This window comes from Streptomyces sp. NPDC002573, assembly GCF_042889625.1.
Classification (GTDB): Bacteria; Actinomycetota; Actinomycetes; order Streptomycetales; family Streptomycetaceae; genus Streptomyces; species Streptomyces gibsoniae.
The window spans coordinates 1-45,513 of the sequence record NZ_JBIARC010000060.1; the positions used below are offsets into that span (position 1 = coordinate 1).

40 protein-coding genes are annotated in these 45,513 nt (G+C 69.7%); 32 read left to right on the forward strand and 8 right to left on the reverse strand.

Features of this window, described 5'->3' with window-relative positions:
* Positions 1–729 precede the first annotated feature (729 nt).
* The gene (locus ACFYX0_RS36490; RefSeq protein ID WP_388977206.1) at positions 730–1,395 is read right to left on the reverse strand and encodes a nucleotidyl transferase AbiEii/AbiGii toxin family protein; all 666 of its coding nucleotides are present in this window, start codon (positions 1,393–1,395) and stop codon (positions 730–732) included.
* A complete protein-coding gene (locus ACFYX0_RS36495; protein ID WP_063785050.1) occupies positions 1,392–1,733 on the reverse strand; it encodes a hypothetical protein in 342 nt (113 codons plus the stop codon). The genes ACFYX0_RS36490 and ACFYX0_RS36495 overlap by 4 nt, the downstream gene beginning before the upstream one ends.
* 525 nt (positions 1,734–2,258) lie before the next feature.
* On the opposite strand from ACFYX0_RS36495, the gene ACFYX0_RS36500 reads away from it, so the two are divergent.
* The 23 genes from ACFYX0_RS36500 (at position 2,259) to ACFYX0_RS36610 (ending at position 28,140) form a co-directional block, all read left to right on the forward strand.
* On the forward strand, positions 2,259–3,191 hold the full coding sequence (locus ACFYX0_RS36500) for a conjugal transfer protein (RefSeq protein WP_388977209.1): 933 nt from the start codon (positions 2,259–2,261) through the stop codon (positions 3,189–3,191).
* Complete coding sequence (locus ACFYX0_RS36505; protein WP_388977212.1) at positions 3,188–3,523, forward strand: hypothetical protein; 336 nt, start codon at positions 3,188–3,190, stop codon at positions 3,521–3,523. Before ACFYX0_RS36500 ends, ACFYX0_RS36505 begins: the two co-directional genes overlap by 4 nt.
* Positions 3,520–4,101, forward strand: coding sequence for a hypothetical protein (locus ACFYX0_RS36510; RefSeq protein ID WP_388977214.1), 582 nt, complete (start codon positions 3,520–3,522; stop codon positions 4,099–4,101). The genes ACFYX0_RS36505 and ACFYX0_RS36510 overlap by 4 nt, the downstream gene beginning before the upstream one ends.
* Positions 4,098–6,788, forward strand: a complete 2,691-nt coding sequence (locus tag ACFYX0_RS36515; RefSeq protein WP_388977217.1) for an ATP-binding protein — start codon at positions 4,098–4,100, stop codon at positions 6,786–6,788. Before ACFYX0_RS36510 ends, ACFYX0_RS36515 begins: the two co-directional genes overlap by 4 nt.
* Positions 6,788–7,138: a hypothetical protein gene (locus ACFYX0_RS36520; RefSeq protein WP_388977220.1), complete on the forward strand. Its 351-nt coding sequence runs from the start codon at positions 6,788–6,790 to the stop codon at positions 7,136–7,138. The genes ACFYX0_RS36515 and ACFYX0_RS36520 overlap by 1 nt, the downstream gene beginning before the upstream one ends.
* 1 nt (position 7,139) lies before the next feature.
* Positions 7,140–9,926 (forward strand): hypothetical protein, encoded by a 2,787-nt coding sequence (locus ACFYX0_RS36525; RefSeq protein ID WP_388977222.1) that lies wholly within the window; start codon positions 7,140–7,142, stop codon positions 9,924–9,926.
* Positions 9,927–9,961: 35 nt separating this feature from the next.
* A complete protein-coding gene (locus ACFYX0_RS36530) occupies positions 9,962–11,071 on the forward strand; it encodes a C40 family peptidase (RefSeq protein ID WP_388977225.1) in 1,110 nt (369 codons plus the stop codon).
* Positions 11,068–11,712: a hypothetical protein gene (locus tag ACFYX0_RS36535; RefSeq protein ID WP_388977228.1), complete on the forward strand. Its 645-nt coding sequence runs from the start codon at positions 11,068–11,070 to the stop codon at positions 11,710–11,712. Before ACFYX0_RS36530 ends, ACFYX0_RS36535 begins: the two co-directional genes overlap by 4 nt.
* Positions 11,688–14,312, forward strand: a complete 2,625-nt coding sequence (locus tag ACFYX0_RS36540; protein ID WP_388977231.1) for an ATP/GTP-binding protein — start codon at positions 11,688–11,690, stop codon at positions 14,310–14,312. Before ACFYX0_RS36535 ends, ACFYX0_RS36540 begins: the two co-directional genes overlap by 25 nt.
* Positions 14,309–15,229 carry a replication-relaxation family protein gene (locus ACFYX0_RS36545; protein ID WP_388977234.1) on the forward strand — a complete coding sequence of 307 codons (921 nt, stop codon included), beginning with the start codon at positions 14,309–14,311 and terminating at the stop codon, positions 15,227–15,229. The genes ACFYX0_RS36540 and ACFYX0_RS36545 overlap by 4 nt, the downstream gene beginning before the upstream one ends.
* Positions 15,230–15,895: 666 nt before the next feature.
* Positions 15,896–16,282 carry a hypothetical protein gene (locus ACFYX0_RS36550; RefSeq protein WP_388977237.1) on the forward strand — a complete coding sequence of 129 codons (387 nt, stop codon included), beginning with the start codon at positions 15,896–15,898 and terminating at the stop codon, positions 16,280–16,282.
* Positions 16,276–17,127 carry an ATP/GTP-binding protein gene (locus tag ACFYX0_RS36555; RefSeq protein WP_388977240.1) on the forward strand — a complete coding sequence of 284 codons (852 nt, stop codon included), beginning with the start codon at positions 16,276–16,278 and terminating at the stop codon, positions 17,125–17,127. The genes ACFYX0_RS36550 and ACFYX0_RS36555 overlap by 7 nt, the downstream gene beginning before the upstream one ends.
* Positions 17,128–17,202: 75 nt before the next feature.
* Positions 17,203–17,847 (forward strand): SAF domain-containing protein, encoded by a 645-nt coding sequence (locus ACFYX0_RS36560; RefSeq protein ID WP_388977308.1) that lies wholly within the window; start codon positions 17,203–17,205, stop codon positions 17,845–17,847.
* Positions 17,847–18,674 carry a hypothetical protein gene (locus ACFYX0_RS36565; protein ID WP_388977243.1) on the forward strand — a complete coding sequence of 276 codons (828 nt, stop codon included), beginning with the start codon at positions 17,847–17,849 and terminating at the stop codon, positions 18,672–18,674. The genes ACFYX0_RS36560 and ACFYX0_RS36565 overlap by 1 nt, the downstream gene beginning before the upstream one ends.
* 100 nt (positions 18,675–18,774) lie before the next feature.
* Complete coding sequence (locus ACFYX0_RS36570) at positions 18,775–20,151, forward strand: CpaF family protein (protein WP_388977246.1); 1,377 nt, start codon at positions 18,775–18,777, stop codon at positions 20,149–20,151.
* On the forward strand, positions 20,148–21,101 hold the full coding sequence (locus ACFYX0_RS36575) for a type II secretion system F family protein (RefSeq protein WP_388977249.1): 954 nt from the start codon (positions 20,148–20,150) through the stop codon (positions 21,099–21,101). The genes ACFYX0_RS36570 and ACFYX0_RS36575 overlap by 4 nt, the downstream gene beginning before the upstream one ends.
* Complete coding sequence (locus ACFYX0_RS36580; protein ID WP_388977252.1) at positions 21,098–21,982, forward strand: type II secretion system F family protein; 885 nt, start codon at positions 21,098–21,100, stop codon at positions 21,980–21,982. Before ACFYX0_RS36575 ends, ACFYX0_RS36580 begins: the two co-directional genes overlap by 4 nt.
* Before the next feature lie 41 nt (positions 21,983–22,023).
* Positions 22,024–22,239, forward strand: coding sequence for a hypothetical protein (locus ACFYX0_RS36585; protein WP_311699936.1), 216 nt, complete (start codon positions 22,024–22,026; stop codon positions 22,237–22,239).
* Positions 22,239–22,664 carry a TadE/TadG family type IV pilus assembly protein gene (locus ACFYX0_RS36590; RefSeq protein WP_388977255.1) on the forward strand — a complete coding sequence of 142 codons (426 nt, stop codon included), beginning with the start codon at positions 22,239–22,241 and terminating at the stop codon, positions 22,662–22,664. Before ACFYX0_RS36585 ends, ACFYX0_RS36590 begins: the two co-directional genes overlap by 1 nt.
* 5 nt (positions 22,665–22,669) lie before the next feature.
* Positions 22,670–23,122, forward strand: coding sequence for a TadE family protein (locus tag ACFYX0_RS36595; RefSeq protein ID WP_388977257.1), 453 nt, complete (start codon positions 22,670–22,672; stop codon positions 23,120–23,122).
* A gap of 14 nt (positions 23,123–23,136) precedes the next feature.
* Positions 23,137–23,568 (forward strand): pilus assembly protein TadG-related protein, encoded by a 432-nt coding sequence (locus tag ACFYX0_RS36600; protein WP_388977259.1) that lies wholly within the window; start codon positions 23,137–23,139, stop codon positions 23,566–23,568.
* Positions 23,569–23,636: 68 nt separating this feature from the next.
* Entirely contained in the window at positions 23,637–27,047 is a 3,411-nt protein-coding gene (locus tag ACFYX0_RS36605; protein WP_388977262.1) for a LysM peptidoglycan-binding domain-containing protein, read from the forward strand.
* A gap of 436 nt (positions 27,048–27,483) precedes the next feature.
* Positions 27,484–28,140: a hypothetical protein gene (locus ACFYX0_RS36610; RefSeq protein ID WP_388977265.1), complete on the forward strand. Its 657-nt coding sequence runs from the start codon at positions 27,484–27,486 to the stop codon at positions 28,138–28,140.
* A gap of 396 nt (positions 28,141–28,536) precedes the next feature.
* Here the strand turns inward: ACFYX0_RS36610 and ACFYX0_RS36615 are convergent, their stop codons facing one another.
* Both ACFYX0_RS36615 and ACFYX0_RS36620 read right to left on the reverse strand, forming a co-directional pair.
* Positions 28,537–29,208: a hypothetical protein gene (locus tag ACFYX0_RS36615; protein WP_388977268.1), complete on the reverse strand. Its 672-nt coding sequence runs from the start codon at positions 29,206–29,208 to the stop codon at positions 28,537–28,539.
* A 540-nt stretch (positions 29,209–29,748) separates the two neighbouring features.
* Positions 29,749–30,129: an SH3 domain-containing protein gene (locus ACFYX0_RS36620; RefSeq protein ID WP_388977271.1), complete on the reverse strand. Its 381-nt coding sequence runs from the start codon at positions 30,127–30,129 to the stop codon at positions 29,749–29,751.
* Positions 30,130–30,777: 648 nt separating this feature from the next.
* Here ACFYX0_RS36620 and ACFYX0_RS36625 point away from each other — a divergent pair.
* Positions 30,778–31,347, forward strand: a complete 570-nt coding sequence (locus ACFYX0_RS36625; protein WP_388977274.1) for a hypothetical protein — start codon at positions 30,778–30,780, stop codon at positions 31,345–31,347.
* A 92-nt stretch (positions 31,348–31,439) separates the two neighbouring features.
* On the opposite strand, the gene ACFYX0_RS36630 is transcribed toward ACFYX0_RS36625, so the two are convergent.
* The gene (locus ACFYX0_RS36630; RefSeq protein WP_388977276.1) at positions 31,440–32,321 is read right to left on the reverse strand and encodes a LysR family transcriptional regulator; all 882 of its coding nucleotides are present in this window, start codon (positions 32,319–32,321) and stop codon (positions 31,440–31,442) included.
* A gap of 70 nt (positions 32,322–32,391) precedes the next feature.
* Here ACFYX0_RS36630 and ACFYX0_RS36635 point away from each other — a divergent pair, with 70 nt between their 5' ends.
* The 3 genes from ACFYX0_RS36635 to ACFYX0_RS36645 are packed head-to-tail and all read left to right on the forward strand — an operon-like array spanning position 32,392 to position 34,969.
* Complete coding sequence (locus ACFYX0_RS36635) at positions 32,392–33,588, forward strand: thiolase family protein (protein ID WP_388977279.1); 1,197 nt, start codon at positions 32,392–32,394, stop codon at positions 33,586–33,588.
* Positions 33,585–34,280 carry a 3-oxoacid CoA-transferase subunit A gene (locus ACFYX0_RS36640; RefSeq protein ID WP_388977282.1) on the forward strand — a complete coding sequence of 232 codons (696 nt, stop codon included), beginning with the start codon at positions 33,585–33,587 and terminating at the stop codon, positions 34,278–34,280. The genes ACFYX0_RS36635 and ACFYX0_RS36640 overlap by 4 nt, the downstream gene beginning before the upstream one ends.
* A complete protein-coding gene (locus ACFYX0_RS36645) occupies positions 34,277–34,969 on the forward strand; it encodes a 3-oxoacid CoA-transferase subunit B (RefSeq protein ID WP_388977285.1) in 693 nt (230 codons plus the stop codon). Before ACFYX0_RS36640 ends, ACFYX0_RS36645 begins: the two co-directional genes overlap by 4 nt.
* Positions 34,970–35,249: 280 nt before the next feature.
* On the opposite strand, the gene ACFYX0_RS36650 is transcribed toward ACFYX0_RS36645, so the two are convergent.
* The 3 genes from ACFYX0_RS36650 to ACFYX0_RS36660 form a co-directional block, all read right to left on the reverse strand.
* A complete protein-coding gene (locus ACFYX0_RS36650; RefSeq protein ID WP_388977288.1) occupies positions 35,250–36,020 on the reverse strand; it encodes an SDR family NAD(P)-dependent oxidoreductase in 771 nt (256 codons plus the stop codon).
* A gap of 27 nt (positions 36,021–36,047) precedes the next feature.
* The gene (locus tag ACFYX0_RS36655; RefSeq protein WP_388977291.1) at positions 36,048–37,673 is read right to left on the reverse strand and encodes a flavin-containing monooxygenase; all 1,626 of its coding nucleotides are present in this window, start codon (positions 37,671–37,673) and stop codon (positions 36,048–36,050) included.
* 117 nt (positions 37,674–37,790) lie between these two features.
* Positions 37,791–38,690, reverse strand: coding sequence for an alpha/beta hydrolase (locus ACFYX0_RS36660; RefSeq protein ID WP_388977293.1), 900 nt, complete (start codon positions 38,688–38,690; stop codon positions 37,791–37,793).
* 351 nt (positions 38,691–39,041) lie between these two features.
* Between ACFYX0_RS36660 and ACFYX0_RS36665 the strand changes: the two genes are divergently transcribed.
* From ACFYX0_RS36665 to ACFYX0_RS36685, 5 genes are all read left to right on the forward strand, one after another.
* Positions 39,042–40,217, forward strand: coding sequence for a substrate-binding domain-containing protein (locus ACFYX0_RS36665; RefSeq protein WP_388977295.1), 1,176 nt, complete (start codon positions 39,042–39,044; stop codon positions 40,215–40,217).
* 185 nt (positions 40,218–40,402) lie between these two features.
* Positions 40,403–41,125: an SDR family NAD(P)-dependent oxidoreductase gene (locus ACFYX0_RS36670; protein ID WP_388977298.1), complete on the forward strand. Its 723-nt coding sequence runs from the start codon at positions 40,403–40,405 to the stop codon at positions 41,123–41,125.
* Between the two features lie 202 nt (positions 41,126–41,327).
* Positions 41,328–43,784 carry an ATP-binding cassette domain-containing protein gene (locus tag ACFYX0_RS36675; protein WP_388977300.1) on the forward strand — a complete coding sequence of 819 codons (2,457 nt, stop codon included), beginning with the start codon at positions 41,328–41,330 and terminating at the stop codon, positions 43,782–43,784.
* Complete coding sequence (locus ACFYX0_RS36680) at positions 43,781–44,845, forward strand: ABC transporter permease (protein ID WP_388977303.1); 1,065 nt, start codon at positions 43,781–43,783, stop codon at positions 44,843–44,845. The genes ACFYX0_RS36675 and ACFYX0_RS36680 overlap by 4 nt, the downstream gene beginning before the upstream one ends.
* Positions 44,846–45,050: 205 nt before the next feature.
* A complete protein-coding gene (locus tag ACFYX0_RS36685) occupies positions 45,051–45,431 on the forward strand; it encodes a helix-turn-helix domain-containing protein (RefSeq protein ID WP_388977306.1) in 381 nt (126 codons plus the stop codon).
* The last annotated feature ends 82 nt before the right edge of the window (positions 45,432–45,513 follow it).

Here is a 45,513-nt window from a genome sequence, read left to right on the forward strand (position 1 = left end):
CCCGCCCCCGCGGGGCCACAACCCCCCCCCCGCAGCGGGACGCCCCGGGGGGCGGCCGCGCGGGGGGGGGGGGGGGGGCCGGGCGGCCCCCCCCCCCCCCCCCCCCACCACGGGGCTTTGGAGGCCTTGCGCAATCGCGGCCGCGCAACGGGGTCGGCATGCGCTGCGCATCGAGCTGCGCAACGAATCCAGCAGTCCTGCGCAGTCGGCACGTGCAGCCGACTGCGCACACCGCCGGAGGCACATCGGCCTTGGGGTTGCGCACGGCAGAGCGTGCGCAATCGGTCTCCGAAGGCTTATTCCTGGAGACGGCGGTCGCCCGATTCGTGGGCGGCCTGTCCCACTGCGCTGTCCCCGGATCGCTTGAGCGAGCTCCTCGTCCCCGCCGCCTTCACGGCGGTTGTCGGCTCTGTCGTGCCCGGCCCTGGTCCAGGCCCGTGGTCAACCATCTGGGTTCTGGTGGTCGTTGCAACACCTCAGCTCAACGGCGTAGCCCGATTGCGCAGCCACGGCATCCAGGGCATGCACCGCAGCTTCGCAGTGGATCTTCGAACAGGAAGCTGATGACAGGTGTGACCGCGTCTGCTGACGCCGTGGAGGAAGTCACGTCAGCCAAGCTGGACGCGGGTGCTCTGGATGGCCAGTTGATCGCCTGGCTGGTGGACCGGGCGAAGGCCGACGAGATCAGGCGGAGCGGCGAGGGCGGGCTTCAGGCCCCCGCACGGGGTCTCAGTCGCTGTCGTCGTACGGCTCTGCGAGCCGCAGTCCGAGGTCGTCCAGCCACTGCTGGACCCACATCCGCAGCTCGGTGATCTGGTGGGGGCTCATTCCGTAGGCGGCGTACTCACGGTCGGAGGTGAAGTCGACGGCTTCGAGTCGGCTGTGGAGTTCTTCGAGGTCGAACTCCTCGTCGTGCTGAGCGCCAAGCCGCTCGAATTCTCCTGTCGTGTACAGGTCGCGGGCGCTGAAGACGTCGATCACGTCGCGGGGGAAGCCCCGGTCGTGCAATGCGCGGACTTTCAGGCCGACAGCGTCGTCGCGGGAGAGGGTGGGTCCGGCGTCCGTCTGAGCGGGGGGCTTGTGGAAGATCTCTTTGAGAATGTCGACCTCGCACTGTGCATTGCTCACGGGGTCCGTGGCAATCAGACGGGCCATGCGGGGGGCGAGCTCGACGACGCTGATGGCCCAGCCTTTTTCTTCCAGGCCGGATACGAGGGCCTGAGCGATCTCGGTCATGTCCGCGGCCGCATTGGTGGCCAGGTCGAGGTCTTGGCTGAGGCGGGAGACGAGGTCGTGGGCCTGGATGGCGTATCCGCCGGCCAGCACGAGGCCGTAGGTGGTGCCGCAGGCGAGGACGTCGCTCAGCAGGCGGCGGTGCAGGTCGGGAAGTTTCACGCTGCGGCAGCGGTCACCAGCTGTGGGAAGCGCTGCTCCCAGCAGGTACGCACGGGCCGGCCGAGGGCGATGCGCAGCCGTGGCCAGTGGCGCAGGAGAAGGTCTGCGTTGAGGTAGCGGGTGAGGTCTTCGCGCAGGCCGTTGGTGAGCACGATGCGGTACAGGCCCACAAGGAGCTGTTCGTCGTCGAGGTCGAAGCGGGTCAGCCCGGACCAGGCCAGGTGCAAAGGCAGCTCCACACTCCCGCTGTCGGGGCCGGAGAGCTCCTCGAGGCTCGCCGGGAGGCGTTCGGCCAGGTGAGCCCAGCGGGTGGAGGTTGCGGAGCCATGCGCGGTCACTCCACCAGTATGGCGTACCTCAGAGGGCGTGCACGCGTCTTGCGACGACCGCGTCGCCCGGACGTCTGCCCGACCCCTACGGCATGCGGGTGCCGTGCCGGCTCGGGGGAAACCCGGCACGGCACCCGCACTCCCATCTTCCAGCCGCAGCGGCCGGGATGCCGTTCGTGGGCGCGTTTTCTTCTCAAGGATGGGATCGGTCTCCGGCTTCGGGGAGGCGCCGCGCCTGCGCTGGACCTCGTCACGGATCCGGTTGAGCTTGTGCCGCACGCCCTGGCCCGTCCGGGGCGGTCGGCCCACGCAGCGGTCGCCTGGCTCGGGAGCCGCGGGCCGGACGCGATGTCTGCTGTCCTCATCTCATGGCCAGCCCGTGGTCGGGCCTGTGGTCGGGCCGACCATGACCCCGACCACGGTTTTTGTGTCCTCTTCGTGACCGTGGTCGGCATCTCGTGGTCGGTGGTCAGGTCGGGGGCGACGGGTTTTCTCAAGGTCAGCAAGTACACGTTCTGACCTGGGAGTTTGACCATGTCTCCTGGCAAGCAGGCCTCAAAGGGCGAGGCCGGCGCCCCGACGACCGCGGGCGCCCGGCTGGAGAGGATGCGCAGGCGCGTCCGCCTCTCCCGGCTGGCTGTATGCGCCGCGATCGCGGCCGGCCCCATCGCCCTGGGCATCGCGGTGCTGTCCGGTCCGGCCACCGTGGCGGCCGCCCCTTCCACGAAGCCCGCCCCCGTGCGCACCGTGGCGGTCGGTGCCAATCCTGCGGGCTATGCGCAACTGTTCGTCGGCTCATGGCTGCGCAGCGACGCCGGCGACGCCGAGAGTGCGCAGGCGCGGCTTGCGCAGTCGATGGCGGCGGACGTCGACCTGCCCGGTCCGGTCGCCGCTGCGCATCCGGTCCCGGAGTCCGTGACGGCCGTGCGCAGTGCGCAGCTTGAGGCCGGCGCGTGGTCGGTGACGGTGGCTGCGCAGTACGCCGACGGACGGTTGCGCTACTACGCCGTCCCGGTGGCCACCGACCGTAGGGGCGCCTCGTTCACGGTGACCGGCGCGCCCGCCGTGGTGGCCGGCCCGGCGCGGGCCGAGGTGCCGAAGTCGCCGTACGGCGTGAGCGTCCCCGACGGTGCGCTGTCCTCCGCCGTCGCAGAGTTCCTCTCCGCCTACCTGACCGGAGCCGGCGAGGTCGACCGCTACCTCTCGCCCGGCGTGCACCTCACCGCCGTCTCCCCCGCCCCGTACCAGGCGGTCTCCGTTCAGCAGGTGTCCGCCGTCGAACAGGCCGCGGCCGACGGGCAGGTCCCGGCCGACGGCACCACGGTCCGCGTCCGCGTATCGGTGGAGGCCCGGGATGCCGACGGGCGCTGGCCGCTGGCGTACGAGCTCGCGCTCAAGGCCCGCTCGGGCCGGTGGGAAGTCGCAGGGCTTGAGTCCGGGACCGCCCAGGGCGGGGGTGCCCGGTGAACACGGTGCACAGCCTGGTGCTCGCCGGGCAGCTGGACGATCTCGGCAACAGCTGGATCACCATGTTCAAGAACTGGGCGACCAAGGGCCTGCAGACCGGTCTGCTCACTCTCGTCGTCGTCATCATGATCCAGAAGTTCTCGCTGAAGGCGGGGATCGGCGCCCTGCTGCTGATGGTGATCGCGCTGGGCCTGTACAACGCGCGCGACAGTCTCGCGAACATGTTCACCGACGAGGTGAAGAACCCGTCCAAAGGCGCACCCGCCGTCCCGGGCATCGTCCAGAGCGAGGTCCCGGCTTCCCGTGACCGCTCGCCGGGAGGGTGGCTGTGACCGGGGCCGCGGCGCGGGTGGGCCGCTTCTACACCGCCGCCCGCCGCCACCCGTGGGTGCTGGGCAAGGTCGCCGACTGGAAGATTCCCCTCGGTCCGTACACGCCCGCGCAGATCGCGGTCGCGGTCGGCGGCGGCTTCCTTCTGATCAAGACCATCGGCTGGTGGTCGTGGATGGGGCCGGTCCCCATCGTCGGGTGGGTCCTGGTCATCTGGATGGTGCGCCGGCCGAAGATCCGGGGCCGGGCTCCGATGCAGGCAGCGTTGGGCTGGGTGCTGCTCGGCTGGCAGCCCCGCGGAGGGCGGATCGGCGGGCGGGCCGCCCGCGACCGTGCGTCCCGGCCGCTGCTCGGCGGCTTCACCATCGAGGACACGCCCGCGCACGGCCCCGCCGCGCAGGCCGCACCCTCCCCTGCGGTTCAGCGGCGTCCAGTCCGGGCGCCGCACCCGAACCCGGCCACAGACCGCACGTCCGGACCCCGCCGCACGCAGTCCGTTACTCCCGCGGTGGCAGCGGGGCCGGTGTCGGGTGTGCAGCAGTTGCTCGCGCTCGCCCAGCAGAGCGGGGGTGCGCGGTGAGGGTTCCGATCCGTCACATCGCCGGGCACCTGGTGTGGTCGACGCAGGGCAGCGTGTGGGCCCTCTACCGCCTTCACCCGGGCCCGGACGCGCAGGGACGCCGCGAGGAGACCGTCCAGGGCACCTACGTGCCCGCCGCCGTCCGCGACGAACAGCTGGCAAAGATCACACATTTGGTGCGCTCGCTGTCCGGGGCCCCGCGCCTGTACGGCATGTGCGCCCAGGTCGACCCCGGCGAGATCGCCCTCAGGATGATCGAGGGCATCGAGCCGGCCGAGCAGGCACCCGGTGCGGGCCGCCACCCGTGGGTGGAGAACGTCGAGGCCACCCTGGATCTGCTGGACGACCAGGAGATGCACCGCCGCACCCTGTGGCTGGCCGTGCCCCTGCAGACCGAGGCCGCGGGCCTTCAGGTGTCGGCGTCGCTCGGTGCGGCGTGGGCCGAGGTCGCCCCGATGCTGGGCCTGCGGCCGGCGCCGGTGGCCCGGCGCGAGGTGAGCGCCTACCGCGAGCAGGCCTCGCGGGTGGAGGCCTCGCTCGCCGGCGGCATCGCCTTCCGCCCGGCGCGCCCGGCGGAGGTCGTGTGGATGATCCAGCACGCCCTGCACCGCGGCCTCGCCGAGCCGCTGCTTGCCGAGGCCGAGAGCAGCGAGCTGTATGGCGGGCAGCTCCGTGAGGGGGTGCTGCGCTCCCCCAGCTACGCCGACCTCGGCCAGGTCCGTCTGCAGGAAGGCGGCATCGACCCCGACCTGGACAACGTCGAGGAGCTCAAGAGCGCGGGCTGGATCACGCGGTCGGGCCGCAGGGCCTGGTGGCGGCTGAACACTGGCTCTCCCCTCGGGCGGCGCTGGCTGCAGGTCGAGTCCGACGCCGGGGTGGGATATCAGGCGCAGTTGGCGCTGGCCGAGTGCCCGCCCGCCGTCAGCCAGGACGCCGCAGACCTGTTCGCCCAGCTGGAGACCCTGGACTTTCCCGTCGACTACACCGTCGACCTCACCCTCGTGCCCGCGGAGAAGGCGCGCGACCAGGTGCGGCGCAAGAAGAACGAACTCATCGACCAGGCCGACCAGTACGACGCCCGCCCCACCGGCATGCCGGCCTCGCTGACCGAGGCCGCCCGCGACCTGGGCGAGCTGGACGCCCGCCTGTCCCGTACCAGCGTGGAGGTCGAGGTGCAGTCGGTGACCGTGCTGACGGTGTGGGGGCCGACCGCCGCCGTCTGCGACGCCAGGGCCCGCGCCCTGGCCGCCCTGCTCGGCGGCGCCGACTACCGCGCGGTGCGCCCGGCCGGCCTGCAGGAGGCCCTGTTCACCCTGGGCCTGCCCGGCACCGTGCGGCCCGGCGTCGTACGGGAGTTCACCCAGCACCAGATCAGCGAGGACTGGGCGCTTTCCGGGGCCTTCACCGCCGCAGAGGTCGGCGACCCCAACGGGATGTTCCTCGGGATCGACCTGGACTGCGGCACCACCCGCCCCGTCATGATCAACGTGGCCGATGCGCCCAAGGTCGACGCGTCCGCCTCGATGGGCATCGTCGGGGATCTCGGCGCGGGCAAGAGCGTGCTGCAGAAGCTGATCGCGGAGGCGGTGTGGGCGCGAGGGGGCTGCGCGATCTGCATCGACCGCACCCCCGTACGGGAGTGGGCCACCTTCGCCCGCGCCGCGGTTAAGGGGCGTGTCCAGATCATCGACGCCGCTCAGGCCGAGGTGTCCATCGACCCGCTGCGCATGTTCGACGGCCCCGAGGGCCGCCACTACGCCCTGTCCTACCTCACCCTGCAGCTCGGCATCGGCCCGATGAGCACCCACGGCGAGGTCCTGCATCACGCCGTTGAGCGGGCCGCCCTCAGCGAAGCCCCGTCCATGCACCGCGTCCTGGAGGTCCTCGACGAGATGGCCGCGAGCGAGGGGGGCAAACGGCAGGACGCGGCCGCCACCCTCGCCGGCCTCATCCGGGTCGTCGCCACCAACTCGCTGGCACGGATGGTGTTCGACCCGACGCTGCCGCCGGTGCGGCTGGACGCGTCCAGCGCCTCCGACATGATCGTCATCACGACGACCGGTCTGAAGCTGCCGCCGAAGGCCGCGTTCGACAAGCCGGAGGTCCTGCACCAGCAGCCGCTGGAAGCGCTGATCGGCCGCGCGGTGCTCTACCTGATCGCCGCGATCGCCCGGCAGACCGCGTTCGAGGACCCCGAGCGGTTCACCGCGGTCGTGCTGGATGAGCTGTACTGGCTCACCTCCTCCGCCGAGGGCACGGCCCTGGTCCACGAGATCCTCCACGACGGCCGCAAGCACGGCGCCGGGCTCCTGGCGGGCTCGCACGACGCCGAGGAACTCGGCCCCGACCGCGGGCTCATGGCCTACCGCGCACTCGCCCGCACCGCGGACCGGGAACGCGCGCGTCGTGGCCTGGAGTTCGTAGGGCTCGACCCGAGCGACGGCGAATTGCTGCGGCTGGTGACCACCGGTCTGTCCCCGGTCGGCCAGAAGGGCCGGGAGGGCGAGTTCCTGCTGACCTGCCCGCGCCAGAACACCGGCCGCATCAAGGTCTCCATCCCCCGCATCCCGCGCATCACCACCTCCATCACCACCACTCCAGGACGCCGCACGAGCGCTGCCTCCCCCTCCGTGCCGGAGCCGCTCGCCGGTGAGGCCGTACAGACCCGTCCAAAGGAACACCTCTGATGACTACTTCTTCCTGGGACCGCTTGCGGCGGGTTACCGCCGCCGCAAGCGTCCTCACCGTGATCGCCTTCGTGGCTGCCGCGGTCGTTCTCGCCCTCGGGGTGGGCGTGCCTCGGGCGTGGTGGCCGCACACCGGACGGGCCTTCGCCGCCGACGCCGCGCACCGGGATCCCTGCGCCCTGATCGTGGGCCCGTCCAAGGCGTACTGCGAGCGCGGCGCCGCGAGCTCCGCACTCGCCGACCAGCGGCACGTGGCTGGCGGAGCGTGGGGGCTGGTGCCTGCTGGTGCAGGCGTGGGTGCTCTCGTGGTGTGGCGGCTGCGCAGCGCCGCAGGGCGAAGGCGGCGCTGACGTGTTCCGTCCAGACCGCGCCACCCTGCGTTCGGCCGGCTTCCTCGTCCTGCTCACCGGGGTGTTCCTCCTGGTGAACACCCAGGTGGTCTACGCGGCCGGCAGCGACAGCGAGAGTGGAGGCCTGCTCGCCCCTTTGAACATCTACTCGTCCGAGGGTGTGCCGATCGACGGGTACGACCTGAACGCTTCCGGTGGCTCCATCGTCGCCTTCAAGAGCCAGGCACTGGCCTTCGCGCTGTCCGGTCTGTTCACTGTGATCCGGCTGCTGGTCGGGCTGGCAGGGTGGGCGATCGAGGTGGCCTTCCGGTTCCCGCTGCTGAAGGTCCTGACCCGTCCGGCGCAGAAGGTCGCCGGCACCTACGACCACGTCGTCGTCGACACGCTCGGGCTCAAGGGGCTGCTGCTCGCGTGGGCGTTCACGTTCACCGGTTTCATGATCGTGCGGGGCCGCGTCGGCCGCGGTCTGGGCGAGATGTTTCTGACTCTGCTGATCGGGGCGCTGGCCGCGTCCGCGTTCGTCCGCCCCGACTACCTGCTCGCCCAGGACGGGCCGCTGGGCCAGGGCCAGCAGGTGGCCGCCGAGGTGGCCCAGCAGAGCGTCAACTCCTATGACTGGGGCGGCAAGCTCGCCAGCAAGGGCCCGTGCGACGGCATGGGCGGCAACGCCGAGCTGAAGTGCCTTGAACTCGAGCGCGAAGGGCCCGTCTCCGCCACGGAGGTGGCCCGCCCGATCCAGGACTCGATCACCAACGCGCTGATCGTCAAGCCGTACATGCTGCTGCAGTACGGGCGGATCCTGGACCCGGCCAAGGAATCCGACCGCACCGCCTACGCCGTCCATCTGAAGTGGGTCATCGGCGGATACAAGGCAAGCGGCCCCTCGGACAAGGCGAAGGACGCCTGCAGGCTGGTCCACGGCCCGGGTAAGCAGTACTGCCAGCGCAACGCCGACGCCTCCCCCGGCAGCGGTGACCGTCTGCCGGAGTTCACTCCGGGCGGCGAGCTGCTGGACTCCTCCCACGCGATCGTCACCGACGAGGACCGCGAGTTCTCCGCCTTCCTTGAGGACATGAAGAGGGCCGGGCCGGTCGGAAAGTCGTGCGCCGACTACGCGGAAAAGCCCACGTGGTGGCGGGTCGGCGGCGCCGCCCTGCTGCTGATCGCGGCGCTGTTCATCTGCGGCATGCTCCTGTCCAGCGCCATCGTGATGCTGGGCACTCAGGGCATCTGCGCGGCGGCCGCAGCCGCCGGAGGGGTCACCTTCGTCGCCGGGATGCTGCCCGGGCCGGCACGCCAGTCGGTGTGGAAGTGGCTGTCGCTGTGGGGCATCGCGGTCCTCGCCCTGGTCGGGGTGTGTGCGTTCGTGCCGTTCTTCGGCATCGCCGTGGACGCCACCATCACCAATGGGCCGGATTTGATGGTGGAGCGGATCCTGCTCATCGATGTCCTGGCCATCGCCGGTGCGGCCGGGCACCGCCGCCTGCTGACCGGCATCACCTCCTTCGGCCGGCGCATGGCGATGCGGATGCGCTACGCCAAGGTCGGCGGTACCCACATGCCCGGCGACACCTCCGAACTCGGCGCCGCGCTCGCCATGAACTCCCCCGCCGCACTCGGCGGCTACGGCGGCGGGCTGCGTGCCCTCACCGGCGGCAGTGGCGGCCGGTACGGGATGCTCGGCACCCGTCACCGGCTGATGGGCGCGCTGACGTCCCTGTTCGACGGCGCGGGCATGCCCGTGGACACGGGCGGCATGTTCGCGGACGCCACCGCCGAGGCCGGACGCGGTCTCGCCCCGCTCACCGCGGCGGCCGCCGTGGGCGGACTCGGTGCGCGGCTCGGTGTGAAGGGCGCGCACTGGCTGCTGATCGGCAAGCGGCCGGACAGGGAGCAGCTGGCCAAGTGGCGCAGGCCCACCGCTGATGGCGACGACCCGCAGGCAGGCGGCCCCTCCGCCGGCGGTCCGGGCGGGCCAGGCGGGCCAGGTGGCGGGCCGGGCAGCGGCGGGCCGCGCAGGCCCGGCGGCCCGCCCGACCGCTACCGCAACGCCGGGGGCCAGATCATCGACCGCAACACCGGCCAGGTCCTGCACGACCAGAGCGCCGACCGCACCCTGCTGTCGACGCGCGCCCACAACCGGCTGGTCAGCTTGCGCGGCTACCGCATCCTCAACCGGGGCGGCCGTGCCGCGTACGGGGCGACGGTCGGCCTGCCCGCCAACATCCGCCGCGCACGGGCGGGCGGCTCGCGCTACGCCCAGGACGCCCGCCAGCAGGTGCGGGTGTGGGGCAACACCGTTCGCGAGGACAGTCGGGCGTGGGCGGACACAGGACGGCACGTGGCCCGGGTCATGCGGGAGCACACCGACGACCGCGGCGGCATGGGCCCCTTCCACAGCCGCCGCCTGCCGGCCGCTGCAGCGCCGGCCACGACCCGGGGCGCGGGAACTCCCCCACGTCCGTCCGCGCCCCGCACCCCGGCAGGCCGTACAGGTACGGCCGCGGCAAGGGCCGGCACGCCGCCGTCCCCGGCCGGCGGCCACACCCCTGCGGCGGACCCGGGGCCGTGGCCCTGGCCGGGGCCCGGATACACCCCGCCCCGCACAAGCGACGCGCCCGGCACGGCGGACAGGCCGGTCCTGCCCGGCGGTCAGAGCGCACGTGGCGGTGCGCGCGACGAGGCACGCGCCCGGATGCAGGAGCTGCTGCGCAGGACCGCGCCCGAAGCCGAGCGGCTGCGCCGGGAGCGAGCGCGGCGGCGTGACGAGCGCGGTGACAGCGAGTGAGCCGGGCCCGGGCCCGACTGGGGCGGTGGGGGTGTGTGACGGTGCTCCTGCTCTTCACCGCCGTGTGCTGCGCAGTCCCCGTCTCCAACGCCATCGGCGCGTTCGTGGCGCTGCAATCCGGGATGCAGGACGACGGTGGGATCGCGGGCGGCGGCGCGGCGGACATCCCCGCTCGGATGCTGGCCGCTTACAAGAACGCCGTCCAGCAGGTGGGACAGCATGTGCCCGGGTGTAGGGGCATGCGCTGGCCCATCCTTGCCGGGATCGCCAAGGTCGAGTCCAACCACGCCATCGGCCGCACCATCGCCGACAACGGCGACATCCGCCCGAAGATCTACGGGGTACTCCTCAACGGATCAGGGACCGGCGGCAACACCACCGTCCTCCCGGACACCGACGGCGGCACGTGGGACGGCACCGCCACCGGTGAGCGGGCTGTTGGCCCCTTCCAGTTCCTGCCCTCCACGTGGGAGTCGGTCGGCACGGACGCCAACGGCGACAAGATCGCCGACCCGCACAATGCCGACGACGCCGCGCTCGGCGCCGCCGTCTACCTGTGCGGCAACGGACGCGACCTGACCAAACGCGCCCAGCTCAAGGCCGCCATCTGGCAGTACAACCACTCCAGCGAGTACGCCGCCGACGTGCTGGGCTGGATCGACCAGTACACCGCAGCCGCCAAGGACCCCGGCCTGAAGAACGTGTCCGGGAACGTTCGTACGGTGATCGAGGGGGCGCTCTCCCAGCGGGGCGTGCCCTACTCGTGGGGCGGCGGCAACGCGGGCGGCCCGTCGTACGGCATCTGCTGCTCACCCAGCGGCAAGACCGGCACGAGCATCAAGGGCTTCGACTGCTCGGGGCTGACCTTGTATGCGTACGCCCAGGCCGGCGTCCGGCTGCCGCGTACCGCGGCCGCCCAGGCCGGCGTAGGACGGCGGATCCCCGCCAGTCTCGGCACCGGCGCCCTCGCACCGGGCGACCTCGTCTTCTACGCCTACGCCCCCGGACACGACTCCACGATCTACCACGTCGGGATCTATACCGGCAGCGGCCAAATGATCAACGCCGCCCGCCCGGGCACCGTCGTCCGGCTGGACTCGGTCAACGCCATGTCCGGCTACGCAGGGGGAGCACGGCTGCTATGACCACCACCCCACACCCACCGCGTCTGCTGTCGCTGAGCACCGTCATGCTCGCCGTCGCCGGTGCCGCCCTCCTCGGCATGCCGCACGGTCAGACGTCCCCTACCCCAGCGGCGCCGCCGACAGCGCACGCCGCCACCGAACCGACGGCGGACATCTCCGCGCCTGCCGCAGGCAAGCCGCCCCTCGCCGCGGCCCCCTCCTCGCCGCCCGCGTCGACACCGGCCGCCCTTAAGTCCGCCCTGCCGCCGCACGGCGAAGGCACCGCCGGCGATACGGCCATTCAACGGGCGTTGGAGGCCGCTTGGCCGCCAGACCTCCCCCACCGCGACGCACGCGAACTGCTGGCCGCCGGGCGCGCTCTCTTGCGCGCCGACGCCACCGGGACCGGCCGCGCACGTTGGCCCGGCGTCTTCACCGCTTCCGGGCAGGGGCTGGTGCCGGCGTTTGCCACCGCTCGGTTCCGGGTCCAGGCGGTGATCGCCCGCCGCGACGGCGCCGATGACCGGGCGGTGGTGCACCTGGTGTGGGCCGGCGCCGACCGCGGCGGCGCCTTTACCGACGGCCGCATCACCGACTGGCACTTCACCCGCACCACCACGACGAAGGGGGCGTCCACGTGGACTCCGCAGCCCCGTACCTGACCGGCCAGGCCGCCCCGTCGCCATCGGGCCCGATACTCGGCCTGCTCACCGGCACCGTCCACACCATCGGCTGGCTTGTCACCTACTGGTGGGTGCTGGCGTTGGCCGCGGTCATCGTCTGGGCCGCGTGCGAGGCGGTGGTGCGCCGCCTGGCGAGGAAGGCCTCCGCCGAGCGGATGGCGCTGGAACTCATGCCGTCGCGGCACTTCGACCCGAGCCTTGAGGAGATCTTCCGCCGTGGCGTGCAGCTTGCCCGGGCCTCCACCAGCATGCCGTGGTGGGCGCCGCGCCGGGCCAAGAGCGTGCAGATCCGGTTGCGTGCGGACGGCTCCAGCCCGCTGCGCTACCGCATCGAAGGCCCCGCCGGCGGCGAACGCCTTTTGTCCATCACCCCGTTCGGGCCGAACGTCACCGTCAACCGGGCCCGGCCGATCCTCGACAAGCCGCGCCGGCACGTGGTGCGGGCGGAGTTCATCCTGCGCGGCACCCCCACCTCCCCCCTGCGGGAGGTGCCCCTGGCTCCCGACCCCCTGCAGCCCCTCATCGACGCCGTCTGCGACCTGCGCCCCGAGCTCGGGGACCTCGCCGAGCTTCGCCTGGACATCCAGCGCTCCCCCAAGTGGGCGCTGCGGGCGCGCCGCTTGCAGCTGATGAGTGCCGCGCGGCGCTCGGAGCGGCGCGAAGCCCAGCGCGCCGCCCGAGAGGCGCGCCACGACGCCACCGGGGCCGAGGACTCGCTGACCTGGCAGCTGCAGCAACTGGTCACCGGCAAGCAGGGCGCAGGCGGGCGCCGTCTGGTCGTGCCTGCCCTCCCGCGCCGCGTGGACCGGGACGAAGCGCTCGGCAAGCTCGCCGAGGACGACCACCTCGCCCGGGTGCAGCTCCTTGTGATGTGCGCATCGAACACCGAAGGCCGCGCCGAGGCCCGGCTCGCCCAGCTCCAGGCCGCGCTGGATGTGTTCGGCGGGCGCTCCCGGTGGGCGATGCGCGGCTGGCGGGTGGGCCCGTGGCGGTTGGGGGCGGACCGGTGGCCCAGCCGTCGCGGCTTCGAACGCCGCTGGGATCTGGGGCACTGCCAGCCACCCAGGCCGAACTGGGTCCGGCTGGAGGAGCTGACCGGCCTGCTCAAACCCCCCACCGTCCACTGCCGGCTGCCGCTGCTGGCAGGCGACCTGCCGACCTTCGCCTTCGGCGACCCCGAGCTGCTGCTGCAGGGCATCTACCGAGGCCCCGACGGCCGCCGCCGTCTGGTCGCCACCTACGCCGCCGAGACACTGTTCGAGGTCGGCGTGGGCAGGGCCGGCGGCGGCAAGACCGAACGTGCCCTCGCGCAGGCGATCGGCTGGGCCCACGCAGGCGGCGGGCTCATGTTCGTCGACCCGCACCGTGACTCCTGGCCACGCGCGCTGCCGTTCCTCGCCCACGACCACCTGATGGAGCGGATCGCGCTGATCGACCTCAACGCCAACGGCCCCCACCCGCAGGTGAGCTCGTGGAACCCCATCGGCATGCACCACGGGCAGAGGGCACACGAGGTCGTCGAAGCCGTCACAGACGCCTACGCCTCAGCCCTTGGCTGGGACGACGCCAGCGCACCCCGCGCACTCACCATCCTCACCGCGTCACTGGCCGTCCTGGCAGCCGTCAACGAAGCCGCCTGCCAGGCCGGACAGAGCGAGGACCAGGCAACCATCTTCCACGTGCGGGCCCTACTGACCGACCCGGTCTTCCGTTCCACAGCCCTCGCAGCCGTTGAGGGGCGTCTCGATCACGAGACCCGCTCGTGGTGGCAGACCGTGTTCCCCACCCTTCCCCCCGACGCCTTCGCCGTCATCCTCAACCCGATCGCCCGCCTGGCCGCCAACCCGGTCACGCGTGCCTTCCTCGGACAGCCGGCCGGCGTCTACAACATCCGCGCAGCGATGGACCACCGGATGATCGTGTGGGTGTGCCCCGGCGGCAACGGCCCCACCGACCGCCTGATCACCGCGCTGCTCGCCCGAGACCTGCTGCGCGCCGTGCGATCCCGCCGCGACACCCCCGAGAACCAGCGAGTTCCCTTCCGCCCGTACTTCGACGAGCTGATCACCCTGACAGGCGCCGCACCCGAGACGATCGCCGCCATGTTCGAAGACTTCCGGAAATACAAGGTGCACGTCCACGGCATGACCCAGCTGCTGGGCCGCCTGCCCCAACCAGTGCGGCTGTCGCTGGTGCAGAACGCCTCCACCCTGGCATCCACCGCCGGCTCGCAGTCCGCCATCGCACCGATCACCGCGGAGTGGGGCGACCAGCCAGGCCCAGCCGTCGTCGCCGCCCTGGACCGGTTCGAGCACTACATGTCGCTGACCGTCGGAGGCCGTCGCGTCGGCCCCGTCAAGATCAACGGCCCGCACCTCGACGACGTCTTCGCCCACCACGCCCGCCCCCACCGGGCAGCGGAACTCGAGCAGTTCGCTCTGGCCACGGCCGGCACGGCCCCACTGCACGACCTCACGGCCCGGGCCGCCGACCAACTCGACCGCGTGAACGGCTTCCTCGCCCGGCACACCACCGCCACACCGGCCGTACGCCTGCACAAACCGAAGGGATACCAGTGACCGCTACCGCCGCTACCCAGACCATCCCATCCGGGCACACCCCCAGCCCCATCGAGCCGCTGTCGCACCAACTCCTCGCCGCCCTCGCCCAACACCGCATCGCCACCACCACCCAACTCCACGACCTGCTGCGGCCCCACGCGACACGACAGGCCATCTCCCGCCCCCTCAACACGCTGCGCCGGCAAGGCCTGGTCGCTCACACCGTGCTGCCCCGCTCCCACCGCACCCGCGCCTGGCACCTCACACCCGAGGGCGCCCGACTGACCCGCGACTTCCCCGAAATGCGCGGCCGGCCACCCTACCCCATCACCTCCGCCACAGCCGCCTCCCTCAAGACCCCCCACACCCTGACCGTGCTCCGCACCCACCTCGCCTTCGTCACCGACGCACGCCACCGCGGCGACGAACACAGCCACCTCGACTGGACACCCGAAGTAGCCCACGCAATCGGCGAGGGCGAGAGAGTCGTGGCCGACGCGGTCATGCACTACACCCTCATCGAAGCGGACCAGCGGACAAAGCTCCGGGCAGTCGTCGAAGTCGACCGGGCCACCATGAGCAGCGAACGCCTCGCCACCAAACTCATCGACTACGCACGGCTGTGGTCCTACGAGCCACAGCCCCTGCGGCGGCCACGCCAGCAGCAGCCCGCCGCTCCCGGGGCGGTATGGCTGCGCTGGTATCCCGTCTTCCCCCGCGTGCTGTTCGTACTGACCGGCGCCTCCCGCTACGTCCTGGGCAACCGGATCAGCGACCTGCAGGCCATGGTGGCCGAGCACCCCCTCGTAGGCACGCTCGCCCGACAGGTGCCGATGGGCGCGGCCATCCTGGACGACCTCGAAGAACACGGCCCCTCCGCTGATGTATGGGTACCGCTGACCGACGGCAAGCGCCGCTCCTGGACACAGCTCTGACACACAGACCTGCCAACCCCGCGGAACGCAACCAGCACGGTGCCGACGCGCAGACCGCCCAGCGCCGGAAACGGCCGAACTTTTTCGGCATCTTTGGGTGGCGTTCGAGCAACCCCTGCATCTCTCCGCCGCTGTGCGTCGTTGATCTGTTGGACCGATGGCTTCAACACCCAGGCAAGGCAAGGTGGTTAGCAAACGTAATGAGCAACCGGAAAGGGACAGAACCACAAATCGACATCCGGTTCCGAAAGTGACCGGATACGCTACGAGTTGCGCGAGTGAGTTCGAATATCGAGCTGGGAAGTTGACTGGCGCATGCGTAATCTTGCAGTCACGCAGACGCATTACCGCAGCTGGACCAGGCCGCGGTTCCGGCTCGCCCCTTTGTCGGAGGCCAGGGGCAGCGGTCGACCACGCCGTGTCACACGGGGAGACAACGTGACAGCTACACAACAATGCTCTTCAGAGCACAACACCCTTGCTGTTCGCATCCGGAAGCACGCAACCGTATTGCTACTAGCCGGCAGTCTGCTGGTCCTGGCCGGTTGCAGCGACAGTTCAACGAAGAGCGACCCCAGGGAGAAGGAGTCTCCGTCCGCCGCTGCGCCGTCGCCGACCAACTCTTCGGTGTCGGCAAGCGCAGACTCAGGGGCTCCGATCGAGGCCGTGTACCGGAAGTACTGGGACGAGAAGGTCAAGGCCTACGCCAAGGCGAGTGTGCTGGGTACGGATCTGAAGAAGTACGCCGTCGCCGAGGCCTACCTCCAAGCCGAGGCTGAAGTGAAGGCGCTGAAAGCCAAGGGGCTTGTGGCGACCGGCAAGCCGGTACTGGCCCCCAAGGTCGACTCCGTCGACACAAAGCGGAAAGTGCCGCTGGGTTCATTGACCGACTGCACCGACGTTTCGCGCTGGACGCTCGTCAAGAAGTCCAACGGGCAGGAGGTCAGCCTCCCCCAAGACCGACTGACGAAGTACGTCACCAAGGTCGTGGCGGAGAAGTGGTACGGCAGCTGGGTTATCGTCAGAGTCACGCCGGAGAACCAGACATGCTGAGTCGCCACACCCTCGTGACCGCCATGGCCTCCGCGTTACTCGTCGCAGGAGCCGCCTCCGCACATGCCAGCGACGACCCGGACATCAGCAAGGGCAACTGCGACCTGATGTCGTTCTGCGTGGGTGTGGGCACCAGCGCCAAGACCGGCGGGCGGAGCGGCAGGCAGACCGGCTCCGGGCAGAACACCCCCGGCGGCAACAGCAAGCCGCCTGACTGCAGCTCGCGCCCCCTGGACCCGCAGCCCCCTCCAGGCAGCGAGTACTACCAGGGCGGCAAGACCGTCTACGGGTGGGTGTGCTCCGTCGATGCAGGCAATGGACTCGTCGACATGGGCGTGGGCGCCGCCAATCAGGGCGTGAACACACCCGCCGTGCCCCCGCAGGTCGTAGCGCAGCAGGCCGTCGACAAGATGACGCTGCTCGGCCCGGACGTTGCCAGCCCGCGCGCGGCCGGGAAGTACACCGTGGGTGTCCCGATGTGGATGTGGGTCAACCAGAGCGCCACGACCTACGGACCGAACACCGCGTCGGCGACGGCGGGCGGGGTCACCGTCACCGCGACCGCGGAGGTGTCGAAGATCGTGTGGACGATGGGCGACGGTGCCTCCGTGACATGCACCGGCCCCGGCACCCCGTACACATCGTCCGAGGGCATGGCCCAGTCTCCGACCTGCGGACACGTGTACGCCAAGACCTCGGCCGGTGCCCAGAACAGCAAGTTCCCGGTGACCGCGACCTCAACGTGGACGATCAACTGGCAGGGCGGCGGACAAGCCGGCCAGCTCACCGAGGTCCGGCAGACCAACGCGCAGGTGGCGGTCGGCGAAGTACAGGTCGTCAGGTAACGCCGCCGGAAGGACAGAACGGTGAGCAAGACCCAAGTAGGCACAGCCCCGAACGGCGTCCCCCACCAGGGACGTATGGCCGGGCCCGTAGCCCCGCCCCGGGTGTCAGCTCGCAGGCGACGACCAGGCGTCATCGCCCTGTCGCTGGCGCTGATCGCCGCCGGTGGCGCAGGAGTTGCCGTCCTGCTGCTCCAGGTCGGCGACCGCACCGACGTGGTGACCGTGGTCCGCGACGTCCAGGTCGGCCAGGTCCTCACCGAGGGCGACCTGGGCAAGGCGTCCGTCGCCCTGGACCCGGCCGTCAAGGCGGTGCCCTCCGACGACCTGAAGTCGGTGGTGGGCAAGCGGGCCGCCGTGGAACTCAAGCCCGGCTCCCTGCTCGCGCCCTCGCAGGTGACGAAGGACAACCTGGTGAAGGCCGGCGAGCAGTTGGTGCCGATCGGCCTTGAGCCCAAGCAGATCCCGGCCACCGCTCTGGTGCCGGGCCAGAAGGTGCAGCTGGTACACGTCCCGGCTCAGGGAACGACGGACACCGGCAAGACGTCCGACGCGACCCCGCAGACCATCGACGGCCGGGTCGTGAAGGCGTCCGGCGCCGCCCCCGGTACAGGCATCGTGGTCGTCGACGTGGCCACCTCTGCCACCGACGGTCCCACGGCCGCCGCGTGGGAGGCGGCCGGCGCCCTGCGCCTGGTCCTCGCTGCTCCGGACGGTAGCTGATGGCGGTCATTGCCCTCGCGGGCTGCAGCGGCGCGCCCGGTGTGACCACGAGCGCGCTTGCTCTGCTGCTGTCGTGGCCGCTGGAGGCGGGTCGGCGGATGATCCTGGCCGAGTGCGACCCGGATGGCGGGGCCGTGCTGCACGGGCTGCTGCAGGGCACGCTCGGCGATCGGTACGGGCTGCGCAACCTCTCGGTCGCCGCCCGTAAAGGGGAGTTCAGCGAAGCCTTCTGGCGGCAGCTGATCGACCTGAGCAGTGAGGACGGCAAGCAGGAGTCACCGCGCGATCGGCTGCTGCTGCCCGGCATCACCGATCCCGCCCAGTCGGCGAGCCTCGGCCAGGTTTGGAAGGTCCTCGCGCGGATGTTCCGCGGTATCGAGGCCGAGAGCGGCCACGACGTCCTCATCGACCTCGGTCGCCGCGGCGCGTTCGGGCCCTGCGGGGTCCTGGCCGAGCAGGCCGACGCCACGTTCGTGGTGGTCCGCAACACCCTTCGCTGCCTGCAAGCGGCAGAGGGCCGGGTGCGCGCGCTGGAGGAGCGCGTCGGTGATGTCGGCGTGCTGATGATCGACGAGGGCCCGTATCCCGCGGGCGAGGTGCAGCGGGTTCTGCAGGTGCCGGTGATCGCCACGCTGCCGTACGCGCCGAAGGACGCCCGCGTGCTGTCCGACGGCGCCGAACAGCCACGCCACTTCACCAGGTCGCCGCTGATGAAGGCCGCCCGCACGGGCAGCACGCTGCTGGTGCAGCGGGCCGGCATGCGCCGGGCCCGGCTCGATCCGCGCGGTGCGCGCGCGGCAGGTGGGGAGGTGACCCGTGCACGCTAGGCCTTTGCACCCTGACCCTTCGGTGGCACCGGTGCCTCAGGAGTGGGGGCACCAGAGCAACGGAACGCCGGCAGTTGCTGGTGCTGCCTCGAGTACGCAGGTGCTCGGTGCGGCGGCTCCTCAGGTCACGGTCGATTACCGGGTGGCCCGGGACATTGCGTCGCAGGTCGCCAAGCAGCGTGAGGAACTGCTGAAGACCAAGCCCGACGTGGACCGGGCCGGCGAGGAGCAGCGCTGTCTGAACTGGATCGCCGAGGCCGTGGCGCTGTGGTCGGACGCGCAGGCGATGACGCCCCAGGAGGATGAGGCGCTGCGGCGTGCCGTGTACGACCTGCTCTTTCGGGCCGGGCGGCTGCAGCCGTACCTGGACGATGAGCGGGTCGAGGACATCATCATCCAGGGCCCGCACGAGGTGTGGCTCGACTACGGCGACGGCGAACGCCGCCGGGTCGGCCCCGTCGCGGACTCCGAGGAGGAGCTGCTGGAGTTGCTGCGGGAGTTGGCCCGGGGATCGGGGCACAGTGAGCGGACCATCTCGACCGCGAATCCCACCCTCGCCCTGTCCCTGCCGGACGGCTCTCGTCTGCAGGCCATTACCGGGCTCGGGCCGATGACGTATGCGGTCATCCGCCGCCACCGGGTCTCCCACGCGAATCTCGACGACCTCGTGCAGTTGGGCACGATCGACCCGATCCTGCGTGAGTTCCTCGGCGCCGCCGTGCGCGCCGAGAAGAACATCATGATCGCGGGGAAGCAGAAGGCCGGGAAGACGACCTTGATGCGGGCGATGCTCAAGGAGTTCGACCCGGAGTGCCGGTTCGCGACCATCCAGACCGAGGACGAGCTGTTCGCCCACCAAAACGGCTATCACAAGCAGGTCGTGTCCCTGGTGGGCCGCGAGTCCAACGGGGAGAAGGACGTCACCGGGCGCGGTGCCGGCGAGGTCACGCTGCTGGACCTGATGCATCCCGCCTTGCGGATGTCGCTGGAGCGGATCGTGGTCGGCGAGGTCCGCGGCCCCGAAGTCGTCGCCATGATGCAGGCGCTGACCAACGGCTCCGGCGGCAACTTGTGCACGATTCACGCGCGTCGCCCGGACATCGTCTTCGACCGGATCGCCGAGCTGTACGCGCTCGCCCAGGGCAACCTGTCCGAGCAGCTGGCCTACCGGCAGACGGCCAACGGTCTGGACTTCATCGTGTACGTCGACATGACGGACGAGACGCAGATCGGCGGCCGCCGGCACCGCTACGTCTCCCACGTGCTGGAGCTGACCGGGATCGGCGAGATGGGCCGGCCCGCCACCAATGAGGTCTTCTCCCCTGGCCGCGAGTGGGGGGAGCTGCGGGCGGTACCGCGGATGGACCCGGGCTGCATCGACGACCTGCGCCGCGTCGGCTTCGACTCAGGCCTGCTGCAGGAGTCGTACGGGGCCTGGCCGGCTCCGCTGCCGCTGAAGGTGAGGGTGGGCCGATGACACTGTTGTTCGGGCTGCTGTGCGGCATGGCCGTGATCGGTGGGCTGATCGGTGTCGTGGCGGGTGTCGTGGGCACGACTGCGCCGCGCCGGGCCCCGCTGCTCAAGCGCTGGCAGGCAGCCTGGCGCGGTGGGAAGAACCAGAGCGAGGACGCCCGGCTGCGGCGGCGGACCCTCCTGGTCGCGGCCGTCGTGGTGTTCGTGGCCGTGTGGCTGGTCTCGGGGAACTTCGTCGGGGGTGCGCTGATAGGCGCGGCCGTCATCGGCGTGCCCTGGCTGATCAGCCCGGCACAGATGGCGCAGGACCGCATCGGTCAGCTGGAGGCCTTGAGCGAGTGGACCCAGCGGCTGGCCGGTCTGCTGCGGCTGGGCATGGGCCTGGAACAGGCGATGATCACCAGCCGTCAAGGGGCGCCGGACGAGCTCGCCGGTCAGATCATCAACCTGTCCGACCGGCTGCGCCTGGGATGGCGGCCAGACGGAGCACTTCGTGCGTTCGCCGATGAACTCGACGATGTCACCGCGGACAAGGTGGTCGCCGCGCTCATCCTGTCGGTCAACGACCGCGGCCCGGGCCTGGCTCAGGCATTGGAGGATCTGTCGGGCACCGTCCGCGAGGAGGTCGCCAAGAAGCGCGCCATCGAGGCGGACCGCGCCAAGCCCCGCACCACCGTACGGTGGATGACCATCATCACCGTGGGCGTCGTGGTGGCGGGATTCTTCGTGCCGTCCTACACGAAGCCGTACTCCACACTGCTGGGACAGCTCGTACTCGCCTTTCTGACGGCCGGGTTCGTCGGCGTGCTCGCCCTGATGCGGCAGCTGGGCAATTTCCGCCGCATCCCGCGGTTCCTGGTCACCGACCCGACCAGCATTGTCCGGCTGCCTGCGCCCGTGCCGGAGCCGGACCTGTCGATCGCCGCCCGGGAACCGGAAGGGGCCGCCTGGTGAACCTGCTCCCCGTTGTTGTGACCGGCGGTACGGTCGGCGCAGGCGTCGCCCTGCTGATCCGGGAACTCCTGCAGCCGCAGCCCGCGTTGGGGCCGGCCCTGCAGCGCAGTACGCCGGCGTCCTTCACGATGCCCGAGCCGGAGCTGGACCGCGAGGAGGTGTGGGGCCGGTGGCTGCTGGCCCGCCTCGAACGGCTCCCGGGCGTGAAGGTGCCCACCACGAACCTGGCCCTCCTCGGGCAGGGGCCGGGCCAGTTCATGCTCAAGAAGACCGCGTTCGCCGCACTGGGTCTGCTCTGCCCGGTGATCGCGACGATTCCGTGGATCATCGCGGGCGTGAGCCTGCCGTTCTACGTGCCCGCCGGCGTCGGACTCCTCGTCGCAGCCCTGCTGTTCATCACCCCGGATCTCGCCGTGCGGGACCAGGCCAAGCGGGCACGGCAGGAGTTCGCACACGCCCTGTCCGCCTACCTCGACCTGGTCGCCCTCAAGCGCGCCGCCGACGCCGGCCCCGCCGAGGCCCTGGAAAAGGCCGCCGAAGTCGGCCAGGGCTGGCCCTTCCTCTACCTGCAGGGCGCACTGCGCCGGGCACGGCTGGAGAAGATCCCGCCCTATCAAGCGCTCACGGAACTCGCCCACGAGTACGACCTGCCCGTCCTGGACGACGTCGCCGACATCATGCGCGGCTCGGCTACCGACGGTGCCGCCGTCTACAAAGCGCTGCGGGCCCGCACCGCCGCCCTCAACGCCGAACTGCTCGCCGACCAGGCCGCCGAAGCGAACACGGCCAGCGAAAAGATGACCGCCCCGGGCGCCCTCCTGGCCGTCCTCGTGATGCTGCTGATGGCGTTCCCCGCCGTGATCCGCATGCTCACCGTCTAAAACGATCCCCACTCACCCAACTGTCGTGAGGAGCACAGACCATGAAGTCCACCACGGCCCGCACCTACCGCGTGGTGCACTGGCTGACCACCCGGGTGCAGGAGAGCCTGGAAGAAGCCGCCCGCCGGCCGGACCGCGGCGACATCAGCACGACCACCGTCATCATCTGGGTCGCTGCCGTCACCGGCGCCGTACTGATTGCCGGAACCATCGCCGTCGTCATCTCCAAGTACAACGGCAAGCTCGCCGGCCTGTGATGTCACCTCCGCAGCGGCTGAAGCACTGGTGGCAGGGGCGCAGGTGGCACGACGACCGCGGTGAGACGTCCATCCAGATGGCGATCGTCTTTCCGTTCGTGCTGCTCGCCACAGCGGCCGTCATCCAGGCCTCCATGTGGTACTACGCCCGGCAGATCGCCCTGACCGCTGCCCGCGAAGGCGTCACCGCCGCCCGCACGTACCAGGCCGGCCCGGCCGACGGCGCGGCCCAGGCACGCAGCGTTCTGGGGCGCACCGCGGGTGACAGCCTGCGCGGCTACAGCGTCGTGGCCGGCAGCGACGGACAGCGGGTGCGGGTCCAGGTCTCCGGCACGGCACTGTCGATGATCCCGGGTGTGCCGGGCCTTGAGGTCACGCAGTCGGCGTCCGGGCCAGTGGAGCGCTGGACGGTGGCCGGGGGGTGAACCGCATGCGCAGCGTGGCCCGGTGGGCTCGCACACTGCGAGGCGATGAGGGCAGTGCCGCGATCGAGGCGGCCGTCATCCTTCCCTCGCTGATCATGTTCATCTGCCTGGCCATCGCCGGCGGACGCATCGTCACTTCCGGAGCAAAGATCGACGCTGCGGCCGAGGACGCGGCCAGGGAAGCATCCATCCACCGCACAGCGGCCGCCGCACAGAGCGCCGCGCACACGGCAGCCGCCGAGTCCCTCAACGACCAGGGCATCAGGTGCGCGTCGACATCCGTGGACATCAGCACCGGCGGTCTCAGTGTGCCGGTGGGGCAGGTCGGCACGGCCACGGTGACCGTGACCTGCACCGTCAGTCTTTCCGACCTGCTGCTGCCGGGCGTGCCAGGAGCCAAGACCCTCACCTCGACGGCGACCTCGGTGGTGGACCAGTACCGGCAGCGGGGTGACTGATGATCCTGCATCGGATGCTTCGGGCACGCGGTGACGACCGGGGAGGCGTCACCGTGTTCGTCGCCGTGTGTGTGGTCGCGCTGATCGGCATCATCGGCCTCGCCATCGACGGCGGCAGCAAGATGCGTGCCACCGAACGCGCTGACTACATCGCCGGCGAGGCTGCCCGGGCAGGCGGACAGGCCATCGACCCGGCAAAGGCCATCAGCGGCCAGGCGATCGTCGCAGACCCACAGGACGCCCAGGCGTCCGCCCAGGCATATCTGCGCTCCGCAGGCGTCACCGGCACCGTCAGCGTCTCCGGCGACGGCAAGACACTCACCGTCACCGTCACCGGCTCGTATGCAACGAAGTTCCTGCCGGTGGTCGGGATCGGCTCCTTACCGGTGACCGGCCACGGCACGGCCACCCTCCTGCACGGCGTCACCGCACCCGAAGGAAGATGATGCGCACCACCCCCCGCTCCCCCGACGCGGCGGCCAGCCACACACTTGGCCGGGCCTTAAAAGCCTGCGTGAGCCTGCTCGTCCTGGCCGCCGCAGTCGTGGGACTGCCGCTGCTACTGGCCTGGGTGACTCCCGTCGTCTGGGACTTTGCCCACGACGACCTCGCGCACCTGCTGGACCGCCAGGACACCGGAGCGGCGTTCCTTGTGCTGCTCGTCGGCGTGGGCTGGATCGGGTGGGCGCAGTTCACGTTCTGCGCCGTACGCGAGCTGATCGCGCAGCTGCGCGGCCGTACCTGGCACGCACCCCGAGGGCTGGGCGCCTCACAGCGTGCCGCAGCGCTCCTGATCGGCAGCATCCTGGTCCTGCTGCCCACCAGCTCGGCCCTGGCCTCCGACGCCCAGGCCGCCCCTGCCAGCACGGCGGCCTACGCGCCAGGCCAGGCCCAGGCTCCGCAAGCCGCTGGCACCGGTCAGGTCCCGGCGGCCGCCGCGAGCACGCCCGAGGCCCCCACGTACACCGTGCGCGAGACACGGCCCGCGGAGAGCCTGTGGGGCATCGCCGAGAAGGAACTCGGGGACGGCGAGCGGTGGCGGGAGATCGCCGACCTGAACGAGGGCCGGACCATGGCCGATGGCACGGTCTTCCGCGCGAACAGTTTCCTGCAGCCTGGCTGGCAGCTCCAGATGCCCGAGACGGCCGCGGCCGCGGCGGGCGTCCGTACACAGATCGGTGACCGCGCACCGGCTGCCGACGACAAGGGCGGCCACGTCGCCACGGTCCACTCGGGCGACTCCCTGTCGAAGATCGCAGAGGAACAGCTCGGCGACGGCGACACATGGCCGCAGCTGTTCGAGGCCAGCCGGGGCAAGCCACAGCCCCACGGCCTGCCCGAGATCACCAACCCGGACATGATTTTCGCGGGGCAGCAGGTCACCGTGCCCAAGGCCCGACCCGACCAGCCGACCCAAGACCACGGCCGGGGCGGGGAGTCCAGTGGCCAGGAGACCACTCCCCCACCCACCCAGAATCCCGACGCCAAGCAGACCACGGGCGACAGCACAAGCAATGCACAGGCACCCGCGCCCAGCCGGACCACAACGCCTGCACCACAGTCCTCGGCCCCCCGCACACCGTCCACTCGCCCCGCCAAGCAACCCGGACAGGATCAGTCCCCTCCGCCGGCAGCAGCGTCCGCGACGCCCCAGCCCAGCGCCAGCGCCCACCCCCCTGCCGCCTCTCCACCGGCGGCGTCGTCCGGCTCTGCGCTCTCCTCCCCCACCACCCCGGCGCCCCAGACCCCGGCGACGGCACCGGCCGACAGCAGCCCGCTGAACCTGCGCACCGTGCTCGGCGCCGGCGCACTGCTGGCCGCCGCCATCACCGGCGCCCTCGCCCTGCGCAGGACACTGCAGCGCCGCCGCCGCAAGCCCGGAGAAAAGATCGCCATCGCCTCGGAGACCTCCGCAGCAGAGGCCCAGCTGGCGGCAGCCGCCGAACCCGGCGGCGCCGCCCGCCTCGACGCGGCACTGCGCACCCTGGCCCACCACATCGCCCAGCAGCACGAGGCCGACGCGGCCCTGCCACCGCTACGCGCCGCCCGGATCGGAAACCGTACGGTAGAGGTACTTCCCGAGGACCACTCCCAGGAACCAGCCGCTCCCTTCACCACCAGGCAAGGCGGCTGGTGGATCCTGCCCGCCGACGCCGCCCTCCTGGACCAGGAGACGGCACGCGAGATGCCGGCACCGTATCCGGGGCTGGTCACGATCGGCACCACCGACAGCGGTGACCTGCTGCTGCTCAACCTCACGCAACTGCCCGCGCTCCTCCTGGACGGCAACCCAGTCCACATCACCGAGGTATGCACCTCACTCGCCCTGGAACTCGGGATGAGCCCGTGGACCGCCGACGTCGAAATCGTGACCGTGGGATTCGGCGACGACCTGCCGCAACTGCTGCCCACCGCGCGGATCACCCACATGCGCCAGGCCACGCACGCGCTGCGCGACCTGGGCGAACGCCTGCTGGAAGCCCACCAGATGCCCAAAACCCAGCACCAGCCGTATCTGCTGCTGTGCGCGTCCTCACTGGACCCGGACACCGCATGGGAGTTCGCCGACGTCATCACCAAGGCCGACACGCTCCCCGTCACCCTGATCGCCCCGGCGAACACGGCGGCCGCGCACTTCCCCGACGCTGAGATCCTCAACGCCTCGCTCAGCGAACTCCAGCACCTCGACCACGCCGGCACCGACATCACGGTGCAGCGCCTGGAACACGCCGCCTACCTCCAGATCACCACCGCGTTGAAGCTGTCCGGCCAGCCGTCCCACCCGGCCGAGGAGCCCTGGCAGGCCGTCCCGGACGAACTCGACAGCATCCAGCAGCCCGAGCAGGCATCGCCAAAGGAGTCCACCGCGCCCGCCGCCGCGGCCTCGATCCCGTCGCCGGCAGCGGCAACGGATGTGAGCGGCAAGGTCTTCCCGGCCCTGCTCCCCGCCAGCACAGACCCCTCTGGGCTCCGCCTTCCCTCCCCCACCGCACCGTCGACCCGCCTCGACGACGAAACCGGCCCAGGCACCAAAGCAGCAGTGCCCTCAGCCCCGGCATCCCCGGCCGCTGCGAAGTCCACCGGCACAGCAGCGCCCACGGAAGACGACGACCCGGGAGCCGCCGTCGAGGAACCCACAGCGCCGGAGGCGGAAAAGTGCAACGCACACGACCCGCACGCCCCAGAGATCCGCGTCCTGGGACCGGTCGAGGTGACGGGCGTGGACAGCACCGGCCACGGCCCGCGGATGGCACAGCTCGCCGCCCTGCTGTACTTCCGGCCCGAGCGGAGCGCGGATGCCCTGTGCGCCGACATGGATCCCATCAGCCCGTGGTCGACGAGCACCCTCAACGCGCGGATGCAGGGCCTGCGCAGCTGTCTCGGCAGCGACCCCGCCGGCAACCTCTACGTACCGCGCCGCAAGACCGGCTCAGACCCCTACCGGCTCGCTGCTGGCGTGCGCTGCGACTGGACCCGCTTCCTCCAACTCGTCGAACACGCACTGCCACTGGGCCCCTCAGGCCTCGCCGACTTGGAGAAGGCGCTGACTCTGGTGCGCGGAAAGCCGTTCGGCGGCCGGCCGCTGCCCTGGGCCGAGCCCCACCAGCAAGAGATGACCACGCGGATCATCGACATCGCCCACACCGTGGCCACCTACCGCACCCCCCAAGGCCCCCACCACGACCTCACCGCCGCACGCCACGCCGTCACCACCGGACTCGACGCCGACGACACAGCAGAACTCCTCTACCGCGACTGGATGCGCATCGAACACACCGCCGGCAACCGCTCCGGACTACACACCGCCATCACCCGCGTCCAACACATCAACCAGGCGCTGGACTGCTCACTGGAGACGGAGACCGAGCAGCTCATCAACGAACTCCTCAACGGACCGCGTGAGGCGGTACGCCACACGCCGTAACGGACCAGCCTGCATGTGCTCGGCTTGCCAGCGGGAGGTGCCGCATCCGACAGGTCCAGGGCCACCGGCCCGGCGTGGAACTGATCAGCGGTGGCAGCCCCAGGAGACGGCGTCGACGGTGCCGCCGCGCTGGTTGCGCACCCGCCAGCGCGGACACTCCCCTCGCCTTGTGGCAACTCCCCCACCAGCCTGCCTCAAGCCATTCCGCCGCAGGACTCCCATCAGCGTCACTCATCGTGATCGTGAAGCTCAGGTTGAGAAATAGACATCACTCAAGAAGAACAACAGACTCCACCCATCCGTACTATCTCTGCACCGGGCCACGCAGCAGTCATCGCCACTGCCCCTCGGATCCCAGTCCGAGAACACAGGCGCTTGAGCGCGTGCGCCACAGGTGCTGCACGCCCGGTCAGGAAACCGAGAGAAAGGCCAACCCATGTCCGAGACCACGACAGCCGGCACTGAACTGACATCGCAGTACGCCGCACAAGTCACAGGCGACCTCGAACGCAACGCCAAAGAGCAGGAACGCATCAGTGCCGAGATCGCCGCGCTGCAGGAACAACTGACCGCACTGCAGCACGACCACTCCGTGCTGGTCAACGTGCAGCAGGTGCTCGGCACTGCGCCGGCACCGGTTCAGCCTCCAGCCGCTCCGGACAGCGCGGCGGTACCTGCTCCGCGCACGAAGGCCTCTGCCGAGTCCGCAACCGGCAAGCGGACGCGAGCGAAGAAGGCAGCCGGCACACAAGGCACCGCCACGACCAGCAAGAAGCCGACGGACAAGAACCCGACGGACAAGGCCGCAGCCGCGAAGACAGGCCGGCCCACGCTCGTCGAACTCGTCCGCAGCCACCTCACCGAGCAGAGCGAACCGCGCTCCGCGACCGAAGTCACCACCGCACTCGACAAGACCCATCCCGAGCGCGGCATCAAAACCACCGTGGTACGCACCACCCTCGAAGGACTCGTAGCCAAGAACCAGGCCAAGCGCACCAAGCAAGGCGCCTCCGTCTTCTACACCGCCCCCGACACCGCCGAGCAGACGAGCACACCTGCCAACGACGAGGCACAGTCCGCACAGGCCGAGTAAACCGCCCGGGCAGCACGCTGCCGCTACGGCGGCAGCCGGCCCGGCCCTTCTCCCGCAAGGGGGTCAACGTTCCAGGCGCCACGCCCACCGGCAGACGACAGCCACCCGCAGACGAAGCCAGACCCCACCGTTCACTGCTGGCATCGCTCCCCCATCAGCGGCCGGGCCGGGCGCCGGGAAGGCACCAGGCTTCCAACGCACAGCTCCGCGCGCCGAGAGCGCGCTGCGGTGGGGACCTGCCCGGTGGGGCGGCGTACTGAGCCTGGGTCTCGCGGGAGCGGTCGCCCGGGACACAACCGCCACACCACCGCTGAGCGGGATCCACTGGAACCGACCGCGACCCGCAACGGAGCAGGCACCGACTGCGGTGGCCGGGTCGGCGCCTGCCCGGGCTGGTCAGTTCAGGCCCAGCTTGGACAGGGCGGTGGTCCAGTCGGCGACGATGGCCTGCTGCGCGGCTGCGAGGGTGACCTTGCCGGAGCAGACGGCAGTGTGAAGTTTCGTCTCCACCGGGTCCTTCTTGTTGTTGATCCCGCCGCCCGGCTTGTGGCCCGGGTCGGCCGGCTCCACCCACAAGTTGCGGGCGTCGTTCGGGTCACCCCCAAGCTGCAGGGAAATCAGATGGTCGTACTCAGCGTCCCCGAGGCTGCCCTTGTAGCCGTACGAGGCGGCGTTCGCCCGCTTCTCCTTGCCGGTGATCGCCTCCGGCGGCCGGATGTTCTTGGTGTAGCCGCCCTTCCGGCAGATCGTCGCGGCCAGGTTCGCCTGCGTCACCGCCGGCGAGACCGCACCCGGAGTGCATGACAGGTCCTCGAGGGGCTCGCTCTTCTCGTACCGATAGTGGCAGCTGCCCGCGGGCGGCTGCTGCTGCACCGTGTACGTCGCCTGAGGCCCCGCCCCCACCGGAATCTTCACCGCTCCCGCAGGTACGGAGCTCCCCGTCGGCGCCTGCGCCGACGCTCCGCCCTTCCCCGAGGTGTCCAAGCCGGACTGCGAACCGGACGAACAGCCCGCCAGCAGCAGACAGGAGAGCAGCACCGGAGGCACCGCGCGACAGATGGAACCCATGACGACCCCTCATGAACGAGCGACAACTGGACACATGCTCCCACCACTCGGACGCCCTCCTACCGAACACCGTCGGGCGCACAGGTGCACGCCCGGCCACCCGAACACGCCCGCACCGCTGCGCGGCCACCCTGGACGCGTTCGAGGCACGCCAGCAGCCAGGAACTCGCTGCGATGTTCGTCGGGCCGCACGTGCCCGACGCTGAGGTAGGGCGCCAACCCATCCGAGTGACGTCATGCCGGAGTTGTCTGTCCCAGCCAGCGCTCTGCCGGAGGCGGCTGGGCATGGCCCGAGGCGGGCCACGTTCCGACCACCCGCCCGATCCGGTGTGCCAGGAGGCAAAGAGCGTGCCAGTACTCCGGCCTGCACCACAGAAATCACCAGCAGCAGCCCGTCCGTGTTCATGCACTGCAGGTCCGAGCTAGATACAAACAGCACACTCGGCCGCGCAGGCGATGAGTACGCGCGGTCCACGGTCCACGGCTTGCTCTCGCAATCGGCGCATCACTGGCAGCAAAGCCCCCTGTCGCTGCCACCGGCTAATCGAGCTGCGTACAGACGTTCGCCCGCAGGTATTTCGAGGCCACCCAGCCCGTAGTGCTCTCCTTCAACCCCGACGTCTTACGGGTGCCGAAATCACTACCGGAACCATAGGCAAGGGACACCCGAAACCAGCCGTCCCTGGACCTGTCGGCATACACCGGTTCGCCGCGACGCAGCAGGCCGAGCACGCCGTACCGCGCACCCGGCCCAGTCCGCAGCCTCACCCCATCCGCCGTCACCTCATAACCGCAGCGGCTGCAATCGGCCCGCACACCGGACGCAGAGACCGTCGAGGCGACTGCCGGAGCCGGACACGCGGCCCCTGCCACAACGGCGAATGCCACCATGACGGCTGCTGCGTAGTTCTTCTTTCGCATGCATGACTCAACCTGCCGCTCCCGACAGGCGGTACGGGCGAGAAGACCTGATCACCCGCTGGAGCAACGCCCCTGCGCCGGCATGCATCTCAGCTCCGGCGCCGGGAGCGGGAGCGCCGAGGGCCGTCGCCAATCCCGACCCCCGTATCCGCAACCCTGTCCGGCACGCAGGAAGCCAGTGATCCTGCCCTGGCGAGGGCATGAGGAAGGGACCTCCTGAACAGCTCGTGGGTGTCGAACCACGGAGCAGCAGGAGGTCCTGGTGCCGCAGCGGACAACCTCTCAAGCCCCCGGCGCCGCCTCTCGGCCTGTCAGGAAGCGATGACGTACGGCGGCATGACGTGCCGCCGGCGCCGGCCGCTGCCCTGTGCCCGTGGACCTCAGGGTCACGACCGTTACACTGCCCGCACTGGTCGAACTGATGATCCAAAGGTTGGGGCTGTGAATCTCAAGGCTAGGCGCGTTGCGTGCGCAGCGGCTCTCTCCCTGGGCATGATCCCGGTGTCGGCGTGCAGCAGTGGCAGCGGGACGGTCCAGGCACCGCAAAAGCCTTTGCCGACTGTCGCACGGCGGTTGGTGCAGCCGAGTTCCAACCTCACCGGCTCACAAGCGAGTTCCGCTTCGCCTTCGGTAGCGAGTGAGACACCGATGACGCAGAGCCAGCTCAAGGCTGCCGCGATAGCCGCGGCAGATGTTCCGGGCCTGCGAGCCGACACAGTGCATGACAGCACCGGGCTCATGACCCAAAGGCTCACAGCGAGTTCCGGAGGGCCCCTCTGCACGGAGTTCCTGAACGCTTCCAACGCGTACGCAGACTCCTACCACCCCTCTGCCGAGGTGACTCGGGCCTTCACTGCCAACACGACCGACGGAACGATGGGCATCAGGGTCTCGTTGGTCGGCCATGCCTCGTCGGCCGATGCGCAGCAGGTCATCAACGAGACTCGTAGTTCCGCCAAGGGATGCCCCCATCTCACAGATGGGACGCAGCGCATGAACTTGGCCCCCCTGCCACTGCCGGTCATGGGCGACGATTCCACCGTTACCCGTGTCGGTCTCATCTCCGGCAGGCGAAGCGACTGCGTGACCATTGGCCTGGTGGGCGTGGGCACTGTATCGCTCACCATCACAGTGACCGCATATGACGGATATCACCCCAACATGCTCCAAGAAGTGGCGAAAGCGTCCGTGAGCAAGCTCCAAAAAGCAGAACGCTAAGAGGCATCACGTAATACGAGGTGGGGCGTGTCCTACCTCGGGTTCGGCGTCGCTCACCGGGTGTTGGGTGAGGACTGGAGCCGGCGGGCCGGTCAGAAGAGTCGGCGAATGACCTCGATCGTGCGAGCCAGGTGGGTTTCGTTGCGGTCGGCGCGGTGGGCTACGGCCAGTTCGATCGACGCCGCCGGGCGGATCAGGGGCCGGTAGACGACGCCGTCGAGCGCGAGCGCGGTCACCGGCTCGGGCACGACCGCGACTCCGAGGCCGCCGGCGACGAGGGTGATGAGCGTCGAGGTCTCCCCGACCTCGTGCCGGATGTGCGGCTCGACGCCCGCGTCTCGCAGGAGACCGAGCACGACATCGTGCATCACCGAGTGACGGTCCGCCGAGTGCACGATCAGGTCGAGGCCGGCGAGGTCGGCGGCGCGCACCCGGGTCTTCGCCGCGAGTGGGCGCTCGGCCGGGAGTGCCACTACGAGGCGGTCCCGGCGCAGGGTGTGGACGGTGAGCGAGAGGTCGGCCGCGGGCGGGCGCAGCAGGGCCACGTCGATCGCGCCGCTGCGCAGCGCTTCCACCTGATCCGGAGCGAGCATCTCCCCACGGAACGAGAAGTCGATGCCGGGCAGTTCGGTGGCGAGGTGACGCGACAGCGTTGGCAGCAGGCTGTACGTCACCGAGCCGACGCAACCGAGGGTGAGGTGACCGACCGCACCGGCGGCGACCCGGCGGGCGTGGTGGGCAGCCTCGTCGACCTCGGCGAGGATCGCCCGTACCCGGTCGAGGTAGGCGCGGCCGGCGTCGGTGAGGTCGACCCGACGTGTGGTGCGGTGGAACAGAGCGATGCCGAGCTCGCCCTCAAGCTGCCGGATCGCCTGCGAGAGCGGCGGCTGTGCCATGTGGAGCCGCTGGGCCGCACGTCCGAAATGGCGCTCCTCCGCGACGGCGACGAAGTAACGGAGCTGGCGCAGATCCATAGTTTTAGAGTTTCAATCGACGTCGATATTGATACTTCACAGTATCGGGGGTGCCGTCTAGCGTCGAGTCATGAACAGTGCATACCTCTACGCCGCCACACGGACACCGTTCGGCAAGTTCAACGGCGCGCTGGCCGGCGTCCGGCCCGACGATCTGGCCGCTGCCGCGATCAGCGGTGTGCTCGCGCAGGCGCCGTCGCTGGATCCCGCCGCGATCGACGAGGTTGCCTGGGGCAACGCCAACGGCGCCGGCGAGGAGAACCGCAACGTCGGCCGGATGGCCGCGCTGCTGGCCGGTCTGCCGACCAGCGTGCCCGGCTCGACGATCAACCGGCTCTGCGGCTCCAGCCTGGACGCGGCGATGACCGGCTCTCGCACCATCGAGGCGGGTGACGCCGATGTCGTTCTCGTGGGCGGTGTCGAGTCGATGACGCGGGCGCCGTGGGTGCTGCCCAAGCCGTCGCGGGCCTTCCCTGCGGGCGACGTCACCGCGGTGTCGACGACACTGGGCTGGCGGCTGGTCAACCCGCGGATGCCGAAGGAATGGACCGTCTCGCTGGGAGAGTGCAACGAGCAGCTCCAGGAGCGCTTCGGCATCTCTCGCGAGCGCCAGGACGAGTTCGCCGTCCGCTCTCACCGCCTCGCGCACCAGGCGTGGGAGGACGGCTTCTACGACGCACTGGTCACCCCGGTCGGCGACCTGGTCCGCGACGAGGGCATCCGCCCGGACTCGAGCACCGAGAAGCTCGCCCAGCTCAAGCCGTCGTTCAGGCCGGACGGCACCATCACCGCGGGCAACGCCTCCCCACTCTCCGACGGCGGCTCCGCGGTGATCCTCGGCACTGAGGCAGCGGCAGCGACCATTGGCCGCGACCCGATCGGCCGGATCGCGGGCAGAGGCGCGATGGCGCTGGACCCGCGGGAATTCGGCTACGCACCGGTTGAGGCCGCGGGTCGAGCGCTCGCCCGCGCCGGGATCACCTGGGACCAGGTCGGCGCGGTCGAGCTCAACGAGGCATTCGCGGTCCAGTCACTTGCCTGCGTCGACGCCTGGCTGAAGGAAGGTCTGCGCGAGCCTGGGATCGTCAACCAGCGCGGCGGGGCCATCGCGATCGGGCACCCGCTGGGCGCCTCCGGTGGCCGGATCCTCGGGACCCTCGCCGCGGTCCTGAGGGAACGCCGCGAGCGGTACGGCGTGGCCGCGATCTGCATCGGCGTCGGCCAGGGGCTGGCCGTCGTACTGGAGAACCTGGAGGTGTCGAAGTGAGCCGCACCGCCGTGCTGGATTCGACCGACGAGGCCGTCGCCGGGGTCGAGGACGGTTCCACCGTCCTGGTCGGCGGCTTCGGTCTGGCCGGGATGCCGTTCGACCTCATCGACGCCCTCATCCGGCAGGGCGCGAAGGACCTCACGATCGTCTCCAACAACGCTGGAAACGGCGATGTCGGACTTGCGGCGCTGCTCGCGGCCGGCCGGGTCCGCAAGGTGCTGTGCTCCTTCCCGCGGCAGGTCGACTCCTACGTCTTCGACGCTCTCTACCGCGAGGGGAAGATCGAGCTGGAGGTGGTGCCCCAGGGCAACCTCGCCGAGCGGATGCGGGCCGCCGGTGCCGGGATCGGCGCGTTCTACTGCCCGACCGCGGTCGGCACCCCGCTCGCCGAGGGCAAGGAGGTGCGCACCATCGGCGGACGCGACTACCTGCTGGAGTATCCGATCAAGGGCGACTACGCCCTCATCTCCGCGCACCGGGCCGACCCGATGGGCAACCTCGTCTACCGCAAGACCGCCCGCAACTTCGGCCCGGTGATGGCGAGCGCCGCCACCACCACGATCGTCCAGGTCGACGAAGTCGTCCCGCTCGGCGAGCTCGACCCGGAGGCGGTCGTCACGCCATCCGTGTACGTCGACCGCATCGTGCCGGTCAAGTCCCGCCATTACACCGTCCAGGGAGCACGATGACTACCGACTCCACCGCCTCGAGCCGCCCGGCGTTTATGGCCGAGGCGCCGATCAGCGCGGACCATCCGCTCAGCATGGACGAGGTGGCCGCGGTGATCGCACGGGACATCCCGGCCGGCGCGTTCGTCAACCTCGGCATCGGCCAGCCCACCAAGATCGCCGACCATCTGCCCGAGGAACTCGGCGTCGTCCTCCACACCGAGAACGGCATGCTCGGCATGGGGCCGAAGGCCGAGGGCGCCCAGATCGACCCCGATCTCACCAACGCGGGCAAGGTTCCAGTCACCGAGCTTGCGGGGGCGGCGTATTTCCACCACGCCGACTCCTTCGCCATGATGCGGGGCGGCCACCTCGACGTCTGCGTGCTCGGCGCCTACCAGGTCTCCGAGCGCGGTGATCTGGCCAACTGGCACACCGGCAAGCCCGGCGACATCCCCGCTGTCGGCGGTGCGATGGACCTCGCCATCGGAGCCAGGGACGTCTACGTGATGATGACGCTCTTCACGAAGTCCGGTGCGCCCAAACTGGTCCGGCACTGCACCTACCCGCTCACCGGCGTCGGCTGCGTCAGCCGGGTCTACACCGAGGTCGCCGCCTTCGACGTGCGGCCCGGCGGTGTCCACGTGCTGCAGACCTACGGCATCACCCTCAACGAGCTGCGCTCACGCCTCGACGTCGAGCTGCTCTGACCTCCTTTGGCCCGCATCTGAGCCAACCGGGATTCGGTCTCGCTCCGCAGGAGGGACTGATGCAGCGCGAGACGACCACCGGTGCCGACCAGCCCTGAGAGGAGCGGCGTTGCCGGCAGGGGAGCCGCTGGCCGCGCTCGCCACGGGCAACGCGGACGGCACCGTGCTCACGAACATCACCTGCAACGGGGGGCCCTTCCGCTCGTCGGGGTGAGGTCAAGGGCAACAGCGTCGGCCCGTCTCCGAGCGCTTCGGAGACGGGCCGACGCCAATAGGGCGATCAGCGCGCCGTATAGCCGCCGTCTATCGGCAGGTTCACGCCCGTCACCCAGCTCGCTTCGTCCGAAGCCAGGTAGAGGACCCCGTAGGCGACATCGATCGGACGACCCAGGCGACGCAGCGACTGATTGCTCGTCATGTACTCCTCATAGGCCGGCAGGCCACCGGGGAACTCAGCCGCGATGCCCTCGACCAGCGGGGTAAGGACCGTGCTCGGGTGTACCGAGTTCACGCGGATGTCGTACTTGCCGTAGCTGGCCGCGTCCTGCTTGGTCTGCATCGAGACCGCGCCCTTGGCCACGTGGTACGCCGTGAACTCGTCGTTCCCGATCATTCCGTAGATGGATGAGTAGTTGACGATGCTGCCCTTGCCCCGCTCGATCATGTGCGGAACAGCATGCTTGGTGCAGAAGAAGACGCCCTTCACATCGACGGCGAACAGAGCGTCCCACTCGGCCTCGGTGAGCTCGTGGGTCGGCTTGTCGACGCCGATGATGCCGGCGCAGTTGACGAGGATGTCGAGACCGCCGAACTCCGCTGCCGCCGCGTCGATCACCGATTTCGCCTCGGTCTCCCGGGCGACGTTCAGGCGCCAGAACTCCGCGATCCCGCCTGCCGCGAGGATCCCCGCCACGACCTCCTTGCCCTTGACCTCGTCCAGGTCGGTGACCGCGACCTTGGCGCCCTCGGCCGCGAACAGCTCCGCGGTCGCTCGGCCCATGCCCATCGCGGCCCCGGTGATCAGGGCGACCTTGTCCTCCAGCCGTCCCATACCGATTTCCCTTTCCCTGTCGAGTTCTCAGGCCTTGGCCGACTGGTCGGCCAGGAAGGAGCGGTAGCCGTCCTCCTCAGCCTCACGGCAGAACTGCTGGTACACCTGTCCGCCTCCCATGTAGACCTGGAACTCCTCCGGCTTGCCGGGGAGGTTGTCGCCCAGGAACCACGCCTTGGCCTTCTTGCCCTCGGAGTACATGACGGTGGCCTTGCCGGCCCGCTCGGTCTCCTCCATCCACCAGGCCTCCGACTCGGGGGTGGCCTCAAGGAATGGAACGTCGTTCTCACGTGCCCATGCGATGGCCCTCTGGAGCCACTGGGCACCGAGCTGGATCGGGACCGGCAGATTCGAGTACGGCGTCTGCGGGCCGAGGGACATGAAGAAGTTCGGGAACCCGTTGGCGTTGATGCCGAGGTTCGACTTGAGGCCGTCGGCGAGCCACTTCTCGCGCAGCGTGCGGCCACCGCGACCCACGATGTCGATGTTGGTCAGGGTCCCGGTCATGGCGTCGAAGCCGGTGGCGAAAATCAGCACATCGAGCTCGTACTCGGTGTCGCCGACCACCACGCCGCGCTCGGAGATCCGGCTGATCGGCTGCGAGGCGACGTCGACGAGGTGCACGTTCGGCTGGTTGAACGCCGCGTAGTAGTTGTGGCCGGTCGGGACACGCTTGCCATTGAAGGAGTAAGTGGTCGGCGAGAGAAGGTCCGCGACGTCCTGGTCCTCGACGATCTCGTGGATCTTCTTGCGGATGAACTCCGAGGCGAGCTCGCTGGCCTCATGGTTGGTCGCCAGGTCGGTGAAACACTCGTTGGCGAAGTGGAATCCGCCCTCGTTCCACTTGCTCTCGAAGATCCGGTCGCGCTCCTCGGCGGAAACGTCGAGGGCGCTGTGCTCGGCCGGTTCCATCGCGACGCCGAAGGGGTGGTTCGCCGCCTTCTCGTAGATCTCGTCGTAGTGGTCACGCAGGTAGGCCATGTCCTGCTCGGTCACCGGGTCGTTCGTGGTCTCGACAATGAAGTTCGGCGTGCGCTGGAAGACGTGGAAGTCGCCGGCGACCTTGGCGATCTCAGGCACCATCTGGATGCCGGAGGCACCCAGCCCGATGAGGCCGACCCGCTTGCCGGTCAGGTCCGCCCCGCCGCGGGGCCACATCGAGGAGTGGTACTTCTCGCCCTGGAAGGTGTCGATGCCGTCAATGGCAGGGAAGATCGCCTGCGAGAGGACGCCCATGCCGGAGACGAGGTAGGTCGTGGTCAGGGTGGTGCCGTCACCGAGGTGGACGGTCCACGTATTCGCGTCCTCGTCGTAGACGGCCTTGTCCACGCGGGTGGACAGGCGGATGTCCTTGCGCAGGTCGAGCCGGTCGGCGACGAAATTGAGGTACGTCAGGACCTCCGCGCCGGCCGGGTAGCGCTCGGTCCAGGACCACTCGTCGCGGACCTCCTTGGAGAAGGAGAAGGAGTAGTAGCTGTACTCGCTGTCGGTGCGGACGCCGGGGTAGCGGTTGACCCACCAAGTGCCGCCGACGCCGTCCTCGCCGTCGACCACGAGCGTCGAAAGACCGATCTCGCGCAGGTGGTGGAGCATCGCCAGGCCGGAGAAGCCGGCGCCGATGACGATGGCGTCGTAGTCAGGCTTGCTGGTCATGTATGTGTCGGTCCTTTCACCGAGTGATGACACATGGGCACTCAGAGAGGAGCGCGCAATAGGAAAGGTGGATGAGACGCGGTCAGAACTCTGGCCAGGGCGCCGGTACGGTGCCGGTCAGGACCGGTACCAGGCGGCCATGGAGGCGATCTCCTCGTCGGCGCGCGCGAGGCGTCCGGCCTGGAACGGGAAGACGTGCTGCATGCCCTTGCCGATGGAGAACGTCACGTCGACGCCGGCGCTCTCGGCCAGGTCGACCAGGCGCTCGGAGTCCTCGAAGAGGGATTCGGTGTCGGCCGCACAGACGTAGAGCCGCGGGAAGCCCTCATAGGTGGCGTAGAGCGGGTTGACGTACGGGTCCGTCGGGTCCGCGCCGCCTGAGAGGTACCGGGCGATGTTCCCGGCGAGGCCTTCGCGCGTGATCAGGAAGTCGGTGTCGTTGTTGGTCTCGATCGTGGCACCGCTGTTCTCCATGTTCAGCCACGGCGACATCGTCAGGACACGTCCGGGCAGCGGGCGGCCGTCGCGGCGCAGCGTGAGTGTCATCGCGACCGCGAGGTTTCCACCGGCGCTGTCGCCGACGAAGCACACGTCGTCGGCCTTGATGCCCTTGTCCAGGAGGGCCTGGTAGACAGCGAGGCCGTCCTCGATCTGCGCCGGGAACGGGAACTCCGGCGCGAGCCGGAAGTCGAGAACGAACGCATGCGTTCCGCAGGCCCTGGCCAGGTGCCCGGCGAGCTTGCGGTGGCTGGCGGAGGAGCCGAGCGCGAACCCTCCGCCGTGCATGACCACCATTACCTGAGAGGGATCCGCGTCGAGGGGGGTCACGAGGACGCCCGGCACGCCACCGAGGGCGGTCGTGGCGTAGGTGACACCTTCGGGCTCCGCGGTCGCGCGCTGCCAGTCCTCGAAGACCCAGCGCATCAGCTGGAGCGACATCTCCGGGTTGGCCTCGAACTCCACGCTCCACTCGGCGTAGATCTCCCCAAGCGGGTCTGAAGGACGGGGAAGGGGCATGGGTGCTCCTCAACGTCATCGTTGGTGGTACTGGCTGTTTCTCGGGCCGACAGACGGCCGGCCCGGCCAGTCGAGGATCACCACGCCCAGGCGTCGAAGGCGGACGCTGTCACAAAATGAGACACCGCCGTCTCACAGTGACTCGCGTCACACGGTCCTGCTCGCGACAGCCTTCTGCCGGGGCCCTCACCGCGCCCGTTTCCCTCACCCAGGCGATCACGTCACTCCGAGCACGCCGGCGATCCCGCCTTCGAGTCTGGCCAAGCGCTCCGCTCTCACGGCTCGGCGCCTGCGCACACCTGGTGCTCTCGGGCCACCGAGGTCCTTCACCGCTCTCGACGAGGAGATTCCATGCACATCAAGAAGCGGGCCGTCGCAGCGACCAGCGTCGCCGCCGCCATGGCCATGGCGCTCAGCGCCTGCGGGGGTCTGTCCACCAGCTCCACCGGCTCCGGTGGCTCCGGTGGCTCTGGCACCTCCGTCGGCTCCGGCGGCCCGTGGCCGACCGTGAAGGTGGGCGGCGTCGGCGTGCAGGCCGACATCCCGGACATCAGCAAGTTCTGCGGCACCAAGCCGATCAAGGTCGGCTACGCCGACGGCAACAACAACAACACCTGGCGCAAGGCCACGATCGCGCTCTTCAAGGCCCAGGCGGCCAAGTGCAAGAACATCACCCAGGTCGTGGTGACCGACGCCCAGAACAACACCCAGAAGGCGATCTCGGACATCAACTCGATGGTCGCCCAGGGCGTCAAGGTGATCGTCACCTTCGGCGACGCCGGACAGGCCCTCCTGCCGACCATCCAGAAGGCGACCGCGGCCGGCGTGGCGGTCGTCCCGATCGTCTCCAGCATCGGCGGCACACCGGGCAAGGACTACGTCGACTTCGTCTCCGAGAACGTCGAGACGTACGGCAAGAACCTCGCCGACTGGACCGTCAAGGCGATGCACGGCAAAGGGAACCTGATCATGCTGGGCGGTGTCGCCGGCAGCGCCTACTCCCAGACCGTCTACGAGGGCGTCAAGAAGGCGGTCGCGGAGCATCCCGACGTCCACCTCCTCAACGCGGACGGGTACGTCGCCACCGACTGGGACGTCAGCAAGACGCAGCAGGTCGTGGCCGGTCTCATCACGAAGTACGGCAAGATCGACGGCATCGTCTCCGACTTCGGCGGCGGTTCGGTCGGCGGTATCCGCGCGTTCATCGCCGCGAACAAGCCGCTGCCGGTCTGGTCGGCCAATGACTCCAACGAGTTCGCGTCGCTCTGGTACCAGTACCACAAGCAGTACCCGAGCTATCAGATCGCGACCGAGTCGTCCCGCAACTGGGTTGTCGAGGCTGCTCTCAACAAGGGTCTTGCGGCCTACAACGGCATCACCGACACCGAGCCCTCGACGTACAACCTGGAGATCATCGAGGACTCGACCAACCCGAAGATGATGCCGAAGTACGACAAGTCGCTGCCCGCTGACGCGATTCTCTCTTCCGGCCTGACCACCGAGCAGATCAGGGCTCTCTACAAGTAGTCCGCGTAGCAGCCCAGTCGGCTGTGAGGCCGTCGCAATTCCCAGCGGGCGCCCGGGCCTTCACGACTTTCCGTCACGGCCCGGGCAGCTGGCCTCATCGCTTTTCGAGGGCGATTTCCCGCCCGAATCCCCTTTCCTGCCGCAACTCAACAACGCAGCCACGTACGGATATCCGAGGAGCACCCATGAATCGACTCGACGGTAAGGTCGGCATTGTCACCGGCGCCTCGCGAGGCATCGGCCACGCGATCGTCGACGCCATGGCGGCCGAGGGCGCGGCCGTCATCGCGACCAGCCGCGCGGCCGCCGACGACTCATTCGGCGCAGGCGTCACGTATGCGTCCCTCGACGTGGCCAGCGAAGCCGACTGGCAGCGTGTAATCACCGGGGTCATCGACCGCCACGGGCGCGTCGACTTCCTCGTCAACAACGCCGGCATCATCGCCTATGAAACCGTTCACGAACTCACCAGTGAGGAGTGGAACCGGGTTGTCGCGGTCAACCAGACCGGCACCTGGCTCGGGATGCGCGAGGTGATCCCACAGATGATCACCCAGGGCGGCGGCAGCATCATCAACGTCTCCTCGATCTGGGGCAGCGCCGCTGTCGCCGGTGCGCACGCCTACCACGCGACCAAGGGCGCGGTGCGCAACATGTCGAAGAGCGCCGCCGTCAGCTACGCCAAGGAATGCGTCCGCGTGAATTCGGTTCATCCCGGTTTCATCTGGACCCCCCTGACCGAGGCTCAGGCCCCTGAGGTGAACGACTACGTCATCTCCCAGACCCCGATGGGTCGCGCCGGACGACCGGAGGAGATCGCTGCCGGAGTCGTCTTCCTCGCCTCCGACGAAGCCAGCTTCGTGACCGGTTCCGAGCTCGTCATCGACGGCGGCTACCTCGCCCAGTAAGGGGCCCGTCTACGGGCCGAGGCGCCGGCCCGACCACTCGGGTCCGCGCCCCTCAATCTTCCAGGAGTCCGACGTGACCAACTTCGGCAGCAACCGGCCTGAGACTCAGGTCCGGCCACCGCAGCAGGGTGCGAGCCCCGGCCCCTCCCAGTCCCACCACGCGGCAAGTCAGGCGGCAGGGCAAGTCGCATCAGTGCTCTCCATGCAGGGCATCGGGAAGTCCTTCCCGGGCGTGCGCGCGCTGGACGAGGTGAGCTTCGACGTCCGCCCGGGCGAAGTCCACGCCCTGGTCGGCGAGAACGGCGCCGGCAAGTCCACGCTGATGGCGGTGGCCTCGGGCGCATTGGCGGCGGATGACGGCACCGTCCTCATCGGCGGCGTCCAGCTCACGCATGCGCAACCCGAGCAGGCGCGCAGCCTCGGCCTCGGTATCGTGCACCAGCATCCCGCGCTTCTTCCGGACCTGACGGTGGCGGAGAACATGGCGCTCGGCGTCGGGTACAAGCGCGTCGGCGGACTTCGCCGCGCGGCCGCCTGGGCCCGCGAGACCCTCGCGCCGTGGGAGATGGAGATCGACCCGCGCGCCCGCGTCGCCGATCTGTCGATGGAGAAGCGGTTCATCATCGAGATCGCCAAGGCGCTCGCGCTGAATCCGAAGGTTCTGATCCTCGACGAGCCCACCGAGCATCTCAACGCCGACGAAGTACAACGTCTGTTCACGAAGGTCCGCGAGACCGTCGCGACCGGCGCCGGTGTCGTCTATATCTCGCACCGCATCCCTGAGGTCAAACAGATCGCCGACCGGATCACCGTCCTTCGCGACGGCCAGACCCGCGGAACCTTCGACGCCGAGGCCGTCACCGAGGAGCAGATCGTCGAGCGCGTCGTGGGCCGCAAACTGGAAACGGTCTTCCCCGCCAAGGAACCCGTACCCGTGAGCGCGGCCGCGCGACTCGTCGTGACCGAGCTCTCCGGCCACGGCTTCGACGACATCTCTCTGACCGTCCGCTCCGGCGAGATCGTCGGCCTGGCCGGGGTTCAGGGCAATGGCCAGGCCGAGCTCGTCCGTGCCCTGGCCGGCCTGGTCTCGACGTCGGGCGAGATCGTCGTCGACGGACAGAAGGTCCGCGGCTCGAACGCGGTGGCAGCGAACGCCGGTGTCGTCTACGTGCCTGCCGACCGGCACGGCGAAGGTGTTTTCCTGCCGCTCGGCGTCAGCGAGAACATCGTGGCGCGCACCCTGCACAAGGTCTCACGCTTCGGCCTGGTCAGCGACGTGCAGACGCAGTCCACCTCGAAGGACCAGATCCGCAACCTCGCGATCAAGACCCCGACCCCCGATACGCCGATCAGCTCCCTGTCGGGAGGCAACCAGCAAAAGGCCGTCATGGCCCGCACGCTGCTCGCGGCACCGAAGGTCCTCGTGGTGGAGGAGCCCACTCAGGGTGTCGACGCCGGTGCACGCGTCGATCTGTACAAAATCCTGCGCGCCGCAGCTGATGACGGTGCCGCCGTCATCGTGCTCTCCTCCGACAACGTCGAGCTGGAGGGCCTGTGCCACCGCGTGCTGATCATGTCGCGCGGAAGTGTCGTAGAGGAGCTCACCGGTGAGGAGATCACCGAAGCGGCCATCGCTCACGCCGCACTGACCTCGACGAGCGTGCGCGGCCACGAGAAGACCCGACCGGCAAAACGTCGCCGACTGCGCGCCTGGCTGGCCGGCGACCAGGCCCCCGCGGCAGTGATCGCCCTGATCGTGGTGCTCCTCGGTCTCGGGACCGGGCTGCACAACGGCGACTACTTCGGCCAGCTCAACCTCAACAACCTCCTGCTCATGCTCGCGCCCCTGTTGCTGGTCGGTGCCGCGCAGCAGGTCGTCGTCATGGGAGCCGGGTTCGACCTGTCGGTCGGCCCCCTCATGGGCTTCCTGGTCGTGATCGCGTCGTACTGGATCGTCGACGGCGGAAACCTGGTCCTCGGGCTGATCCTCATGGCCCTCGGCGCGCTCGCGGTAGGCGTGATCAACGGCGTCATGGTGACCTGGTTCCGCATCAACCCGGTCGTCGCGACCCTCGCGGTCTACATGGCCCTCCAGGGCATCTACCTGTCCCTGCGGGACACGCCGGGCGGCACGATCTTCCCGTCGGTGGCCGCCGACATCCAGGCCCACTTCGGTGCGGTTCCGCTGGTGACCATCATCGCGGTGCTCCTCGTCCTGCTTCTTGAGCTGGCCCTGCGCCGCACCAGATGGGGCGTCGAGCTGCGGGCTCTGGGGTCCGAGCCGGACGCCGCGGAGCGTCTCGGGGTGAAGATCCGGCTGATCCAGTTCACCTCGTACGTGATCTGCTCGGCTCTGGTCCTGCCCGCCGGCATCATCCTGATGGCCCAGATCGGTATCGGTGACGGCCGTCCCGGTCTCGCCTACACCCTCAACTCGGTGACCGTGGTCGTGCTTGCGGGAGCGAGCATCTTCGGTGGCCGCGGTTCGTTCATCGGGATCATCGCCGCCGCTCTCCTCGCTCAGCAGCTGGTCAATGTCTCCCCGTTTCTCAACCTCTCCCCTGCCTGGGGCTACTGGCTCCCGGGCCTCATCACGATCGGCGCCGCGGTGCTGTACGCGCAACTGCGCCGTACTCGCCGGACGGGAGCACAGGCATGACCACCCCCCGACGCACCAACGCCTCCCGCCGCACCCCGAGTCATGACGGGAACGCCATAGACAACTTCGACGCGGGCGCCACCTGGCGCCGCCTCCTGTCGGGCAGCTGGGTGGGGATCGTGGTCGCCACGATCATCCTCTTCGCCCTCAGCCCCGCCATCGCACAGGGCAGCCTGGGCTCGGCCCCTCTGCTGAGCATGCTGCCTTTCGCCGCCGTGCTCGCCATGGCGGCCGCCGGGCAGACCCTCGTCGTGCAGCAACGCGGCCTCGACCTGTCGGTGCCGGGCATGATCGCGCTCGCCGCGGCCCTCTGCACCTGCATGGTCCAGTCCCACGGCTGGTCGGCGTGGCTCGCCGTCACCATCGCCGTCATCGCCCCCGCTCTCGTCGGCCTGGTCAACGGAGTCCTGGTCGCGGTCGCCCGCGTCATGCCGCTGGTCGTGACGCTCGGCATGAACGCGGTCCTGCTGGGCACCGTCCTGGCGATCTCCGGCGGCTCGCCGGCCACAGCGCCAGGCGGCCTGAGCCGGTTCTCCGTCGACCGGACCTTCGGTATCCCGAACACGTTCATCATCGCGGTCGTCATGCTCGCGGTGGGCGGCATCATCACCAAGCGTTCAGCGGTCGGGCGCCGGTTGACCTACATCGGGGTCAGCATGCCCACCGCCTCGGCTCTGGGCATCCGTGTCACCCTCTACCAGGTCGTCGCCTACGGGTTCGCGGGCCTCGCCTACGGCGCCGCCGGCGTTCTCCTAGCCGGCTACACCCGGACTCCCGGGCTGTTCATCGGGGACAGCTACGTCCTTCCGACCGTCGCGGCTGTAGTGCTGGGCGGCACCGCCATGACCGGCGGTCTCGCGAGCATCGTGGCCAGCGGCGTCGGGGCGCTGTTCCTGACACAGCTCGGTCAGCTGCTGCGCTCGCTGGGCTGGAACGACGCTCAGCAACTCATCGCGCAGGCAGCGGTCCTCGCCGCGGTGGTCCTCCTGCGCCAGGCCGCCCCCGCTCTTCGCGGGCTGGGCCAGCGCCGACGCCGACGGGCGTTGCCCACGGCCGGATGACGACCGAGCCCCAGGTATGCATAGCGTGGTCCGCGAGCAGAGTTCCCGGACCACCCTGTGCATACCTGGGGCTGCCAGCTGCTGCGCGTTTCGTTATCGAATCTCAGTTTTCCTCAACTTCTGTTGCAGTTCGGGGTGTTGTCGGTGGCGGCCGGTAGGGTGAACCGGTGATCGTTTCGCGTGCCTGTGGGAGGGAGGGTTCAGGGTGAAGAAGTTCCGGCCGCAGTCGGGTTTCGTGGTGCAGGCGTACCGGTTTGCGCTGGATCCGAACGCCGTCCAGGAGGCGGCGTTGCGTTCGCACTGTGGTGCTGCCCGGGCTGCCTATAACTGGGCGGTGGGCTGGGTGACCGCGTCGTGGTGGCAGCGCGCGGCGGAGGAGTCGTACGACATCGGCGAGGCCGGGCTGACGGCGTGGCGTCCGTGGTCGCTGCCGTCGCTGCGGAAGGCGTTCAACGAGGCCAAGCGCGCCGACCGGCGGTTCGCCGACTGGTGGGAGGAGAACTCCAAGGAGGCCTGCAACACCGGTCTGGCGAACGCGGCGGCTGCGTTCGACAACTGCAGTAGGTCGAAGATACGGACGCCGTAAGGGCAAGCGGATGGGGGCGCCCCGGTTCAAGGTGAAGCGGAAGGCCCGTCTTACGTGCCGTTTCACGACCGGCACGATCCGC

Excerpts from the sequence above, each read along its gene's own strand:
- ACFYX0_RS36500 (WP_388977209.1), top strand. The coding sequence starts at position 2,259 with ATGTCTCCTGGCAAGCAGGCCTCAAAGGGCGAGGCCGGCGCCCCGACG.
- ACFYX0_RS36520 (WP_388977220.1), top strand. The coding sequence starts at position 6,788 with ATGACTACTTCTTCCTGGGACCGCTTGCGGCGGGTTACCGCCGCCGCA.
- ACFYX0_RS36535 (WP_388977228.1), top strand. The coding sequence starts at position 11,068 with ATGACCACCACCCCACACCCACCGCGTCTGCTGTCGCTGAGCACCGTC.
- ACFYX0_RS36555 (WP_388977240.1), top strand. The coding sequence starts at position 16,276 with ATGCTGAGTCGCCACACCCTCGTGACCGCCATGGCCTCCGCGTTACTC.
- ACFYX0_RS36560 (WP_388977308.1), top strand. The coding sequence starts at position 17,203 with ATGGCCGGGCCCGTAGCCCCGCCCCGGGTGTCAGCTCGCAGGCGACGA.
- ACFYX0_RS36565 (WP_388977243.1), top strand. The coding sequence starts at position 17,847 with ATGGCGGTCATTGCCCTCGCGGGCTGCAGCGGCGCGCCCGGTGTGACC.
- ACFYX0_RS36575 (WP_388977249.1), top strand. The coding sequence starts at position 20,148 with ATGACACTGTTGTTCGGGCTGCTGTGCGGCATGGCCGTGATCGGTGGG.
- ACFYX0_RS36585 (WP_311699936.1), top strand. The coding sequence starts at position 22,024 with ATGAAGTCCACCACGGCCCGCACCTACCGCGTGGTGCACTGGCTGACC.
- ACFYX0_RS36590 (WP_388977255.1), top strand. The coding sequence starts at position 22,239 with ATGTCACCTCCGCAGCGGCTGAAGCACTGGTGGCAGGGGCGCAGGTGG.
- ACFYX0_RS36595 (WP_388977257.1), top strand. The coding sequence starts at position 22,670 with ATGCGCAGCGTGGCCCGGTGGGCTCGCACACTGCGAGGCGATGAGGGC.
- ACFYX0_RS36600 (WP_388977259.1), top strand. The coding sequence starts at position 23,137 with ATGCTTCGGGCACGCGGTGACGACCGGGGAGGCGTCACCGTGTTCGTC.
- ACFYX0_RS36610 (WP_388977265.1), top strand. The coding sequence starts at position 27,484 with ATGTCCGAGACCACGACAGCCGGCACTGAACTGACATCGCAGTACGCC.
- ACFYX0_RS36615 (WP_388977268.1), bottom strand. The coding sequence starts at position 29,208 with ATGGGTTCCATCTGTCGCGCGGTGCCTCCGGTGCTGCTCTCCTGTCTG.
- ACFYX0_RS36620 (WP_388977271.1), bottom strand. The coding sequence starts at position 30,129 with ATGCGAAAGAAGAACTACGCAGCAGCCGTCATGGTGGCATTCGCCGTT.
- ACFYX0_RS36625 (WP_388977274.1), top strand. The coding sequence starts at position 30,778 with ATGACGCAGAGCCAGCTCAAGGCTGCCGCGATAGCCGCGGCAGATGTT.
- ACFYX0_RS36630 (WP_388977276.1), bottom strand. The coding sequence starts at position 32,321 with ATGGATCTGCGCCAGCTCCGTTACTTCGTCGCCGTCGCGGAGGAGCGC.
- ACFYX0_RS36635 (WP_388977279.1), top strand. The coding sequence starts at position 32,392 with ATGAACAGTGCATACCTCTACGCCGCCACACGGACACCGTTCGGCAAG.
- ACFYX0_RS36645 (WP_388977285.1), top strand. The coding sequence starts at position 34,277 with ATGACTACCGACTCCACCGCCTCGAGCCGCCCGGCGTTTATGGCCGAG.
- ACFYX0_RS36650 (WP_388977288.1), bottom strand. The coding sequence starts at position 36,020 with ATGGGACGGCTGGAGGACAAGGTCGCCCTGATCACCGGGGCCGCGATG.
- ACFYX0_RS36655 (WP_388977291.1), bottom strand. The coding sequence starts at position 37,673 with ATGACCAGCAAGCCTGACTACGACGCCATCGTCATCGGCGCCGGCTTC.
- ACFYX0_RS36660 (WP_388977293.1), bottom strand. The coding sequence starts at position 38,690 with ATGCCCCTTCCCCGTCCTTCAGACCCGCTTGGGGAGATCTACGCCGAG.
- ACFYX0_RS36665 (WP_388977295.1), top strand. The coding sequence starts at position 39,042 with ATGCACATCAAGAAGCGGGCCGTCGCAGCGACCAGCGTCGCCGCCGCC.
- ACFYX0_RS36670 (WP_388977298.1), top strand. The coding sequence starts at position 40,403 with ATGAATCGACTCGACGGTAAGGTCGGCATTGTCACCGGCGCCTCGCGA.
- ACFYX0_RS36675 (WP_388977300.1), top strand. The coding sequence starts at position 41,328 with ATGCAGGGCATCGGGAAGTCCTTCCCGGGCGTGCGCGCGCTGGACGAG.
- ACFYX0_RS36680 (WP_388977303.1), top strand. The coding sequence starts at position 43,781 with ATGACCACCCCCCGACGCACCAACGCCTCCCGCCGCACCCCGAGTCAT.